Raw genomic sequence first — 56,126 nt, 5'->3', positions numbered from 1 at the left:
TTCGGCGGTGCAGACTTCGCCTTGGCCGCGGCGGCGCAGTCTAAGCACCACGCGGCCCTGTCGCGACTGCCGTCACGTTCGCATTCGCGGTACGGCTTCGCCTGTCGGCATCGCAGGTACCAGTAATTCGACTCCCGCGCCCGGAGCTCGCTGCACGGGCGGCAGCGTAGCGAGCCGTCAGGCTGAACAACCGCCCCGCGGACCTAGAACTCGCGAGTGCACGCCGGACAGGTGAACGTGTAGACGACCCGGATTTCCTCGCACTGCTGAATCTGCGGGTGGGAACTGTGGACACGCATGTAACGGATCGTACCGTGTTATTTTCCACACTTTGTCTCGTGTTACATAGCGGCTCCAAGCGGGCTCAGCGGCCCATAGAACACGAGCCGGGGCCCGCGGCACGCGCACACCGATCAGGGCCCGTTCGCCAGCGGGACACTCAGCACGCCGGGATGCGGTGGGTGTCAGGCCGCCGACGGCCCAACCGGGCGCGGTGCCGAAATGCGATCCGCTGCAGTCGATTCCCCGCCGACGGGCAACAACGTTCCCGGCTCGCACGCGACGCCGCGGCGCGACGACGGTCCTCGATTCGCCAATTGGCGGCGTCGTGGCAGTTCAAGCCCTGTCTTAAGAGAATGGACAAATACGATTTCGCGTGTCGCTACCCCCGGCCAGTGAAATTCGCTCGCCTCCGGCGCGCTCCCACGGGTACGGTCCGCCCAATGGCCCGAATAACGCCCACCACCGCACAACTTGCCGAACTCGCGAACACCCACCTGTACTACGAAGTCGCCATGCTGCGCGGGGCCCTTGCCGAGCAGGACAAACGTCGCGCCGAGACACCGCACATACGGGACCTCGACCGTGACGACCCGATCCGCATCGCCTGCATGGCGTTCTTCGAGGCAGCGTTGATACACGCCCGAGTCCTCGATGATTTCTTAACGCTTCCGCCGCCGAACTCGGGACGAAATGCGGACGATATCTGGGCGGGCGATTACGTACCTAACTGGCAGCCACCCAACCCAAGCCCGCTAGACCGAGCAAATCCGGTGGTTCCCGGCCAGAAGGTTAGAGACTCCATCAACAAGCAACTCGCTCACTTCAGCGTTCTCCGACTACAGCAAACCGCTTTCTATGTTGGCCGAATCACGGCCGAGGTACTGCACGACTTGAAGCTATTCGCAGAGGACACGAACAACGTTTGCTACCAAGAACTGCAGGGAGTACGCGACTTAATTAACCGTGCGCCTTGGCGCACTGAGACCTAACAAGCACACTTGCAACTCAAAGTACAAATCGCGGGGGTGAACTCTTTATGCGACGCCGCAAGTCCCGCCGCGGATCCGGCACTCACAACTTGATCGGCTGCGGGCCGCGCTGGCGAAGGCAACAACTTGAGGCGCGACAATAAATTCGCCCGCCGATCTAGGAAGGCTGGCGAACCACCACGGGTCCGAGAGCGGCTCTCTCCCCCGAATCGACGCCTCTGATTTTGCTTTGGGCTCAGGAAGCAGTCGAGAAGTGCAATTCGCTGGGGACCGCGGCGACGGCAGCCTCGTTCTTGAAGCCGGTGTAATTTCCGCCGTTGAAACCCAGCGCATAGGACTTGCCGGGCTGCAACTCGCAATCGAGCGAGAAGCTCATGCCGTCAGCCGAAACTGACGGCGTCGACTGGCAAGGGGGAAAGGCACCACCCTGAATGACTACGAACGAATACGAATTAGCCAACATCTTCTGGTCGAACGTGACCTTGATGGTGGACTTACCTGCCGGGACGGTGGCGTTCGCCGCCGGCTCTGTGGCCACAACCTTGGGTGCCGGCTGGGCTGCCGCCCTTGGTGCGACGGTCACGCCGACTGCGGTCAGCTGCAAGGCCGCCAGGCTGATGAATACGCCCGCCATCAAGCGTGCCAAGACGGCACCGTCCGTACGTCTCATCACACGCCCCCTGCCCTGAGTTCCCATTGTTTATTTGCAGGTGAAAGCTTAACCCGCAGCCCCGGGTCCGCAGATGATGCGATCTGTGGAAACTCCACGGATCATTAACGCGTCAGCCGATGAAACCGACGCGATCCTCCAAAGCTTTAGGAGCACTATTGGCCCGAAGGGAGAAAAAGGGATGATCTCAACGAGCGCTGACGATCGGGTGCCACAGCCGTTCATGAGCCCACTCCCCGACTCTCGATATCCGGCCGCACCAGCCGTCGCCACCCGATGACCGAGCCCCGGGAGCCGGTGGTCATCGGTGCGCTGTTGCCGGCCGACGCCGCCAGATGCGCCGAGTTGGACGCGGTCTTATTCGCCGGCGAGAATCCGTGGTCGGCGGCGATATTCGAACGCGAAATGGCCAACCCAGACGGTTATTTCGTGAGCGCGCGCAGGGCCGGGATGCTGATCGGCTACGGCGGAATCGTGCGTCTGGGTTCCACAGGTTTCACCGGGGTGTCGTTCTACGAGGTGCGCAATATCGGCGTGGACCCGGCGCACCAAGGCCACGGCATCGGCCGCCGGCTGTTGGACGAGCTGCTGAATTTCGCCGCGGGCGGCACCGTGTATCTGGAAGTTCGCTACGACAACGAAGCGGCTATCGCGCTGTACCGCGACGTGGGATTTGACCAGGTGGGCCTGCGCCCCGGTTACTACAACGGCGTCGACGCGTTAACGATGCGGCGCGAGCCGCGGACTGGCATCCAAACCTAGCCCTATTGTCGCCGATAGCGGCGAACGGGCACGTGGCCCCTGATCTTGACTTCGACATCGGCGCCGGCCCCGCCGACCTCTTTCACCGTGAACGTGTACAGATCGCCCAACGGACTGCCGAGTATGGGTTCTCCGAGCGCCTCGACGTACCACTGCACCCCCGGCTGGTCGCAGGGCGGCCTGGCTGCCCTGTTCTCGTCGAAGTGCCATTTCACCTCTGGATTGCCCGCAGGGAATTCGATGTTGTCGTCGCGCTTGATCTCCGCAGCGGGAATGGTGTCAAAATCCTGGCCCGTCGTCACCGCTATGAGGCTAGTCGTGGTCGGCACGCCCTCACACCGTCGGCAACCGCATGACGTACCCCGCCTCTAGTGCCACCCACAACGCGCCGTCCGGCCCGATGGCCAGCCCGTGCGGCTCGCTGCCGGCCGGCAGGTCGATCGAGGACACCTCACCGTCGGCGCTGACCCGGGCGATCTGGTCGGAGCCCCACAGGCTCACCCACACGCCACCGGTCGGATCGGCCACCACCGCATGGGGTTTGCCGGGCAGGTCGAGTTCCTGGATGGCGTCGTCGACCGGGATACGTCCGAGCTTGTCGGCCAGGATTTCGGTGAACCACACCGCGTCGTCGTGCGTCGCGGCGATGCCGACGGGCCCGGCGCGCGGGGTGGGCACGTCCCGAATCGTCAGGTCACCCGACGGCTCGAGCCGGCCGACTCCGTTGGCTTGGTTCAGCGTGAACCACAGCGCCCCGTCGGGTCCCGCGGTGATCATCGACGGCGTCCCACCCGGGAACGCGACCTCCGTGACCACCCCGTCGACGCCGATCCGGCCCACCACTCCCGACGTCATCGCGGTGAACCACAGCGCCTCGTCCGGTCCCGCGGTGAGACCGAAAGGCGCACTGCCCTTGGGTAATTCGAACTCAGACAGGTCGCCGTCGGTGGTGATCCGCCCGATCCGGTCGTCGCCGTTGCGGGTGAACCACAGTGCGCCGTCGGGTCCCGCGACGATGATCGACGGCTTGCTCTGCGGCGCAACCGGATACACCTCGAGTCCACCGTCGGCGGCCACTCGGGCGATCTCGCCGCTGTGCACCAGCGTCACCCACATCGCGCCGTCGGGTCCCGCGGTCAGCGCGTACGGGCCGCCAGAGACGGGTACATCGAGTATTCGACTCATACAAGCGTTTTCGTTGTCACAGGTCCTGGTTTCCCCAGCTGTCGGCCTCAAGCAGTTGCGACGGAGGTGCTGGTGGCACATAGTCCGCACCATGTCCCCAGGGCAAGCAACCCGGAATGCCGAACTTTCGAGAATTCTCGAGACCACAAAAACCGTCGACCGATGCCGGCCTGGGCGCGAGCACCGTTCGACCATGCCACAAATCGCGCAACTGTTGCATGGTCGACTCGTCCTTTGGGCTGCGGTCGACCAGGCGGTAGGCCAGGATCCTCGTCATCAGAACGTCGCTCGCGGCGAGCACATCCTCACGCCTGCGGAGCTCAATGGTGACGGACAACGGCCAGCGCATCGGTTCCGGCCAATTCGTGTTTTCCTGTTCCTCACCGAAAAGGCGCAGCGAAGTGCCGTACCACTCCCAGTGCTTGATCCAGGGAAATCTCAACTGTCCAGCGAGGGCGGTATTCTCGACGGTCTTCGAGGCTTTCCGGGAGGCGATGGCGTCGCCGACGGTCGTGCTGCCCCGCACCCGTACGCGGCGTTTGCTGTAATTCGCGCAGATATACGCGATCCGCGCCTCGGTGAGATAGAAGGCTATCTCGGCCCGGTCCAGCGAAAGCACGGTTCTCCAACTCAACGAGTCGCGAGGCGGCATCCAAACATCATTGAAAACCAGCGCTTTGGCGCTGATCGGCCCGAGCACGTGTCCATCGCTGGGTTCGAGTTTCAATGACAGGTCATCGTTCAAACCGAGCCGGCCGAACGTCTCCGGCTCCCCTATCTCATGAATGTCAAGAAATGGGCATCCAATCAACGTGTGCTCCCTGCCGCGCCACCACAGCTGTCCAGGCAGCCTAAACCGTTTCCGGACTGGGTGTTTCGCCGAACCGCGCCAATACCAGCGTTGCCGCGACGGCGATTCCTAAGCCCGCGGCCACCATCCAGCCGAGACCATCCCGCGTTTGGTCGCCGAGCCAGACCACGCCGATGATGGCCGGCAAGACCGTTTCACCGACCACCATTCCGGCCACCGCCGTGGTCACCGAGCCGCGGTGCAGCGCGGAGGTGAGCAATAGAAAACCCGCCGCTCCGCCGACGGCGCTGGCGTACAGCGCCGGGTTGGCGTAGAAGGCGGCCTTGGTGGGATCGAGCGAATCGATCAGGTTCACGCCGACCTCGACGAGGCCGAACCCGGTGCCGGCACTGAGCCCGAGGGCTAGCGCGCGCGGACGGTCGGGCAACCGGCCTGCGGCGGCCCCGGCGATGAATACCACCGCGGCGACGCCCAACAGTGCCCACGCCAGCCCCGCCGGGCCGTGCCCGTCGCCTTCCGGTCCGGCCGCGATGCCGAGCAGCGCCAGGCCCACGCACACCACACCGACAGCCGTCCATTCGGCTCGGGACAGCCGCACCGACAGCATCCATGCGGCGACGATCGCGGTGACCGCGATCGACGCGGCCAGCGCGGCGGCAACCACGTAGATAGGCACCAATCGCAACGCCACGACCTGAAACGCGAAGCCGAGTCCGTCGAGACCGATGCCGACGAGGTAGCGCCACTGCCGCAGGGCGCGCATCAACAGCACCGCGTCGACCCCCGAGCCGCTGCCCGCTTCCACCGACCGGGCCGCCGCCGCCTGCAATACCGACGCCGTTCCGTAACACACCGAACAGGCCAGGGCGAACAACAGTCCGATCAGCACCTACCGACCATACGAGACGGGCAGCTATTGCGTTGGTCAGCTTCAGCGCCCACGATCAGTTCTCGGGCACTGCGAACTGGGAACGACATCATGGCCATCTCTCGAATACTCCTGGCGGCTGCAATCGCGGTCGCTTCCGGCCCGGCAGTCACGCTGGCCAGGCCCGCGGTCGCGTCGGCATCGGCTTTAGCCGACGGCATGTACCGGTTCGATTTCGACGGAAGCAAGCAGACGATCGACGGCGTGCCGAAGCCGACCGGTGCGCACTCCACCGTGATCGCGATGCGCTCCGCGTGCCCGCCCTCCGGGTGCGTCGCGACGGCATGGGACACCTCGATCGGCCCGACATGGTTGCAGCCGCCCGAGGAGGGCGCGTTGGTTTTCCGCGAGAACCGCGACCAGTGGGTGGCGACCAGATGGAAGATGTTCACCTGCAACAACTCCATGAAGCAGGGCACCGAGACGCTGTCGTTCCAGGTCAAACCGGACGGAACCTTCGTGGGAGTGAGCACGCAGTTGGAGGCGCCGTGCGCCCCTATAGTGATCCCGTTCGTCGCGACGCGGGTGGGAGACCTTTCGCCGGACGCCCAGGTCGCTGACCCGAACTCCGTATAGCTTTGCAGCACAACGGGATTCGCTATGATCGGTCAAACAGCCAACATCTGGGCGCGGCCGAACCGGCCGGGTTGGCGGCCGCGGGATGACGGCCGCGGACGAGCCGAGGATGCGCCTGCTCGCGCCTTTCGGTTCTTCCCCTCGCGCTTCGGCCGCTCTGCGCCCATACTTTGCTTTTAGCAAACACCACCGATTAGAAGGGGGCGATCGTAATGTCGCTTCGCGGACTGCGCCTGCTGGTTGTTCCTGCCATCGTTGCCACCGGTTTTTCCCTCAGTAGCGGCATCGCCCTCGCTGACGATGACGCCTATCTGGCTCAGATGGGCAAGCTGGGTTTCAGCGGCGACAAAGACACGATGATCGCCCTCGGACACGCTATCTGCGCTGACCGCAGCCAGGGTTACACCCCCGACCAACTGGCCCAGGTGGTCCAGACGAAGTTCAGCAACGCTACGTATCAGGACGCCACCGCTGCGGTGAGCGCGGCGGAATCGGCCTACTGCCCTTAAACGGGGATCGGCCGGAGACACCCGGCCGATGTTGCGCATTGCGGCCAGCGCCGGCAAACGGTCCGGTCGGAATCCTGCTCTCGGGGCCGCCGTCGTCGATCCCTACCGCGCGCGGCCTGGCGGCCCGGGTAGTTGCGGGTGCGGGTTGTGACCCCCGGATTGTCTGACCAACGCCGCCGCGCGCTCTCGCGTCGCATCCGGTGGCTGGTTACCGCGACGATCACCTACAACATCGTCGAGGCGATCATCGCCATCTCGGCGGGCACGGTAGCCGATTCGACGGCGCTGATCGGGTTCGGACTCGACTCGGTGATCGAGGTGTCGTCGGCGGCGGCGGTGGCTTGGCAGTTCGCCGCCCCCGACCCCGAAGCGCGCGAACGGATCGCGCTGCGCCTCATCGCCTTTTCCTTCTTCGGGTTGGCGATCTATGTGACGGTCGAGTCCATCCGGTCGTTGCTGGGCCAGGGTGAAGCACGGCCGTCCACGCCGGGCATCATCCTGGCGGCGGTGAGCCTGGTCGTCATGCCGGTGCTGTCCTATACCCAGCGTCGGGCCGGCCGCGAACTCGGGTCGCTGTCGGCCGTGGCCGATTCCAAGCAGACGCTGCTGTGCACCTATCTGTCGGCGGTGTTGCTCGTAGGCCTGGTCCTCAACGCCGCGTTCGGGTGGGCCTGGGCCGACCCGGTCGCAGGCCTGGCGATAGCCGGCATCGCCGTGAAAGAGGGAATCGACGCCTGGCGAGGCGACGCCTGCTGCGCGACATCGCCGACGTCCACTGCGGCGGCACATGATTGCGACTGCTGCGACGACTAGGTTTCGCGCAGCTTGATTCGAACCGAGCATCGTCGGGATAACAGTTTTCTATGAAGTTACTTGTAAAAATATTTTGAGCTGGCCTTTCGCCGATATCCTTCAGCCATATTGTCCATAGGCAACAAAGCCGGGGCGGGAGGGCGAACCGATGAGGCCGAGCTTGCCACTGGCGGCACTTGCGTTATTATTTGGCGGTTTTGCCGGCGGAATATCGACCGCAAGCGCCGAAGTCCCTGCCACTGACGGCGTCTACGCCTACATGGAGGGTCCCATCGCCGCGGGAACATGGACCATCAGAACGACGTGCACCCCGCAGTGCGTCGCACATGTGACAACCGCGCCCGGTCACGGTTTCACCGCCCCGCTGGTCGACGGCCGCCACACGGTGACGCGGACCGTGCCGGAGGGCGTCACATGTCCTTCGTATTTTCTCGGCGACAACGGATCTTCGTGGGGTGGCGGCACGCATCCCGTCACCGTCCGGCAGTGGTGGGACCCCGTCACGCTCGTCGGCGGCGTGGACTTCCTGGCGAGCTCCGCACCCTGCGGAATCCCTAACCCGCATGACTCGTTCACGCTGGTCAAGGTCGGTTAGCGGCCACCGTTTGAAGGCCCGAACAGCCGCACCGTCACCGGCCGGCGTCAGCGGCCGCCTGCCGTCGAGCCTGAAAATCTGCAGCGAAAGTGCGAGTGGAGCCCTGCAGATCTGCAGGCTCGGCGAAGATTAGCCGCCCCCGCGCAAGAACGTCTCAAGAATTTTCCAAGAACCCCCCGGCAAGCTTCTCCGCAATACCCCGCTTCGGCGGTGGAGACGCATACGAAGGGGACGAGACCATGACGAACCGTTCACGCCGCCACTTACGGCCAGTACGGGATGTCGCCGCGCCGGCACTGCAGTTCCGCACCATCCACGGCCACCGCCGCGCCTTCCGCATCGCCGGGTCCGGCCCGGTCGTGGTGCTGCTGCACGGCGTCGGCGACAGCTCGACGACGTGGGAACCCGTGCACGCCAAGCTTGCCCAACGATACACCGTCATCGCCCCGGACATGCTGGGCCACGGCGAGTCGGACAAGCCCCGCGCCGACTACTCGCTGGCCGCCTTCGCCAACGGCTTGCGCGACCTGCTGACCGCCCTGGAGATCGATCGGGTCACCCTGGTCGGGCACTCCCTGGGCGGCGGCCTGGCCGCCCAATTCGCCTACCAGTACCCCCAATTCGTCGAGCGCGTGGTGCTGGTGAGCGCCGGCGGCGTTACCAAGGAGGTAAGCGCGGCCCTGCGCTTCGCGGCGATGCCGATGGGCGCCGAGATGCTCTCGGCGCTGCGGCTGCCCGGCGCGGTCCCTGCCCTGGGCCTCGTCAGCCGCGCCGTCGGGCACGTCGTCGGCTCCACCCGGCTCACTCGCGACGTCGCCAGCCTGCCGCGCCTGGTCGGCGGGTTGAGCAAGCCCGGTGCGGTGGAAGCTTTCGCCCGCACCCTGCGCGCGGTCGTCGACACCCGCGGCCAGTACGTCACCATGCTCGACCGCACCTACCTGATGCACGACCTCCCGGTCCAGATCATCTGGGGCGAGGACGACCTGATCATCCCGGCGAGCCACGCCCGGGTGGCCCACGAACAGATCCCCGGTTCGCGCTTGGAAATCTTCGAGGAGTCCGGGCACATGCCGCACGGCGACCACCCGGACCGCTTCGTGGAGGTCGTCCAGCGCTTCATCGACTCGACCGCGCCGTACGAACACCAGCCGGAGCTGATGCTCAAGGCGCTGCAAACCGGTGTCCGCCAGTACCCCGCCGTCGACATCGAATCGGACCTGGCGTAACACCCTGCGGCACGCCGCGGCTCGAAGAGCCTCCCTCAGCCTGCTGACACGGCATTATGGCCTCATGGCAGTGCGGCCGCGATCCGTCCCGGTGACGGACATCAGCCGGGAGTTGCTGTCCGCGCTGCGATGGATCGCCGTGGCCGGCTCCGTGGCCGGCGCCGTGCTGTATTCGAACTGGATCCTCGAGAACTACCTGACCCGCTCGTTGCTGCCGGACCCCGACATGTACATCAGCGAGCTGTCCGCGGCGGACCAACCGTACGGCGAGTGGTTCCGGGCCTGCGACCGGGCCTGCGCCGTCGTGCTGGTCGTGGCAGCCGTCACCGCGCTGATCGGTGTCCGGGGCAGCCGGTGGAGCAAGGCCGGCTGGGGCGCGCTCGGTGTTTTCGCGGTGGCGACGGGATTGGACAGCACGGTGTGGACGCTGGTGTGCGCGCCGAGTTCCAACGCCGCGTGCGCGGCCCGCGAGGCTGCCGGTACCGTGCCGCTGAGCCATCAGCTGCACTGGCTGAGCAGCGGGCTGGCGCTGGCCGCCGCGATCGCGTCGCTGCTGGCGTTCGCCATCGCCGATTTCCGGGAAGACGCCCCAACGCCCATCCGCCGAGCCGGACTGGTCACGCTGGTGGCGCTGGTGGGAACCGCGATCTGGACCGGTGTGGCAATTCTGATCGACCACACCGACGTCATCGGCATGGTCGGCGTCGCACAACGGGCGGAGCTGGTGGCGTTCGCCGGCTGGCTGATCTATGCCGCCGTACGCGCCGCCCGGGTCCGAAGCGTCACCGGCCCGTGAGCCCGGACGCCGATGTCGAGGTCGGCGGCTACCGGGTGCGCGTTCTCGTCGACGGCGACACCGGCCCGGTGGTGGTGCTATCCAGCGGTCTGGGCGGTCGCGCGCTGCACTGGGCTGACACGGTGGCAGACCTGGCCCGAGATCACATCGTGGTGCGGTTCGACCGGCCCGGCACACCGGTGACGGGTACCCCGCGCAGCCGCACGGTCCGGGGTGAAGCCGGGCGGATCGCGACCGTCCTGGATGCCGCGCAATGTGCCGACAAGGCTGTGGTGGTGGGGCATTCGGTCGGCGGCTTTTACGCCGAGGCGTTCGCGCGACTGTATCCGGACCGCACCGGCGCCGTGCTGCTGCTGGATTCCAGCATCGCGGCCGAGCGCCGACGGCTCGCGTTGCCCTTGCGGCCCAAAGTCATCGCCGCCGACGCGGTCGCCCGGCTGCTGCACGCACTGCGCCTGCAAGGACCGTTGGCCCGCGCCGGCCTCCTGCTCGCCCAACGACGCCGCCCCGGCGGCCTGGACGCCCGGATGCGGGATCAAATATGCAGCGCTGCAACCGATCCCGAGTTTATCCGGGCTCTGCTGACCGAGTATGTGGGGTACCACGAGCTCGCGGCCGAGTTGGACGCCCTGCGGACCGGTAACCCGCTGCCTCCGGTGCCGCGCGTGGTGGCCACCGCCCACACCGGCCGGCGCACCCGCCGCTGGCGTGCCCAACAGATCGAGCTGGCCGCAACCCTCGGCGCCGAACACGTCACGATCACCCCCGCCGGGCACCTGGTGATGATCGAGCGGCCGCGGCGCACCGCTGACCTCATCCGCGCCGTCGCAAGCCGGGCGTAAGCAGGGCTCCAAGAATTCTCCAAGAAGTCTCCTGGAATCTTGTCCGCGCAATCCGCTTCGGCAGAGCAGGGCTTTGCCGTATCTGCCAGCTGAACAACCGCGTCGCCGCGTAAGATTCGCCGAGATATTGAACGCCGAGGAGGGGACCAAGACCATGGGCATGCGCGACATGATCCGGGGCGAGTTCGTCGACATCATCGAATGGCTCGACGACACGAACACCACCCTGGCATGGCGGTTCCCGCGGTATGACAACGAGATCAAGAACGGTGCCCAGCTGATCGTCCGCGAGGGCCAGCGGGCGATGTTCGTCTACCGCGGCCAACTGGCCGACCAGTTCACTCCCGGCCACTACACCTTGACCAGTGAGAACATGCCGATCCTGGGCACCCTGCAGGGCTGGAAGTACGGGTTCAACAGCCCGTTCCGCTCCGAGGTGTACTACGTCAACACCCGCCCCTATCCCGACTTGCGTTGGGGCACACCGCAACCGGTCACTGTGCGGGACCCGGACTTCAAGATGGTGCAGGTGCGGGCCAACGGCACGACCGTGGTACGGGTGACCGACCCGACCGTCTTCCTGCGCCAGGTCCTGGGCACCCAGAGCGTGGTCGACATGGATCAGATCACCGAGTTGATCCGCCGCAACATCGCCCTGGCGTTCAACGACATGGTGATGGGCACCGGCCTGGGCGCGATCGACCTGCAGGGCCGCCAGGTGGAGTTGTCGGACAAGCTGCGGGAGTTCGTCGCCCAGCGCGTGCAGGCCTTCGGCCTGGGGATCGACGCCGTCACCATGACGATCTCGCTGCCGGAGGAGATTCAGCAGGCGATGACCCGCGGCGTCGCGCGCGGCGTGGAAGAGAGCGGCTTCCTGAACAACGTCGGCGACCTCAACCGGTTCGAACAGGCCCGGCGGGCCGACGCGATGCTGGCCGCGGCCCAGAACGAAGGTGGGGGTGCCGCCGGCTCGGCGATCCAGGCTGGGCTCGGCGTCGCGCTCGGCGCTCAGATGGCCAACGCCGCCCAACCCCAGCACCAGCCACAACAATTCGCGGCCACCCAGCAGCCGATGCAAGGCGCTCCCCCGCCGCTGCCGACCCAGCAATTGTTCCACTTCGACCAGGGCGGTCAGCCCGCCGCCCCAGGCGAGCCCGCCGCCCATACGTCCGTTCGCCGGACCGCCGGCTGGCCCCGCGATGTTCCACCAGACCGAGCGCACCCTCACCTACCCGTGCGCCTCCTGCGGCGGACAGCTCAACTTCGACATCGCCAGCCAGAAGATGCGTTGCCCCAGTTGCGGCAACTACTCCGACGTCGTCGCACCCAACACGGCGGTCAGATCACGGGAATTGCGCGGCGCGATGCAACAACTGCGCGAGGCACAGCGCTCGCAGGAGGGTCCGAATGTCTCCGGCATGCGCGAGGTCAAGTGCCAGAATTGTGGTGGCACAACCGAATTCGCCGGAAGCCTGACCTCCACCAAGTGCCCCTACTGCGCGACACCGATCCAGCGCGACGATGTGCACAACGCGCCCGCGCGACTGCCGGTGGACGGCGTGGTGCCGTTTCGCATCGACGAGAAGCAGGCCCGTCAGCTCATCGAAAAGTGGGTCACCAAGCGCTGGTTCGCACCGACCGACTTCAAGAAGTACCGCGAGATCGGCGCCTTCTCCAGCCTCTACACGGCTTATTTCACCTACGACGCCAACACCGACACCTGGTACGAAGGCGAACGCGGCGAGGACTACCAGGTCCGGGTCGGCACCGACAGCGACGGCGACCCCATCTACGAGACGCGCACGTCCTGGTACCGGGTTTCCGGGCAGGTCAACAACGTCTTCGCGGACCTGCCGGTACTGGCCAACGACAGCGAGAACCTCAACCGCAAACGGATCAAGCAACTCGAGCCGTGGCCGGTGGAGCAGGCCCGGGCCTACTCACCGGAGTTCGTGGCCGGCCACCTGTGCCGCACCTACGACAAGGACGCCGAACAGGCGCTGCCCGAGGCGAAGCAGGAGATGGAGCAGACCGTCGAACGCACGGTGCGATCCGACATCGGCGGCGACCGGCAGCGGATCCACCAGTTGCGCACCAACTGGAACTACCTGGGCTTCAAGCACATCCTGCTACCGATCTGGTTGCTGACCGTCATGTACAGCAACCGCCCGTTCCAAGTCGCAATCAATGGCCTCACCGGAGAGGTGGCCGGCGACCGGCCGTGGAGCAAGGTCAAGCTGGCGATCGCCATCACCTGTGCGGTCCTCGTCGTGATCCTGGTGATTGCGATCTGGGCGTATTTCCATTCGCACGGCCATCATTCGAGCCGAACGCCCAGTCGCGTGCACAGGAGGTAGTCGATGGACATCGTCATAGCGGTGATCCTGATCTTGGCGCTCATCGTGGCTGCGGCGGTGGCGGTGGTGGCGGTCGTCAACCACCGACAGCAGCGGGCCCTCACCGACGCCAACCAGCTGATCCCGGGCCGGCCCACCCGCGCCCCCCGGTCGTGGGCCGTATCGCACGACCCCGAAGCCCGGCTGCACCGCAGGCTCCGGGACGCGATGACGGCCCTCTATGCGGTCAACGCCGTCGACACCGGGACGACGATTGTGCTGCGCGCCGACCTGGAACAGACGGCACTCGATCTCGACGACCACCTGGTCGCCGTCGCGCAACTCGCGCCCGGCCACCGCGACGAGTTGCTCGCCACCATCACGACCACGGTCGAGTCCATCGAAGCCGCGGTGGCCCGCTACACCACCGCCGCCACGATGCCGGACGCCAGCACGCTCGAGGCCGACCTCGCGACCGTGCAACAACACCTCGACGTCACCCGGGAAGTGCAGCGGAGGCTCACCGCCTGACGGGCAGCACCGGGGTCACCAGCTCACCGGTGCGCAGGTAGCTGTCCAGGTTGCGGATCGCCAGCAGCGCCATCGCCTTTCGCGTGCGAGCGGTGGCACTGCCGATGTGCGGGAAGAGCACCACGTTGTCCATGTCGCACAGTTCGGCCGGCACGTGGGGCTCGTCGGCGAAGACGTCCAGGCCCGCACCGGCAAGGCCGCCGCCGCGCAGCAGGTCCACCAGCGCGTCCTGATCGACGACGCTGCCGCGGGCGATGTTGACGAGGTACCCGTCGGGCCCCAGGGCCTGCAGGACGGCCCGGTCGACCAGATGGCGCGTCCCCCCGTCGCCCGTGGTCGCCACCACCAGAACGTCAACCGACTCGGCAAGCTGCACCGCCGACTCCGCGTACCGATACGGCGAACCCTCGACGCGGTGGCGGTTGTGGTAGGCGATGGCACAGTCGAATCCGCGCAGCCTGGTTGCGATCGCCGAGCCGATGCGCCCCAAACCCAGGATCCCGACCTGCAGGCCGCTCACATCGCGCGCGTAGCCGAACGGTCCGTCGCTCGCCCAGCGACCGGCCCGCACGTAACGGTCCGCGGCGCCGAACCGGCGCAGTGTCATCAGGATCAGTCCCAGGGCGGTGTCGGCGACGGTGTCCGACAGCACATCGGGAGTGTTGCTGACGCCGATGCCGCGACGCTCGGCCGCGTCCAGGTCGATCGCGTCCACCCCGGCGCCGTTGTTGACGATCACTTCCAGGTTGGGCAGTGCGGCGATGGTCCCGGCGTCCGCGCCGGGTCCGCCCGAGGTGAGCACCACCCGGATCTCGGCGCCGTGCTCGGCGAGAAACTCGGCTCTGGCCGAACCGGTTGGGAGTGTGCGGAATTCGTAGCGTTCGGCCAGTTCGCTCCGGAAAGTCGGCTCGAAGGGTCCGATCCCCAGTAACTCATTCGATTTCTGCACCGTCACCGTTCCATCTTCACCCACACCGGCCGCGGATTACCCTTGGCGGCACAACGATTCTCGGCACAGTGATTCCAAGGAGGTGGCAGTGGGCACGCACGAAGTACGGATGATCGTCTTGTCGACGGACGATCTCGATGAATCGATCCGCTTCTACTCCGAGACCCTGGGAATGGCGGTGAAGTTCCGCGACGGAGACCATTTCGCGGCCCTCGACGGCGGCTCGATCACGCTGGCACTCGCGACGGCGGTGGACCACCCCATTCCCGGCCAGGTCGTCGTCGGCATCAAGACATCGGACGTCGACGCCGCGGCGAAGGCCATCGAAGCCAGCGGCGGCGGCATCGTGCGAGCCCCTTATGACGATGCGCACGAACGCCGCGCCGTGGTCTACGACACCAAGGGCAACGGTCTGGTCTTCTACAGCCCACTGGCCCGGTGAGTTTCACCGGCGGCGACGGTCTGCATCGGGGTGAGCAGAACAAATCTCTCGATGTCGATCTCCGCCGACGGCTACGTGGCGGGCCCCGATCAATCCGCTGAGCATCCGCTGGGCATAGGCGGTGAACAGCTGCACGGCTGGCACCTCGGACCGGCCAGGGACCATCCGGCCAACCGCCAGGTGATGTCGGACATGCTCGACGGGATGGGCGCAACGATCATGGGCCGCAACATGTTCGGCCCGATCCGCGGGGAGTGGGGCGACTCCGACTGGGCAGGCTGGTGGGGTGACGTCCCGCCGTACCACTGCCCGGTCTTCGTCCTGACGCACTATCCGCACGAACCGATCGAGCTGCAGGGCGGAACGACGTTTCACTTCGTCACCGACGGCATCGAAGCCGCCCACCGGCAAGCCCGGAACGCGGCCGGCAACCGGCCCATCTCGATCGCGGGAGGGGCCTCCTGCGCCCGCCAGTCGATCCGGGCCGGCCTGGTCGACGAGATCGACCTCCAGGTGAACCCGGTGATCCTCGGCTCGGGCGAGCGCCTTTTCGACGGCCTGCCGGCCGGTGAACCCCGCCTCGAACTGGTCCGGGTACTCGAAGCGCCGGGCGTCGCCCACCTTCGGTACCGCGTCGTCCGATAGGCCGCAAGGAGCTCGCAAGAATCCACCAAGGATCCTTCAAGTCGCATCCGTGATCGTGAGCCTTACCAGCCACGAGAAGAAGGCGACGATCATGCGGATGTTCTGTTTCCACCACGCCGGCGGCGGCAGCCTGACATTCAAAGCCTGGCAGCGGGCTCTCGCGCCCGCGGTCGAGGTGATTCCCGTCGAGATCGCCAACCGCGAGCGGTTCAGCACGATGCGCGATCTCGTCGACGAGGTCAACGAGCAACTGCGCCCCTACCTCGACGAGCCGCACATGTTCTTCGGGCACAGCTTCGGCGCGCTGCTCGCCTACCGGCTGGCGTCGGTGCGGGCGGCGGCGGGTGCCACGCTGCCCCGCGCGGTCTTCCTGTCCGCCTACGCCCCGCCGCACCTGCCGCCGCCGCTGCACCTGGTCGACGGACTCGACGACGAGCAGCTGGTCACGTTGTTCTCCGACCTGGGCGGCTGGCCGACCGGGTTGACCCGTTGGCCCACGCTGCACGAACGGGCCGTCAGCACCACCCGGCACGACCTGCGGCTCTGCGCCACCGACCGCGAAGAGAACAACGCGGAGCTGCCCTGCCCGATCCACGTCTTCGGCGGCAGCGAAGACCCGCTGGTCAGCGAGTCCGACCTGCGCGAATGGCGATCCCGTACGACCGCGGACTTCTCCGTGCAGATTCTGCGCGGCGGCCACTTCTACCTGCGCGACCGCGAGCCGCTGTTCAAGACGCTCAAACCCCTGGTGTCGACGGTTCTGGCCGCGTGAGAGGCCCGCTCAGCTTGACGCGTGTGACCGGACTCGCCAAGGTACAAGGCGATGATTCGGAAATGGTTCTGGGCGGTGGCGGCCGGGCTGATGGTAGCCGCGGCCACTCCCGTGGCGCCGTCCGCCGCTGCACCCGGGGATGACGACACCGCCGGCGGTTGGGTGCCCGACGGCCAGGAGCTCAGCGCCTTCGACCTGGCCGACCCCGCGGTCAACCGCCTCACCCCGGCGCTGCTGCACGCGATTCAGCGGGCCGCGCACGGCGCCAAGGCCGACGGCATCACCCTCGGCCTCACCTCGGGGTGGCGCTCACCGGAATTCCAGCAGCAGCTGTTCAACGACGCGGTCGCCCGCTACGGCAGCGCCGCGATCGCCAGCGAATACGTGGCCTCCCCCGAGACGTCCAAACACGTCATCGGCCACGCCGTCGACGTCGGTCCCACCGCCGCCGACACCTGGCTCATCCGCAACGGTTCGGCCTACGGGCTGTGCCAGATCTATGCCAACGAGATCTGGCACTTCGAGCTGGCCTCCGACTATGGCGGCAGCTGTCCGCCGTTGCGGCCCAACGCGGCCGGCTGACACCCGCATGCTCGAAGTCATCGACAAGGGCGAAACGACGGACCGGCACCCGGTGCCGCTGCTTTTCGTCCATGGCGCGTGGCATGCGGCGTGGTGCTGGGACGAGCACTTCCTCGACTTCTTCGCGAGCCACGGATACCGCGTCGTCGCCCCGAGCCTGCGCGGCCACGGCGCGAGTCCGGGCACCTTGCGCTGGGCGCGGATCCGGGACTACGTCGCCGATGTCGCCTCGGTTGCACAGTCACTGCCGACGCCCCCGGTGGTGATCGGGCATTCGATGGGTGGCTTCGTGGTGCAGCACTACCTGACCCGGCACACCGCCGCCGGGGCCATCCTGCTGGCGTCGATCCGGCCCAGCGGCGTGTTGCGGGTGACCGGGCGCATCGCCCGTCGGCACCCCGTGCGGTTCGCCAAGGTGAACGCTCAGCTGCGACTCGGACCGCTGGTGGACACGCCCGCGATGGCCCGGGAACTGTTCTTCTCCGCCGGGATGCCCGAGGCGGACGTGATCTCCTTTCAGCGGCGAATTCAGGACGAGTCCTACCCGGCCTTTCTGGACATGCTCGCCCTCGACCTGGTGGACACCGAACGCGTGCTTCGCGTACCCCTGCTGGTCCTGGGCGCCGAGCACGACGCCATCGTCACACCGCGCGAAACCCGTTCTATCGCAGCGGTTTACGGGTCTGAGGCGGAGGTATTCCCGGACCTGGCACATGACGTGATGCTGGAACCCGGATGGCGCGCGGTAGCCGAGAGAATGCGCGACTGGCTGGCGGCGCACGGGCTCTGATCGCCGGGCACCAAGAATCCTTTGAGAAGTTCACAAGCCGCGCGCATGAGGCTTTGGTTAACGCAAACCAGCGTCCACCACCCTCAGTAACACGGAGATAGAAATGTTCACTCGTCGTTTCACCGCTTCCCTGGCCGGCACCACTCTGACCGCCGCCACGCTCGGTCTGGCCGCCCTCGGCCTGGCCGGCACCGCTGGCGCGAGCACGGTCGACGACGCCTTCATCGCGCAGATCAAGGCTGACGGCATCACCCCGCCCAGCAGCGCGCGGGCCATCAGCGAGGCCCACGCCGTCTGCAGCGCGCTCCAGGCCGGGCAGTCCAGCAAGCAGGTCATCGCCGGTGTGGCCCAGCGGACCGGCCTGAGCAACAGCGGCGCCAACACCTTCGCCGTCGACGCCGCCAGCGCCTACTGCCCGCAGTACGTCACCAGCGCCTGAATCCTCGACCCGATTCGCCGCCTCACAAAGTGTGGGGCGGCGTTTCGTTGCGCGGGGCTACGTGCGGAGCGCCGCCACCGGCATCTCGACGCTGCCCTGGCACGGACCGCTGGCGATGTCGGTGTGCCAGGTGCCGCGCAGCGAACCGTCGGACTGCGGCGTATAGAACGCCCACGACTTGGCGGGCGCCCAGACTTTCGGAACTCCCTCTCCCATATAGCAATCCCACTGGAAGTCGAAGCGCTCAACCCACCGGGTGCCGTCCCACGTGTAGTGCGATGGCACCGAGATCGTCGGGTTGTTGGGTTTGGGGCCGTTGTTGGCGGTGGCGACGCAGGTCGCGGCCGAGCACACCGTCGAGAAGACGTAGTCGGCGCTGAAAGTTTGTTCGGTTTGGTGGGCGGCAACGCTGGTGCCCGTCTTGTCGACCGCATACCGCACCAGCGAGTATTTCCCGTTCCACGACGGTGCCGCCGCGTACGCCGCCGGCATGCCGAAGGCCGGGACAAGCGCGGCGAGGATCACGAACTTCCATCTCAGGCGCATCGTGTCCATGCTGTCGGTTCGATGACGCTATCCGGTATCGGCGCGGATACGATCCCGCTCAGCCCAATTCGAACTTCGTCGCACCGAACGGTTCTGCTGTTCCGAAGGCGAACACCGTGGACGGTCGCACCCGGTAGAGATGCCAGGGCGCCGGTCCTGCCGAGGGTGCGCTGAACGGCGCGGTGAGCGCGTCACCGGCCACCTCGGCCGGCCAGCCGTCTGCGGCGTATACCGCTGCCACAGAGGTCAATTCACCTTCTTCGGTGACCCGTTCGGCCACGCCTTCAAGAACGAGGTCGAACGGCTCGGTGGCGACGCTGACGGTGCATCGGGCGTCACGAGCCAGATTGCGGGACTTGCGGGTAGCCGGACCGGAGGTGAAGTACCAGGTGCCGTCCACCGCTTGCACGCCCACCGGCGTCACGTGCGGACTCCCGTCGGGGTTGATCGTGGTGAGCCAGGTGGTGTGCCGGTGCGGGCCACCGGTGCCCGGCGCCTGCGGCAGCGGGCCGTCCAACACCGCTTTGACACGGTCCCACTCGACCGGCGGTGTCCCGTAGCCGTCGAGGTTGCGCTGTGTGATCGTCATACCGGGGTAGACCGTCGTCGGGCCGGAAGTTCATCGCCCCTGCAACAGAAACAGGCCGTAGGCGGCGATCGACTGCGCGTCGGCGATCACACCGTTGCGCATCATCTGCTCGACGTTCTCGCGCGGGAACCAGGCGCTGCGCATGTCCTGCTCCTCGTGCTCGCGGTCGGCATCCCCCTCCGATATTCCGGTGGCCAGAAAGACCCAGCCGCGCTGACTGCTCATGCCGGGGGCGACATCGAGCTGGCCGAGGGCCTCGAACGACGTTGCCCGCAGCCCGGTTTCCTCACGCAACTCCCGTTCGGCGAGCGCGGCCGGTTCCAGGTCGGCCAGATCGGGGGCGGTGCCCTGTGGGAACTCCCAGCGGCGCGCGCCCACGGGATAGCGGAACTGCTCCACCAGCCGGAATCGCGCTCCGTCATAAGGCATTACGAGCGCGTAGGTCGGCTTGTCCACTACCGCATAGATCCCGGGGCTGCCGTCGGGCCGGCGGATGTCGTCTTCGCGTAGCACCATCCACGGGTTGCGGTAGGCCTCGCGCGTCGCGACGGTTTCGATAAAAGGCACAACCCAAGTATCGCGACAGAATTGCGGGCGGTTCGGCTCAGGACCAAGATATGTTTCGGATCGACGCATTGGCGCGTCGTGCTGGCGTTAACCGGCGCCGTGACCGATAGTCAGTTCAAGCCGGCCGACGCCCATGTCATCGGGAGTGGGTGTTCATGCGGGACAACTCATGGCGGAGCGGGCGGGACATGGTGCGCCACATCATCGTCAGCGGTGACGACGCGTTGGCCGCGACAATCATCGAGGAACTCAACAAAGTCGGCGCCAACGTCGCGATGCTGACCGGCGACAACCTGGTAGGGGTCGACCTCAGCAACGCCGACGCGGTGGTCTGCGTCGGCGACGACGACGCGAAGAACCTCGAAATCGCCTTGCTTGCAAGGAAAGCCAACCCGCGCGTGCGGGTGGTCGCCCGCCTGGCCAACGACGTGCTGCGCGAGGCCATGGCCGCCGACAACGGGCCGGGCGCGATCCTGGATGTCGCCGACCTCGCCGCGCCTTCGGTGGTCGAATCGGTTCTGGCCTATACCGCGCACCCGTTCGATGCGGCCGGCATCCACTTCGTGGTCTCGGGTTCCGAAGCGCCGCGGGACGCGACCTTGCGCGAGATCTACGGCGATCTTGCGCCGGTGGCGGTGATCGGCGCAAAGGACTCCCCGGCTCCCGGTGAGGTGGTGGCGTGCCCCGGCCGGGACCTGCAGGTCCATGCCGGTGACTGGACGGTGATGATCGGCACCGCCGAGGAGGTCACGGCCCGCGGTCTCCAGGTTCCCCGGCCGGTGCCGACGCGCTCCGGCCGGCCCCGGATGCACCGTGGCATGGACGCCGTGCGCACCGTGCGTGACGAAGTGAACCCGATGTTCTACCGGGCGTTGGGGGCGGCGCTGGCCCTGCTGGTGGTATCGACGGTGGTACTGCGCTTCTGCTACCGGATGCCGGGCATGAATTGGATCGACGCCCTGTACTTCACCACCGAGACCATCGCGACGGTGGGTTACGGCGACTTCAGCTTCGCCAACCAGCCGATCTGGTTGCGGCTGTTCAGCATCATGCTGATGTTCGCCGGCGTCACCACCACCGCATTGCTGGTGGCCTTCGTCGCCGACCTGTTGTTGTCGCGCCGTTTCGTTCGCTCGGCCGGGCGCTCGCGAGTGCGCCACATGCGCAACCACATCATCGTCGTCGGGCTCGGTTCTTTCGGCAGCCGCGTGGTCAGCGACCTGGTCGCCGCCGGATGCGACGTCGCCGTGATCGAGCTCGACGACAACAACCGGTACCTGGCCTCGGCGGCCGAACTCGACGTCCCGGTGATCTTCGGCGATGCGACTCTGCGCCAGACGCTGGAGTACGCCGGTGTCGAGAAGGCGCGCGCGGTGGCCGTGCTGACCCAGGACGACATGGTCAACATCGAGGTCGGCATCGTCTTGCGGGAGATGTTGCATGCCCGCCCGCATCGCAGGCCGCACCGCAAGCACGTTCCGCTGGTGTTGCGGGTCTACGACCGGTCGCTGGGTTCCGCGGTGGCACAGCGGTTCGGGTTCAACCACGTCCGCTCCACGGTCGACCTGGCAGCGCCCTGGTTCATCGGCGCCGCAATGGGACTGCAGGTGCTCGGGACGTTCTCCGTTGGGCAACGCTCATTCATGGTGGGCGGCATGTGCGTCGCCTCCGGCAGCGAGTTGGACGGCAAGCCCATGCACGAGTTGTCGACGCAAACCCGCGTCATCGCGATCACCGGGCCCGACGGGCAGGTCAAGCTGCATCCGCGCCGCGATGCCCGCCTGGAAGGCGGCGACACCGTCTACCTGGTGGGCCCGTACCGCGAACTGCTGGCCACCTTGCGCAAGGGACTGCCGACTGATCAGTCCGCCGTGCGCGAAGCGGCCGCGGGCTGATCAGAGGGCGGCGACGACGTCCGCCGCGCGGCGCAGCTGCTCGATGTCCGAGCTGGTGGGGATGAGCTGCACCTCGTGGGTACCGATGTCGGCGAACCTCTTGAGCACCGCGACAAGGTCCTCTTCGGTGCCCGCCCAACCGGTCATCGGGGCCATGGCGTCGACGTACTCGGCGGGGATCCAGTTCATGTAGCGCCGCAGATGCCGATGCACCTGGCCCCGGGCGTCGTCGGCCTCGCCGAACGCGAACCAGAACGAGGTGGCCAGGTGGGGCTCAGGTTTGCCGGCCTCGTTCCAGGCCGTGCGTGCGACGTCGAAGAGTTCGTTCTGCTTGGCGACATCGAGGTCCAGGGTGGTGCCGGCCATTCCGTCGGCCCAGGCGGCCGCGCTGCGCACCGTCTTCGGTCCGATCGTGCCGACGTGCAGCGGCGGGCCACCTTCTTGCACCGGCGGGGGGCCCACCGGCCGCACCGACTCCGTGGTCTTCTCCCCGGCCCACACCCGCTTCATGACGGCGACCCGTTCGGCCATGCCACGGATCGTCTGCGTTTTGGGGTCGGCGCCGACGGCGTTGTAGTCCTCGTGCCGGCCGCCGACCCCGATGCCGACCGTCAGCCGGCCGCCGCTGAGCATGTCGCCGGTGGCCAGGCCCTTGGCCAGCATCACCGGGTCATGCAATTGCGGGACGATCACCGTCGTCACCAGCCGCACCCGTTGCGTCCACGCCGAGATGGCGCCCAACAGCGTCAGGCTGTCCGGGTTGTCGAAGGCGATGCGCTCGCCCCAGCACAGCGAGGAGAACGGGCCCTCGTCGATCGCTTGCGCCCACTGCCGCAGCAGCCCCGCGTCCAGGTCGGGCTCCATCACGGGCATGGTCATACCTATCTGCACGTAAGTGATTCTGGCAGCATGGGGTGGATGGGTTTAACGAGCACGTCAATTGCACACGTCCGGCTCACTGTCACCGACATCGAACGGTCGCGGCAGTTCTACGAGAGCGGGTTCGACTGGCCGGTGCTCATCGAGGCACCGGAGAACGCCGACGAAGCGACCCGGCGGCGGCTGGGGTTTCTGTTCGGCGGCGTGATCTACGACATGGGCGGCGGGCTGCTGGGGTTGCGGCCGGTGGCCGACGACCGCTTCGACGAGAACCGGTGCGGGTTGGACCACATCGCCTTCCGGGTCGGCAGCAAGGCTGAATTAGATTCTGCGGCAGAGCATCTCGACGATCTTGGGATCGCCCACGAGCCGATCAAGGACATCGGGCCGTCGTACATTCTGGAGTTCCGCGACCCGGACAACATCGCGCTGGAGCTGACGGCGCCGAAGTAGGGTTTGGCCGCACGCGTGGCCGCGAGAGTCCCCAAATGCACGGCCGGGGCGGCGTGTCCGCGGCAACACGCGGGCGCTCACGCAACCCGGGGAGGAGACTGGCGAGAACTATGAGCATCAGCTTCAACCACACCATCGTCGCGTCGCGCGACAAGCGGGAATCCGCAGAGTTCCTGGCCGAATTGTTCGGCCTGCCCAGCCCCACACCGTTCGGCCCGTTCCTGGTCGTCGCCCTCGAGCATGGCGCCTCCCTGGACTACGCCGACGTCGCCGAAAGCGAGCAGATCCGGCCGCAGCATTACGCGTTCCTGGTCTCCGAGGCCGAATTCGACGCCATCTACGGCAAGATCACGGCCCGCGGCCTTGCCCATTGGGCGGACCCGCGCGCCCAACGGCCCGGCGAGATCAACACCCGTGACGGGGGCCGCGGCGTCTACTTCCGCGACCCGGCCGGGCACGCGATGGAGATCCTGACCAGGCCCTACGGCTCGGGTTAACCGCGCGCGGCGCCGTGCCGATGGCTCTCCTGATCGCGGTAGTCGTCGGCCATCTGCGCAACGTGCTCGGGCAGGGTGCCGTTGGCGACGTCGGCCACGGTCGTTTCTTCCAGCACCGACCGCATGCTGGCCCGCAGAGCCCGCCACACGTCGGTGAGCGCGACCGTCGGTCCGGAATAGGGCAGGTCGCCCAGCCCGATGTCGCGGACACTCGCCAGCGGGCCGTCAATACAGCGCAGCACATCGGCGATGCTGATCTCGGTTCCCGGCCGCGCCAGCTCGTACCCGCCCTCACGTCCCCGGTGGCTGCGCACCAGGCGGTCGGTCCGCAGATTGGTCAGGATGTCGACGAGGAACTGCGGCGGAATGCCTTGGGCCTGGGCCAGCTCGTCGGTTTTGACCAAGGTGCCGCTGGGGACCGTGGCGAGCTGGACCATCGCCCGCACGGCGTACTCCGCCTTGGCCGACATCCGCATGACCAGGATTGTGCCAGCCCTGCGCGCCGGCCCTCTTAGGCGCGCACTTCCAGCATGTCGATCACGCTCTGCGCCTGCTCTTCGACACTACGGTCGGCGGTGAGCCGCAGATCCGGGTTCTTGGGCCGCTGATACGGGCTGTCGATTCCGGTGAAGTGGGTGATCTCCCCCGCCCGCGCCTTGGCGTACAACCCTTTGGGGTCGCGCCGCTCACACTCCTTGAGGGGGGTGTCGCAGAACACCTCGAAGAACTCAAAGCCCGCGTCGGCGTGGACCTTACGGGCCATCTCGCGGTGCTCGGCCAACGGACTGATCGCCGGCACCAGCACGATCTGGCCCGAATCCGCGAGCAGCGTGGCCACGTGCGCCAGCCGGCGCAGGTTCTCCGCCCGGTCAGCCATGCTGAAGCCCAGGTCGGCGTTCAGGCCGTGTCGCAGGTTGTCGCCGTCGAGAACGTAAGCGGGAATGCCCTTTTCGAGCAACTTCTGCTCGACCAGCATGGCCACCGACGACTTGCCGGCGCCGGACAAACCGGTGAGCCACACCGTCCTGCCCTGAATCGCGCGGTCACTGGCGGTCACCAGTGACTTGTGCCGCACGGTGTTCGGGCTGGCCTTCTGGGCCGCCACGTCACGCAACACCATGCCCGCTGCCACCGTGCCGTTGGTGTCGGGATCGATCAGGATGAAGGACCCGGTGCTGGCGTTGCGGGAATACTCGTCGAGCAGCAGCGGCACCTGGGTGCGCAACGAGATGCGGCCGAGCTCGTTCAGCTTGAGCGCCGTTGCCGTCTTGTCGCGGTGCAGGGTGTTGACGTCGAGCCGGTAGTCCAGCCCGGTGATGCGCGCGCGGGTGGTCCGGGTGGTGTGCTTGATGACGTAGTCGCGGCCGGGTTCCAGCGCCGACCCGTCGGCCATCCAGCACACGGTGGCGTCGAACTGCTGGGCGACCCGGGGCTGATTGTTGGTGCGGGCAATCATGTCGCCGCGGGATATGTCGATGTCGTCGGTCAGACTCACCGACACCGCCATCGGCGGAAATGCCTCTGTCACAGGACCGTTCGGACCCTCGATGGCGGCGATTCGGGTGGCCTTGCCGATCGGCAGCACCACCACCTCGTCACCGGGACGCATCACGCCACTGGCCACGGTGCCGGCATAGCTGCGGTGGTCCTGATGCTCGTGCGTGTGCGGGCGGATGACGTACTGCACGGGGAACCGCACGTCGACCAGGTTGCGGTCACCGGCGATGAAGACCTCTTCGAGGTGCGACAGCAGCGCCGGGCCCTCGTACCAGGGTGTCTGCTCGGATTTGGTCACCACGTTGTCGCCGTGCAGTGCGGAGATCGGGATGGTGGCGACGTCCTGCACATCCAGACGCGCCGCGAAGGCGTGGAAGTCGTCCCGGATCGCCTCGAATTGCTCTTTGTCCCAACCGATCAGGTCCATCTTGTTGACGGCCAGCACAATGTGCTGGATGCCCAGCAGCGACGCGAGGAAGGCATGCCGGCGCGACTGCTCCAGCAGGCCGTGCCGCGCATCGACGAGCACGATCACCAGCTGCGCGGTGGAGGCACCGGTCACCATGTTGCGGGTGTACTGAATGTGCCCGGGAGTGTCGGCGATGATGAATTTCCGCTTGGGAGTAGCGAAATAGCGGTAGGCGACGTCGATGGTGATGCCCTGCTCACGCTCGGCGCGCAGGCCGTCGGTGACCAGAGCGAGGTCGGTGTAGTCGTGGCCGCGGTCCTTGGAGGTCTTCTCGACGGCAGCCCACTGATCCTCCATCACAGCCTTGGAGTCGTAGAGCAACCGCCCGATCAGCGTGGACTTGCCGTCGTCGACCGAACCCGCGGTCGCCAGGCGCAGAAGTGTCGCCATCAGAAGTACCCCTGCCGCTTACGGTCTTCCATGCCGGCCTCCGAAATCCGGTCGTCTGCCCTGGTGGCTCCGCGTTCTGTCAATCGTGACACCGCAGTCTCGGCAATGACCTCCGACACGGTGGCCGCCTCGGATTCCACACAGCCGGTGCAGGTGACGTCACCGACGGTGCGGAACCGCACCGAGGTCTCGAACACCTTCTCGTCGGCGCGCGGCTGCAGGTGCCGGTGCACCGCCAGCAGCATGCCGTCGCGCTGAAAAACCTTGCGGCGGTGCGCAAAATAGATCGACGGCAACTTGACCTTCTCGGCGCCGATGTAGGACCAGATGTCGAACTCGGTCCAGTTGGACAGCGGGAAGACCCGGATGTGCTCACCCTTGTGATGACGCCCGTTGTAGAGGTTCCACAACTCGGGGCGCTGCGCCTTCGGGTCCCACTGGCCGAACTCGTCGCGGAAGCTGAACACCCGCTCCTTGGCCCGCGCCTTCTCCTCGTCACGCCGGGCGCCGCCGAACGCCGCGTCGAACTTGTTCTCCGCGATGGCGCGCAGCAGCGTCACCGTCTGCAGCGGGTTGCGCGAGGGAATGGTCTCCACCACCCGGCCCGCATCGATGTCGTCCTGCACCGAGGCCACCACCAGCCGCACCCCGGCTTCCTCGACCAGCTCGTCGCGGGTCTGCAGGACCTCGTCGAAGTTGTGGCCGGTGTCCACGTGCATCACCGGGAACGGCAGCCGTCCGGGCCGAAAAGCCTTGAGCGCCAAGTGCAACATGACGATCGAGTCCTTGCCGCCGGAGAACAGCAGCACCGGCCGCTCGAACTCGGCGGCGACTTCTCGGATGATGTGGATCGCCTCGGCCTCGAGCGAGCGCAGATGGCTCAACTCGTACTGACCGACGGCGGGGCCGGCTTTGACGTCGGTAGTCATCAGCATCATTTCCCGGTTAAGTTGGTTGGATTGACCAAATTTACTGTTATTAGAAGATATAGAACCAGCCCCCATTGCCGGTGTCAATGCCGCATTTCCTGGGATGGAGGGGCGCCTCCCCCTCGCGAGCAGACGCGAACTCGCACGATATGGGCCCCTATCGTGCGAGTTCGCGTCTGCTCGCCGCTGGGGCGCGGGGCCGCTGCGGGGACGGCGCGGACGCGCTGCGGACAAGCGGCCGGGGCACCCCGCTTCGCGCCGGCGCGGGTGATAGATTCCGGCTTCTACGCCGGCGCCGAGGACGATCGCGCGGCCCTCGGCGCTCCTGTCCAACACAGTTCCGGTCGGAGTCCTACACGTCCATGGCGGGCAACATCGATAACGGCGAATGCACGCTGCTCGGATGGCGGGAGTGGGTGTCACTTCCCGACCTGGGGATCGAACACATCAAGTGCAAGGTGGACACCGGTGCCCGAACCTCCGCGCTGCACGCGTTCTTCGTCGAACCGCTGGTCGAGAACGGGCGGCGACGGGTGCGGTTCGGGATGCGCCCACTGCAGCACGACGTGAGCATCGAACAGATCTGCCTCGCCGATGTCCTCGACGAGCGGGTGGTCGCGGATTCCGGCGGGCACCGCGAGCAACGCTTCGTCATCGAGACCACGGTCGAGGTCTCCGGCGAGCGTTTTCGGGCAGAGATGACGCTCACCGATCGGGAGACGATGCGCTTCCGGATGCTCCTCGGGCGAACCGCGCTGAGCGGACGCTTCCACGTCGACCCGGCCCGCTCCTACCTGTCCGGACGACCGCGTCGGGACGCCCTGCGGATGCCGGGAGCCCCGCGATGAGGATCGCTGTGCTCTCCCGGAACCCGAAGCTCTACTCCACCCGCCGCCTGGTCGAGGCGGCCGAGCATCGCGGGCACGACGTCGTGGTGCTCGACCACCTCAAGTGCTACATGGACATCGCCTCGCACGATCCGGCGGTCCACTATCGCGGTGAGGAGCTGGAGTCTTTCGACGCGGTCATTCCCCGCATCGGCGCGTCGGTGACGTTCTACGGCTCGGCCGTGGTGCGCCAGTTCGAGATGATGGGCACCTACTGCCTGAACGAGTCGGTCGCGATCACCCGGTCGCGCGACAAGCTGCGCTCGCTGCAGATCCTCGCGCGCGCGGGCATAGGGCTGCCGGTGACGGCCTTCGCCCACTCCACCGACGCGACCTCCGAGCTGATCGAGATCGTCGGCGGCGCACCGCTTGTGGTGAAGCTGCTCGAGGGAACCCAGGGCAAGGGCACCGTGCTGTGCGAGACACGCTCGGCGGCCGAGGCCATCATCGAGGCCTTCCGGGGGCTGCAGGCGAACTTCCTGGTTCAGGAGTACATCAAGGAGGCGCACGGCGCGGACCTCCGCTGCTTCGTGATCGGCAACAAGGTGGTCGCGGCGATGAAGCGCCAGGCGAAGCCCGGTGAGTTCCGCTCCAACCTGCACCGCGGCGGTGCCGCCTCGCTGATCCGGCTCACGCCGGAGGAACGCTCGACCGCGGTGCGTGCCGCACAACGCCTGGGCCTGAACGTGTCCGGTGTGGACATCCTGCGGTCGAATCACGGTCCGGTTGTGCTGGAGGTCAATTCCTCGCCAGGCCTGGAAGGCATCGAAGAGGCAACCAAGCGCGACGTCGCCAAGCTCATCATCGAGTTCATCGAGAAGCACGCCCGGCACGGCAAGACCAAAACCCGGGGCAAAGGTTGAGTGCCGACGTGGTGATCGGCGGCACCGCGATCGCGCCGGGCACCCGAGCCACTGTCGAGCTGCCGATCCCGCAGCTCTACACCCACACGCCGCTGACGATGCCGGTGCAGGTGGTGCGGGGCCGGCGCGACGGCCCGCGGCTGTTCGTGTGTGCCGCGGTGCACGGCGACGAACTGAACGGGGTGGAGATCATCCGGCGGCTGTTGCGCCGGCCTGCGCTGACGAAGTTGCGGGGGACGCTGATCGCGATCCCGATCGTGAACGTCTACGGAGTGCTCCACCACTCGCGGTACCTTCCGGACCGGCGCGACCTCAACCGCTCATTTCCCGGCTCCGGGCGCGGGTCGTTGACCGCGAAACTCGCCGACCGCTTCATGACCGAGATCGTCGCAAAGTGCACCCATGGCATCGACCTGCACACCGCGGCCATCCATCGCGACAACCTGCCGCAGATCCGCGGCAATCTCGATGACCCCGAGACACTCGCGCTGGCGCGCAGCTTCGGGGTGCCGGTGCTGATCAACGCCGCGGTCCGCGACGGCTCGCTGCGCGAGGCGGCCGCGGCGTTGGGCATCCCGACGCTGCTCTACGAAGCGGGTGAGGCGCTGCGCTTCGCCGAGTTGTCCATAGGACCCGGGGTGCAGGGCATCATCAACGTGATGCGAAAGCTCGGGATGCTCCCGTCGTCACACCGGCGCCGCGCCGGCGCCGAGCCGTTCGTGGCGCGTTCGAGCTCGTGGGTGCGCGCGCCGGAAAGCGGGATGTTCCGCGCCGCGAAGCCGCTCGGCGCCCGGGTGGAGCGCGGAGAACAGATCGGCACGATCGCCGATCCTTTCGGTGATGCCGAAATCGCCGTTACCGCAGAACATTCGGGTCTGGTGATCGGACGAAGCCAGCTGCCGATCGTCCATCAGGGCGATGCCCTGTTCCACGTCGCGCGCTTCGAAGACGTCGTCGAAGTCGCCCAGCATGTGGAGGACTTCCAGGCCGCGCACGAAGACGGGTGACCTTTGCCGTGCAGGGCCGCGCCGGTGTCCCCGCGAGCAGACGCGAAATCGCCTCATTTCGGCACGAAATGGGCGATTTCGCGTCTGCTCGCGCTAGAGGGTGACCTCTTCGAGCTTGCCGGTCGCGACGTCGAAGATGAACCCGCGCAACGACTCATGCTTGGTGACGAACGGACTGTTCTCGATCCGGCGCAATGACTGGCGGACGTCCTCGGCGATGTCGGGGAATGCCTCGGCCGCCCACGGCGGCTTCACGCCGGTCTCCTCCTGGATGCTGCGCTTGAACTCGTCGTCGTTGAAAGTCAGCATGCCGCAGTCGGTGTGGTGGATGAGGATGATCTCCTTGGTCCCCAGCAGTCGCTGGGAGATCGCCAAGGACCTGATGGCGTCATCGGTGGCCACGCCGCCGGCGTTGCGGATGACGTGCGACTCCCCCTCGTTGATCCCGAGCGCGCGGTAGACGTCGAGGCGGGCGTCCATGCACGCCAACACCGCGACGTGCTTGCTCGGCGGCAGCGGCAGCGGCCCGTGAAAGGAGCTCGCGTAGTTGGCGTTGTTGGCCAGGTAGTCGTCGGTAACCGTCACGCAAGTCTCCCTCGGGTATCGCGGAATAGCATTTGCCAGCGGGTCGCCGCGGATTTTAACAATCGGGCGACCGGATTACACCCGTGCGGATCAGCCGGATCTGAATAGTGGGCGCCGGATCGTTACCCTGTCCCAATGCGGCAGGGTGGTAGGGCGTGACGCGTTTTCTGCTGCGCCGGCTGGCGAAGTACTTCGTGCTGCTGGCGCTGGCGTCATTTCTGACCTTCTGTCTCACCTCGGTGGCTTTCTCGCCGCTGGAGAGCCTGATGCAGCGCAGTCCGCGCCCCCCGAAGTCGGTGATCGACGCCAAGGCGCACGACCTCGGCCTGGACCGGCCCATTCCGATCCGGTACGTGAACTGGGTTTCGCACGCCGTGCAGGGCGATTTCGGCAAGACGGTCACCGGCCAGCCGGTCGGAGTCGAGTTGGGCCGCCGCATCGGAGTGACTCTGCGGTTGCTGGTGGTCGGATCCGTGCTGGGCACTCTGCTGGGCGTGACGCTGGGGGCGTGGGGCGCGATCCGCCAGTACCGGCTCAGCGACCGCGTCGTCACCATCACCGCGTTGCTCATCCTGAGCACGCCGACCTTCGTCATCGCGAACCTCTTGATCATGGGTGCGCTGCGGACGAATTGGGCGCTGGGCTTTCAGCTCTTCGACTACACCGGCGAGACGTCACCGGGCGTCATCGAGGGCAGCTGGGCCGCGGTCGGTGACCGGTTGAAGCATTTGATCCTGCCCACCCTCACCCTGACGCTGGGCGCCGCGGCCGGCTACAGCCGCTACCAGCGCAACGCGATGCTCGATGTCCTCGGTCAGGACTTCATCCGCACCGCCCGCGCCAAAGGGCTGACCCGCCGGCGCGCACTGGTCAAACACGGCCTGCGCACCGCGCTGATCCCGATGGCGACGCTGTTCGCCTACAGCGTGGCCGGGCTCGTCGGAGGCGCGGTGTTCGTCGAGAAGATCTTCGGCTGGCACGGCATGGGTGAATGGACGATCCGCGGCATCGCCACCCAGGACACCAACATCATCGCGGCGATCACGCTGTTCTCCGCCGCCGTCACGCTGCTGGCCGGGCTGCTGTCCGACATCCTCTATGCGGCACTGGACCCGCGGGTGCGTGTGTCATGACCGCGGCCGAGCTCACGGACACAACCGAATTCACCTCACGCCGCACCCTGGTGCTGCGCCGGTTCCTGCGCAACCGCTCGGCGGTGGTGGCCCTGGCGCTGCTGGTGCTGTTGTTCATCGGGTGTTATGCGCTGCCCCCGCTGTTGCCCTACTCCTACCGCGACCTCGATTTCGGTGCGCTGCTGCAGCCGCCCAATGGCCGGCACTGGCTGGGCACCAACGCAATTGGCCAGGACATGCTGGCTCAGACGCTGCGCGGCATGCAGAAGTCGATGTTGATCGGCCTCTGTGTCGCGGTGATGTCCACCGGAATCGCGGCCACCGTCGGATCGATCGCGGGGTACTTCAAAGACTGGCGCGACGGGCTGCTCATGTTCGTGGTCGACCTGATGCTGGTGGTGCCGAGCTTCATTCTGATCGCCATCGTTTCCCCGCGAACCAGGAATTCGGCCAACATCATGTCGCTGGTGCTGCTGCTGGCCGCCTTCAGCTGGATGATCAGCTCCCGGATGGTGCGAGGCCTGACAATGAGCCTGCGTGAGCACGACTTCATCCGCGCCGCGCGCTACATGGGTGTGTCCAGCCGGCGGATCATCGTCGGCCATGTGCTGCCCAACGTGGCGTCCATCCTCATCATCGACGCCACGCTGAATGTGGGGTTCGCCATCTTGGCCGAAACCGGTTTGAGCTTCCTCGGTTTCGGCGTCCAGCCCCCCGACGTGTCGCTGGGCACCCTGATCGCCGACGGTACCCAGGCCGCCACCACCTTCCCCTGGGTCTTCCTGGTCCCGGCCGGGGTGCTGGTGCTGATCGTGTTGTGCGCCAACCTGACCGGCGACGGCCTGCGTGACGCGCTGGATCCCGGAGCACGCACGTTGCGGCGGGGTGCCGAATGAGCTCGTTGCTGGAAGTGACCGACCTCGCCGTCACCTTCCCCACCGACGGCGTGCCGGTCACCGCGGTCCGCGGCATCAGCTATCACGTCGACCCCGGCGAAGTGGTGGCGATGGTGGGCGAGTCGGGGTCGGGCAAGTCCGCGGCCGCGATGGCGGTGATGGGCCTGCTGCCGGAGTACGCCACGGTGAGCGGGTCGGTGCGACTGCAGGGCACCGAACTGCTGGGGCTCGGCGACGACGGCATGTCGCGGTTTCGGGGCAAGTCGATCGGGATGGTGTTCCAGGACCCCATGTCCGCGCTGACCCCGGTCTACACGGTCGGCGATCAGATCGCCGAGGCTTTGCGCGTGCATCAGGGGGCGGTCGGCAAGAAGGCGGCCCGCGAGCGCGCGGTGGAACTGCTTGAATTGGTGGGGATCTCACAGCCTTCCCAGCGGGCGCGCGCTTTTCCGCACGAGCTGTCCGGCGGGGAACGGCAACGCGTGGTGATAGCGATGGCGATCGCCAATGACCCGGACCTGCTGATCTGCGACGAACCGACCACCGCGCTGGACGTGACGGTGCAGGCCCAGATCCTCGAGGTGCTCAAGAAGGCCCGCGACGTCACCGGCGCCGGAGTTCTGATCATCACCCACGACCTCGGTGTGGTCGCCGAGTTCGCCGACCGGGCCCTGGTGATGTACGCCGGCCGGGTGGTCGAGGCGGCCGGGGTGAGCGATCTTTATCGTGACCGCCAAATGCCCTACACCATTGGACTATTGGGCTCGGTGCCCCGACTGGATGCGCCGCAGGGTACACGGCTCGTGCCCATACCGGGCGCTCCCCCGTCGCTGGCGGGGCTGGAGCCGGGCTGCCCGTTCGCCCCGCGCTGCCCGCTGGCCATCGACGAATGCCGTTCCGCCGAACCGGAATTGATTGAGGTGGGACCGCAGCATCGGGCGGCCTGTATCCGCACCGAGAAGGCCGCCGGGCGCAGCGCCGCCGAAATCTACCAGGTCGACACCGAACAGGTGGCCGCCGCGCCCGAGGACTCGACCGTCGTGGTGCGGGTGCGGGATCTGGTCAAGACCTATCCCCTGACCAAGGGCGTGGTGCTGCGCCGCACCGTCGGGGAGGTCAGGGCGGTCGACGGCGTCAGCTTCGAACTGCACCAGGGCCGTACGGTCGGCATCGTCGGGGAGTCCGGTTCGGGCAAGTCGACGACGTTGAACCAGATCCTGGAACTGACGGCACCACAGTCGGGCTCGATCGAGGTGCTCGGCACCGACGTCACCACGCTCCGCACCGGCAGCCGCCGATCGCTGCGCCGGAACATCCAGGCGGTGTTCCAGGATCCGGTGGCGTCCCTGGATCCGCGGCTGCCCGTCTCCGAGCTGCTGGCGGAACCGTTGCTGGCCAACGGGTTCAGCAAGAACGACAGCAACGCCCGGGTAGCCGAGCTGCTCGGCATCGTGGGCCTGCGCCGCGCCGACGCCAACCGCTACCCCGCCGAGTTCTCCGGCGGACAGAAACAGCGCATCGGCATCGCGCGGGCGCTGGCGTTGCAGCCCAAGATCCTCGCGCTCGACGAACCCGTGTCGGCCCTGGACGTCTCCATCCAGGCCGGCATCATCAACCTGCTACTCGACCTGCAGGATGAGTTCAGCCTGTCGTATCTATTCGTCTCCCATGATCTTTCAGTGGTGAAGCACCTGGCTCACGAGGTGGTGGTGATGTTTCGCGGCGCCGTGGTGGAGCAGGGCGACAGCGAGCAGGTGTTCGGCGATCCGCAACACGAATACACGCGCCGGCTGCTAAGCGCGGTGCCGCAACCGGAGCCTGGCCATGCGTAGCCGGGTCGGCGCGGCCTTGCTTGCCGCCGCGTTGGTGCTGTCGGGATGCTCGACCGGCAGTCAACTGACACCCGCCGGCCGCGGGTCCGTCGGCTCCGCGAGCGATATCAACCCACAGAACCCGCAGACCCTGCGGGAGGGCGGCGACCTGCGGCTGGCGCTGATCGACTTCCCGCCCAACTTCAACATCCTGCACATCGACGGAAACTCCTCGGAGATCGCCGGGATGATGAAGGCCACCCTGCCCAGTGCCTTCACCATCGGGGCCGACGGCTCGGCGACCGTCAACACCAACTACTTCACCAGCGTCGAGCTCACCGGCACCAACCCGCAAGTCATCACCTACACGATCAACCCGAAGGCGGTCTGGTCCGACGGCAGCCCGATCACCTGGCGCGACATCGCCAGTCAGATCCATGCCACCACGGGCGCCGACAGCGCGTTTGAGATCGCCACCACCAACGGCGCCGACCGCGTCGCCTCGGTGACCCGGGGGGTCGACGACCGTCAGGCGATCATGACCTTCGCCAAGCCCTACGCGGAGTGGCGCGGGATGTTCGCCGGCAACGGCATGCTGCTGCCCGAAAGTCTGACCGCCACGCCGGAGGCGTTCAACAAGGGCTGGCTGGATGCACCGGGCCTGACCGCCGGGCCGTTCATCATGAGCACGCTGGATCGCGCCAAACAGCGAATCGTGTTGACCCGCAACCCCAGATGGTGGGGCACCACGCCGCGCCTGGACTCCATCACCTACCTGGTCCTCGACGACCCGGCGCGGTTGCCGGCCCTGCAGAACAACACCATCGACGCCACCGGGGTGGCTTCGCTCGACCAGCTCATCATCGCCGAACGCACCAAGGGCATCTCGATCCGGCAAGCGCCGGCGCCGGTGTGGACGCACTTCACGATGAACGGCGCGAACGGGTCGATCCTGTCCGACCGTTCTCTGCGGTTGGCGGTCAGCGAAGGAATCGACCGGCGCACCATCGCCGACGTTGCGCTGCACGGTCTCACCGGCGACCCGGCGCCGCTGAACAACCACATCTTCGTAGCCGGGCAGGAAGGCTACCAGGACAACAGCATCCCGTATGACCCGGAGCGGGCCCGCCGCGAACTCGATGCCATGGGTTGGAAACTCAACTCCGAGAACGGTTTCCGCGAGAAAGACGGCCGGCAGCTGGTGGTGCGGATGCTGTTCTACGACGCGCAGAGCACCAAAGCGGTCACCCAGATCGCTCAGCACAGCCTCGCCGAGATCGGTGTCAAGCTCGATCTGCAATCGCGTTCCGGCAGCGGCTTTTTCCGGGATTACGTCAACGTCGGGGCGTTCGACATCGCGTTGTTCGGCTGGGTGGGCGACGCGTTCCCGCTGTCCGGCCTCACCCAGATCTATGCGTCCAACGGAGACAGCAACTTCGGCAAGATCGGCAGTCCGGAGATCGACGACGCGATCGAACGAACGCTGGGCGAGCTCGACCCCGGCAAGGCCCGGGCCCTGGCCAACGACGTCGACCGGCTCATCTGGGCCGAGGGGTTCAGCCTGCCACTGATCCAGTCCCCCGGTCCCGTGGCGGTGCGCAGCAAGCTGGCGAATTTCGGCGCGAGAGGGTTGGCCGACCTGGACTACACCGCGATCGGGTTCATGCGCTGACCCGGTGCAGCAGGGGCGGTACGGCCGCCTCCACGGTGGCCGCCACGTCGATCGCCTTCCACAGCACGCGCATCGGCAGCCGCGCCGGCAGGGCGTCCAGCTCCTGAGCGCGTCCGGCCAGCCCGTCGAATTCGCCGCGACACACCGCGCGGGCGATGTCCAGGGCTGCGGGCTCCCGGAAGTCCAGTGCACTGTGCGCCATGGTGGGCAAGCGCAGCAGCTGCGCATTGGGCAGCAGCGACATCGCACGTTCGGCCACTGCCAGCGGCGTGACCAGGTCACGCCCGCCGGCGATGACCACGGTCGGCCAGCTGAATTTCGGCAACTCTGCGATCAGGTCGTACGGTTCGGCTTCGAAATCGGCTGTCTGGACCAGGGTTTCGCGTACCGCCACGGCGGGGTCGAGCGGCAGCCCGTCCGGCTCGGCGGCATAGTCGAGTTCGCGGAACGCGATGCGGCTCACCAGGTCGGATTCGTAGCGGTAGGGCACCTTCTGACTGACACCCATCGTGGTGAAGCGCACCAGTGCGCGCCACAGCATCCGGCGGCCGGTGAGCAACAGGTCGAGCTGGTGGTTGAGCATCGATGCCCCGCCGTAGCCGTACACCGTCGCCGCGACCTGTCCCGCCGACGGGGTCATCACCCCGGCGTCGACCAGGCGCCGGACCTTGGGTGCCAGCTGCTCGGTGTCGGGGCTGTCGCCGGTCAGCAGCACGCCGCGGATCGCGTCGCGCACCGCCACGATGTCGTGGGCGGACAGCACCGGTGAATCCAGGATCATCGCGTGCACCCGTTGCGGGTGGCGGACGCCCACTCCAGCGGCGATGTAGCTGCCGTAGGAGGAGCCGTAGATGACCGCCGAGTCCACGTGCGCGTCGTCCAGGACGGCGGCCACGTCGTCGACGACCTGCTCGACGGTCAGCGCCTCAGGGGGCAGATCAGCGCCCGAGTCGTCGTGGCGGGACATGCCCAGCCCGCGGTGCTCGATCATGATGACGTCGAGGCCGGCCGCGGCGGCGCGGCGGCGGAACCCTTGATACAAGCGCAGGGACGCCACGCCGGGGCCACCCGGGATGACCACCAGCGGGTGCGCCGACTTGTGGCCGGTGCGGACGTAGAAAAGGTCGAATTCCTCGTCGCTTCCCGGCGACACCGGCCGCCGTACCGGCCGCACCCCCGGCAACTTCGCCAGCTTGTCGTGCACCCGGCGCCGTTTGGCGTTCATGGTCATCGGAGGCAGCCCGTCATGCGTGCCATTCTGCACAGATCGACGGTGCCCGGCACGTCGGTTGGCTGTGGGTTAGCTGCGGATCAGATCCGCGGCCCTCTCCCCGATCAGCACCGACGGCGCGTGGGTGTGCCCGCGAATGGTGCTGGGCATCACCGAGGCGTCGGCGACTCGCAGGTGGTCGACGCCCCGCACCTTGAGGTGCGGGTCCACCACGCTGTCCTCGTCGTTGCCCATCCGGCAGGTGCCCATCGGGTGATACAGGGTGTGCGAGCACATATTGAGCGCCTGTTCGAGGGTGGCGTCATCGAGTCCGGCGCAGTTGCGTGGCCGCACCACCGGGCCGAGGACGTCACGCAGCGACGGCGCCTGGGCCAGTTCCGCGCAGATCCGCAGACCCACCATCATGGCCTCGCGATCTCTGGGATCGGACAGGTAGCGCGGGTCGATGACGGGTTTGTCGTATGGGTCGGCGGAGCGCAGCGTGATCTGCCCGCGGCTCTCGGGTGCGACCAGGATCGGCCCGAAGACGACGCCGTGCCCGGCCGCGGGTTGCAGCGCCTCGTCGTAGAAGGGTGCCGGCGCGAAGATCAGCTCAAGGTCGGGCAGCTCGAGGTCGGGGTCGCTGCGCACAAATCCGTACGCCTCGCCGACGTTGGAGGTGAGCATGCCGCGCCGGCGCAGCAGGTAGCTGATCAACTGCTTCGGCTTCTCGGCGGAGAACAGGCTGCCGTCGTCGACGTCGAAACCTACCGGCGTCACCAGGTGGTCGATCAGGTTCTGGCCCACTTCGGGTGCGTGAACCACGCTCTCGATGCCGTGTTCGGCCAGGTGGTCGCGGTCGCCGATGCCGGAGAGCATGAGTAGCTGCGGGCTGTTGACTGCGCCGCCACAGAGCACCACTTCGCGACGGGCGTGCACGACGTGACTGTGGCCGGCGCGTTGGTATTCCACGCCGACCGCCCTGGTGCCCTCGAAGAGAATTCGGGTGGCCGTGGCGTCGGTGAGTAGGGTGAGGTTCTTTCGGCTCATGGCCGGCTTGAGGTAGGCGTCGGCGGTGCTGAACCGGGCGCCGCGGCGCTGCGTGACCACGGTTTCGCAAAAGCCTTCGGGCGCTGTCGAATTCGGACGGGCCACCGGGTATCCGCATTCACGCGTGGCGGCCAGCCAGGCGGCGGTCAGCGGTCGCGGACTGCGTTGCCGGGAGATGTGCAACGGCCCGGTGACCCCGCTGTCGTCACCGCTGACGAAGTGCCAGGCGGCGGTGACGTCCTCGATGCGCCGGTAGTACTCCAGCGCGGCGGAGCCGGACCAGTGCTCGTCGGCCCGCTTGGCCCATTCGTCGTAGTCCGCGCCGAAACCGCGAACCCACATCATCGCGTTCATCGAGGAGCAGCCACCGAGGACTTTGCCTCGGGGCCAATAGATTTGGCGATTATCGAGTTCGGGCTGGGGTTCGGTGAGGTAATCCCAATCGACCTCGGTGCGGAAGAGTTTGGAGAAGGCTGCGGGGATTCCGATGAACCGGTTGGTGTCGCCTGGGCCGGCCTCGAGCGCCACCACCTCGGTTCCCGGGTCGGCGGTGAGCCGATTGATCACGACGGCACCGGCGGAGCCGGTGCCGATCACTACATAGTCGCGCTGAATGTCCATCGTCCATCCCTGTTTTGGACCACCATTCGGCGAGTGTATGCCCGCCGCAACGCCAGCACTATGCGTTCAGATCGATGCGATGCGCACCCGTGACACCGTCGTATCTGGTGGGACTGCACGTCAGCACGATCACCTGTCCATGCGCGCCCACGCTGTCGAACACCTCGCCCATTTTGGCGAGCCGGTCGGGGTCGGTGAATCCCAGCGCATCGTCGACGACAACAGGAACGGTGTCCTCCTTGGCGACGAGCGCGGCGCCCGCCAGTCTCGCCAGAATGCCGAGCTGCTCCTTGGCCCCGCCGGACAGCGACTCGTAGGGCACCGTCACCCCACCCAGGGTGCGGTTCAGGATTCGCAGGTCACTGTCGACGTCGATCTCGAAGCTCGGCCCGAACACTGGGCGGCCGAGCCGCTGCAGCTCGGCCCGGTAGGGCTCGACGTACCGCTTGCGGGTGTCGTCGCGGTGCCGGCACATCACCGACCGCAGCAACTGAGCGGCCCTGGCCCGATCGCCCACCCGGGTGTGCCGGCTGGTCGCGTGTTCGAGCTCTGTCTCGGCGGCATCGAGCCGCCCCTTCCGGCCCTCACTGCGCAATACCGCCAGCTCGATGGAGATCTCGTTCAACGTGGCGTCGGCGGCGTCGCGGCGCCGGCGCAGCGCCCCGGCGACGTCCTGAGCCTCGGTGAGTTCGGCGGCGATCATTTCGGGCTGCGCGGCGGCCAGGGTTTGCTCCAGCTCGACCACGCGCTGCTCGGCGGTGTGCGCCAGCTGCCGCTCCGCCTCGGCCTTGGCCGCCAGAGACTCGTCACTCAACGACGCCCGCTCCCCTGCCAACCGGGTCACCGCCGCGTCGAGTTCGGCACGTTGGGTAATGGCATCGTTGCCCAATACCGCTGCCCGCGTGGTGGTCTCGGCAAGTCGCCGGGCGGCGGCTGCCGCGAGTTGGCGCCGGTTCTCGCACTCGGCCTGCGCTGCCGCACGATCCGCCTCGGCGGCCTCGCGTTCGGCGCGAGCGCTGGCAGTATCGGTGGCGAAAAGATCAGGCTCCGCGGGTTGATCGGCCTGTAACTGCGCCAGCCTGGACCGCAACTGGTCCGCGTTCTCGTCGCCGCATAATCCGGTCAGCGTTGCGGTGAGCCGGTCACGACTGTTACGCAGTTCACGACGCCGCTCGTGAACCGAGCGCGCCGCCGCCACGTCGGCCACCGCGCCCGCCTCCAGCGCGGCGTTCAGTTCCTGTTGTGCGGCAACAAATCTGGCTTGAACATCGAGCACCGTCGCGCCCGGGGTAACCCGCGTCGTCAGCACACCGGCGACTTCGACGTCGGTGGGACCGGTGGCGGTGATCGACCAGCTATGCCCGGCCGCCAGCGATACTTGCTGCTCCCCGACGGCAAGCTCGATGTCGGCGACAGCGGTGAATTCCACTACTGCCGAGACCATCTCGAGCTGGTCACCGGCCCGATCGGCGGATGCGGCGGCCTTTTCGATGCGGTGCAGCATCTCATCGGTCAGCACGATCCCAGCGAGTTCCTGACAGATCGGACCGAGGTCGCGTTCGATTCCATCGATCTTTGTCAGCCGGGCACGCAACCGGTCGGCTTCCTCGCGCTCAGCGATACGGTCGAGGGCGCGGCGAGCGGCTTCGGTGCGCTCTTGCGCGACGGCCAGAATCGCGACCGCCTCCTGCGCGGCAGCATCGCAGGCTGCGGCTTCCCGCGTCGCGGCCGCCTGCAAACCGACGGCCTCTTCGGCTTGCGCGACCAGTGCGGCGATTGCAGCTGCGCGAGAATCGATTTCAGCGATCAATGCCAGACGTCCGGTGTGCGCGGCGGTCGACGCGGTGCTGGTTGCGGCCGCAGCCGCGGCGATCAGCCCGGCTTCACGCACCTCGTCGGTGAGCGCCTTGACCCGGTCCGCGGCGGCCTGAGCCGCGGCCAGCCGCGGCCCGGCGGTTTCGGCTTGCTGCGCCAGCTCTGCCGACAGTCGCGTCAGCTCGGCGTGACGACGCACCCGATCGTCGACCTCAGCCATCGCTTTCGCGCACTCGGCCACCGCGGCCTCGGCGTCCGCCAGGCGGGACCGCGCCGCTGCCCACTCCCCGGTGGGGCGGCCGGTTCCGGTGAAATATCGTGCGTATTCGGCGTCGATCCGCTCGATGAGCAGCGGCTCGGTGCCCGACAGCGCGGCGTCGCCGACGGATTGCGAGGCGGCGACGTCGAGCGCACGCGACAACGCGTCACAGCCCGACAGATCCACCGCAACGGTCGACGCGGCCTGCAGCACCCGCTGCGCGCGCCACAGCTCGGTGTCGACGGTCTCGGCGAGCATGGCGCGGACCCGCTCGTGGGCCTCGTCGCCGGTGAGTTGTTCACGGCGCGGCGCCAGCACCGTCAACTCCGTCTCGCACTTCTTGTGGAACCGCTTGCGATACACGAAACGGTAAGCACCACTGCTGATTTCGGCGGTGATCTCGGAGCCGACGTCGGCGTTGGCCGGCTTGACCTGCTTGACATCCTTTTTCGTCGAGCGATCCTTGGATTCGAGCAGCAGATCCAGCGCCTCGATCATCGACGACTTGCCGACCTCGTTGGCACCGTAGACCACCACCACACCGTGGTCGGGGAACTCGATCTCCCGGTGCGCGATGCCGCGGTAGTTCGTCAGGACGAGGCGGTGCAGCTTCATGCCGCACCCCGGTCCGCCAGACGCAGCAACAGGGCCAACGCCGCTTGGGCGTCCACGGCGTCGTCAGTCCCTGCCCGGGCCGTCGCGACCAGCTCCTCGACCGCCGAGGCCGCGAATCCGCCGATGCCGAGGTCGTCGAACTCACCGTCAGCGGGGATGACGGCCAGATCGGTGTGCCGCTCCCACAGGCCCAGCCAGGCGAACAACCGGGCGTACCTGTCCAGACACGCGTCGAGCGCCGCGCGGTCGGTGACCGTCAGCGACCCGGTCAGAGCCAGGCGAACGACGGTGCGGTCCTTATCGGGCATCAGGTCCAGGTTCATGTCCAGGTCGGCGATGCACCGACTGGTATCGACCTGATTGTGCAACGTCACGAAGCGCCACCGACCGATGTGGCGGGCCTCAACGGTGACCGGGCGTTGTGGATCGGTCTCGTCGATGTCGACGATCAGCACATGGCCGGGGTCGGCCTCGACGTCGTCGTAATTGGTGACTTCCGGTGACCCGGAGTACCAGACCCGGCCACTGTCGCCCACCTGCGTCAGGGAATGCTTGTCACCCAGCGCGACATAGTGAATCACATTGTCCGACAATGCCTTCTCAACCTTGTCCAGGCGGATGAGCGAGGGCTTGTCGCGGTCGGGGTCGAGCACGTCGACGCCACCGTGGGCGACGAGGACCCGGGTGCTGCCGTCGGCCGGCAGCCCGCCGACGACTTCGGCGACCAGGTCGGTGGTGGGCGCCTTGGACCGCCATGGCGCCGCGACGATCTGCACGCCGGGCCGTACCTCGTGGACGCCGGCCCGGTCCAGCACGATCACGTTCTCCGGGCGTTCCGAGGTGAACAGAGCACCGGTGTAGACCGACGACGCATCCAGCGGGTCGTGGTTGCCCGGCAGCAGGTAGACAGGAATACCGATGGCGCGCATGGCTTCCAGGGACTGCCCGATCACCTGGGGGGCCAGTTGGTTGTGTTCGAAGACATCGCCGGACACGACGACGAACTCCGCGCCGACTTCGGCGGCCAGCGCCCCGAGGGCGGCCACCGCGTCGCGGCGGGCTGCCGAATAACGGGGCTGGGCGTCGCCGGCGAGGAAGTGCCGGGTCATGCCCAGTTGCCAGTCAGCGGTGTGCAGGAACCGCATGCCGTCGACCCCCTTCTGGATGCGTAATTGGCGTTGCATCGGGAGTGTATGGCGGGGTGCCGACAAGCCCGGGGACGTCGGCCGGAGGGTCTGGCGGTGGAGACGGGGTGCAACCTCTTGCGTCACTCTGGTTTCATTCGGGAGGTAGCCGGGTCCGCCGAGCGCCCGCATGTTGCCCACGACACGCCGGCCGAGCCGGCAATTTGCGGACCCTCGCCACACGCCGCACCCCCCCGACACCCAGAACCCGCCGAGCGCCCGCATGTTGCCGACGACGCGCGGGAAAACCCGGCAATTTGCGGACCCTCGCCACACGCCGCAACCTCAGCGGTGGATAACGTGAGCCCGTGGCAGAACCACGCACCCTGATCCTGATGCGACACGGGAAGTCGGCATACCCCGACGGTGTGCCCGACCATGAGCGCCCGCTGGCCCCCCGGGGTCAACGCGAGGCCGGACTGGCCGGCGACTGGCTGCGCGCCAATCTGCCGGCCATCGACGCGGTGCTGTGCTCGACGGCCACCCGCACCCGAGAAACCCTGGCCTGCACTGGCATCGAAGCGCCCGTGCGCTATCTGGGGCGACTCTACGGCGCCACCCCGGGCACCGTGATCGACGAGATCAACCGGGTCGAAGATGACGTAGACACCCTGTTGATAGTCGGACACGAGCCGACGACGTCCTCGGTGGCCCTCATCCTCGCGGATGCCGACACCAGCAACATCGCTGCGGCGGAGAGCATCTCGGAGAAGTACCCGACGTCTGCGCTCGCCGTGCTACGCGTCCCCGGCCGCTGGGCAGCCGCCGAACCCGGCATCGCCGCGCTCACCGACTTCCACGTGCCGCGCCAGCCAGGCTGACCCGTCAGGCGTTGGTCGCCAGCGTCAACTCCATCAACTTCAGGGCCTGCCCGCACGCATCGATGCCAGGCGCCTGCGGGTTGATCCACCAGCCGACCACACCCGCCGCGTCGCTGGCCACACCGCACGCGCCGTTGGGATCGTTGGGCCGCATCACAATCGAGTCGATGCCCTGGATCGAACGGGTCTCGATCTGGTACTTCAACCCCTCGGCGACCTTGCGCTCGTTGCTCAGACTCCCCTGCTCGAACCAGAACCGGGTGATGTCGATGAGGCCGGCCGGATTGGCCGCCTGCCAGCGGCAGATGGCACCGACGAACGTGCTCTGGATGTCCAGCGGATCGGCGCCGACGGTCTTGGCCAGAATGTCGGTGGTCAGGACCTCGCACTCTTTGAGCAGGTTCGGATATTGCCGCTCGGAGTTGTCGTTGCGCGGCACACCGCCTCCGCCGGCCTTGATGGCCTTGCCGTCCACCGACTTCGAACACCCGGTCAGCACCATCAGCACCGCGATCAGCACTGTCAGGAAGGCACGCATCCGCCGGCTCATTTCGAATTCGCTATCGACTGGCGGGCCAATTCTTTCGCGATGTCGCAGGCCGGCGGGAAGGGCTTCTGGCTGAAGCTCACCGACCATTCGATGAAGTCGTCGGAGAACTGGATCCCGACCTCGCACAGCGAATCTCCCAGTGCGGGCTCGTTGCCGACGGCGATGAAGCCGCCGTGACCGTTGATGTTGATGTCCTCGACGCTGGCCCGCGACAGTTCCTCGGTCTTGCGTTCCCGCCCGATCGGGCTGCCGCGGTACCAGGAGAAGGAGAAGTGCGGTCCCGAGATCCCGCCGCCGGCCAGCCACTGGCAGCCCACGGAGTTCTTGGCGGTGTTCACCAGACCGGAGATCTTGGTCAGCTGCGTCACCGTTTCGTCGGTAACGCCACCACACTGCGGGAAGAAGGGGCCATGCTTGCCCTCCGCGTTCCCCGAGCTCGACGGAACCGGTCCACCTGGCTTGTTGTCGCCGGAATTGGAGCAACCCGTGACCCCGCAGAGCACAGCCACGAAGGCACCAACAGCCACGACTCGCGCCGCCCACTTACGCCGCACTGGGACCTACCCCGTTACCCACCGATTTCTCGGGCCGCTGCCGCTCCACACGATGCACTGTAGCCGCAGCCCCGCGGGTCAACCACCGACACGCCACCTGATCAGGCATTTCGGCACAACACGCAGGTCCGGACCAGGTCCGTTGATGCGCAGCACCGGCACCTACCGGGTGTGACACAGTTACCCCATGCTCCTGGCACTGCTGCGCCAGTACATCCTGCCGTATCGCGCATTCGTGACGGTGTTGATGGTGCTGCAGTCCATCAGCACCCTGGCGTCGCTGTACCTTCCCACCGTCAATGCCGCGATCATCGACGACGGCGTCTCCAAAGGCGATACCACCACCATCGTCCGGCTGGGGCTGGTGATGCTGGTGGTCACCGGCGTGCAGGGGGCATGCGCGGTGGGCGCTACATACTTCGGCTCGCGTACCGGAACCGGCTTCGGCCGGGACTTGCGCGCGGCGATGTTCGACCACGTGCTGCGCTTCTCCGAGCACGAGACGGCACGCTTCGGCGCGCCAACGCTGTTGACCCGCAGCACCAACGACGTCCGCCAGATCGTCTTCCTGGTGCAGACGAGCGCCACGGTGCTGGTGACCGCGCCGATCATGTGTATCGGTGGCGTCATCATGGCCATCCACCAGGAGGCGGCGCTGACCTGGCTGCTGCTGGTCAGCGTTCCGGTCATGGCGGTCGCCAACTACTGGATCATTTCGCACATGCTGCCCCTGTTCCGCAGCATGCAACGGCTCATCGACGGCATCAACAGGGTGCTGCGCGACCAACTATCCGGCGTGCGGGTGGTGCGGGCGTTCACCCGCGAAGGTTTCGAACGCGACAGGTTCGCCGGTGCCAACATGGCGCTGTCGAATGCCGCCCTGGGCGCCGGCAACTGGCAGGCGTTGATGCTGCCGGTGACCACCCTGACCATCAACCTCTCCAGCGTCGCGCTGATCTGGTTCGGCGGTCTGCGCATCGACGCAGGCCAGATGCAGGTCGGATCGCTGATCGCGTTCCTGGCCTACTTCGCCCAGATTCTGATGGCGGTGCTGATGGCGACGATGACACTGGTCGTCCTGCCGCGGGCATCGGTGTGCGCCGAACGCATCACCGAAGTGCTGACCACCTCGCCGGCGATCGAAAGTCCGCAGCAGCCGCAGTTTCCACCGCATCCGATCCGTGGGCTGGTGCAGCTGGACGGCGTGACCTTCACCTATCCCGGCGCGGATTACCCTGTGCTGCAGAATATCTCGTTGACTGCTCGGCCCGGCACCAGCACCGCGATCGTCGGCAGCACGGGATCGGGCAAATCGACGCTGGTGTCGCTGATCTGCCGCCTCTACGACGCCACGGCCGGGCGCGTCACCATCGACGGCATCGACGTCCGCGACTACGACACCGAGCGGCTGTGGTCAGCGATCGGACTGGTACCGCAGCGGGGATACCTATTTACCGGCACCGTCGCCGACAACCTGCGGTACGGGGCGGTGCCCGGACAGTCCGTCACCGACGGGCAGATGTGGGAAGCATTACGGATCGCTGGCGCAGCCGAATTCGTCCGGCCGCACGGGCTGCAGATGCGCGTCGCCCAGGGCGGTGTCAACTTCTCCGGCGGCCAGCGTCAGCGGTTGGCGATCGCGCGGGCGGTGATCCGCCGCCCGGCCATTTATCTGTTCGACGACGCGTTCTCGGCGCTCGATGTCCACACCGACGCCCAGGTGCGCAGATCCCTGCGCGAGGAGGCCGGTGCGGCAACGATCATCATTGTCACACAACGGATCTCGACCGCCGCCCAGGCCGACGAGGTGATCGTCGTCGACAAGGGCAGAGTCGTCGGCGCCGGCAGCCACGAAGCATTGCTGGCCGAGTGCCCGACGTATGCGGAGTTCGCGGCCTCGCAGTCGGTGGGCGCCGGGGTCGGGGGCACGCAATGAGCGCGCCGATGAGCGCCCGCCCCCGCGGCGCGGCCCCGGCGCCACCGAACATGCGCTCGCGGGACTTCTGGGGATCGGCACGTCGGCTGCTGGGACGACTGACGCCGCATCGCCGGTTGAGCGTCGGCGTCATGTCGCTGGGAATCGTCGGCACCTGCATCGGCGTGGCAGTTCCCCGAATACTCGGGCACGCGACCGATCTGCTGTTCAACTGCGTGGTCGGCCGACGGCTACCCTCGGGAATCACAAAGGCCCAGGCCGTCGCCGCGGCCCGCGCTCGAGGCGACAACGCCTTCGCGGACCTGTTGTCCGGCATGAACGTGGTACCGGGCCAGGGAGTGGACTTCGGCGCGGTGGCGCGCACCCTGACGCTGGCGCTGGTTCTGTATCTGATTGCCGCGGCGATGCTTTGGGGTCAGGCGCGGCTGCTCAACATCACCGTGCAGCGGACCATCACCAGGTTGCGCGCCGACGTGGAGGACAAGCTGCACCGGCTGCCGTTGTCCTACTTCGATCGGCAACAACGCGGGGAACTGCTCAGCCGGGTCACCAACGACATCGACAACATGCAGACCTCGCTGTCGATGACGATCAGCCAGCTGGTGACGTCGGTTCTCACCGTGCTCGGCGTGCTCGTCATGATGGTGTGGATCTCGCCGCTGCTGGCGTTCATCACCGTGCTGACCGTGCCGTTGTCCCTGTTGGCCACCCGCGCGATCACCCGCCGTTCCAAGCAGTTGTTCATGGCGCACTGGACCAGCACCGGACGCCTCAACGCCCACATCGAAGAGACCTACAGCGGCTTCACGGTGGTCAAGACATTCGGCCACCAGGCCGCCGCCCGCGCGCAGTTCCACCAGCTCAACGACGACGTTTACCGGGCCAGCTTCGGCGCCCAGTTCTTTTCCGGATTAGTCGGCCCGGCAACGGGATTCATCGGCAACCTCGGCTACGTGGCGGTCGCCGTGGTCGGCGGCCTGCAGATCGCCGCGGGACAGATCACCCTCGGCAGCATCCAGGCATTCATTCAGTACGTGCGGCAGTTCAACACCCCGGTGGGGCAGGTGGCCGGGATGTACAACACCCTGCAGTCCGGGGTGGCCAGCGCCGAGCGGGTGTTCGATCTGCTCGACGAGCCGGAGGAACCGCCGGATCATGCGCCAGCGCCGGTTTCGCCGGGACCTGGACGGGTCGAGTTCGACCACGTCAGTTTCGGCTACCGGCCCGGCCATCCGGTGATCCATGACCTGTCGCTGGTGGCCGAACCGGGCAGCACGGTGGCGATCGTCGGCCCGACGGGAGCGGGCAAGACGACGCTGGTCAACCTGCTGATGCGTTTCTACGACGTCGATTCGGGCCGGATCCTGATCGACGACGTCGATATCGCGAGCCTGAATCGCGACGCGCTGCGGTCGCGCATCGGCATGGTGCTGCAGGACACCTGGCTGTTCGACGGCACGATCGAGGAGAACATCGCCTACGGGCGGCCCGATGCCGGCCCGGCCGAGATCGTGGCGGCGGCGCAGGCGGCCTATGTCGACCGTTTCGTCCACACCCTGCCCGCCGGCTACCAGACCCCGATCAGCGGGGGCGGCGGCAACATCAGCGTCGGCGAGAAGCAGCTCATCACCATCGCCCGGGCCTTCCTGGCCCGCCCGCAGCTGCTGATCCTCGACGAAGCCACCAGCTCGGTCGACACCCGAACCGAACTGCTGATCGCCCGGGCCACTCGGGAACTCCGTCGTGATCGGACGAGTTTCATTATCGCCCATCGGCTTTCGACGATTCGTGACGCCGACCGGATCGTGGTCGTGCAGGAGGGCCGGATCGTCGAGCAAGGCAGTCACACCGAACTGCTGGCTCGCCGCGGTGCCTATTACGACATGACCCGGGCCTGAGCGGGCTACCGCCGGGGCGTCACTAAGCTCGGTGGTCGGCTGTCGGGCCAAACATTAGGAGATGTCGATGAAGCTTCCGCCTCGTGTCTACCGGCAACTGTTCGCCGCGGTGGCGGTCGCGTTGGCCGTCGTCCTCACCATCGGCGGGTGCGGAAGCAAGGCGGCCAACGGCAACAAGAGCCCGGGAAGCACCGCCAATGCCACCAGCGGCGAGGCGGCGACCCTGCTCAAGCAGGCCGCCGACGTGATGCGTAAAACCACCGGTGTGCATCTCGCCGTCGCCGTCGACGGTGAGGTGCCTAACATCCGCGTGACCAAGCTCGACGGCGACGTCTCCAACACGCCGCAGACGGTCGCCACGGGCGTCGCCACGGTGCTGGTAGGCAGCAAGAGCGAAGAGGCCCAGTTCGTCTTCGTCGACGGTCATCTCTACTCGGATCTGGGCCAGCCGGGGACCTACACCGACTTCGGTAACGGCGCTTCGATCTACAACGTCTCGGTGCTGTTGGATCCCGACAAGGGCCTGGCCAATCTGCTGGCCAATCTCAAGAACGGCGCGGTGGCCGGCAGTCAACAGGTGAACGGCGTCGCGACCACCAAAATCACCGGCAATTCGTCGGCGAACGATGTCGCGACGCTGGCCGGCACGCGGGTCACCGAAGAGAGCGTCTCAACGGTGCCGACCACCGTCTGGACGGCGTCGGACGGCTCCTCGCATCTGGTCCAGATCCAGATCTCGCCCACCGCAAGCACTTCGGTGACGTTGACCATGTCCGACTGGGGCAAACAGGTCACCGCGACCAAACCCGTCTAGCGCCGGCTCCCGGAAAGGACTCACCACATGACGACGTCCACCCGTCGACAGCGGATAGTCATCGCCGCCGCCAGCGTGGCCATCGCCGCCACCTTTGCCGCTGCGCCGGCCCCCACCGCCGCGGCGGCTGACTCCTACGGCGCGATCGCGTATTCCGCCAACGGGTCGTGGGGACGATCGCATGCCTATCCCACCAAAGCGGCCGCCGAGGCGACAGCGGTGAAGTCCTGCGCCTACCCGGACTGCAAGGTGTTGACCACCTTCACCGAGTGCGGGGCGGTCGCGGCCAAGGACCACCAATACCAAGGCGGCACCGGACCCAACCTGCCCGCTGCGATGAAAGACGCGTTGAGCAAGCTGCCCGGCGGTTACATCGACACCTGGGCCTGCAACTGACGAGTCAGGTCACTCCAAGAATTCGTAAAGATAACAAAAAGGCCACCGTCCGAACCTTTTCTCAACACGCCATCCGCACCGAGCGGAGTGAGCACCGTACGAGAAAAGGACACGAGCATGAAGAGCCTGAAGGTCTCCTCGATCGCCAAGACCGCCCTGTTGGCCGCCGCCGCCGGCGTGGTGGCGCTGGGCCTGGCCAGCCCGGCCGAGGCAGGCACCGGCACCATGTACGGCGACCCCACCGCCGTCGCCAAGTACTGGGTTCACCAGAACTACGACGACTGCGCAATCATGTCCAGCGCCGACGTGGTCGGCCAGATCACCGGCAAGCTGCCCTCAGAGCGGTCCATCATCAAGGTCGCCCAGTCCACCCCGAGCGCGTCCCACCCGGGTTCGATCTACGTCAAGCCCGCCGACAAGAACGACCCCAACTCCGGCATGGGCACCGACCCGGACGACCTGCCGACCCTGCTGGCGCACTACGGAATCCACGCGACCAACACCGACGCGGACACGGCCGGCAAGACCGGTGTCGCCACCGGCATGGAGGCCCTCGAGCAGTACCTCGGCAGCGGTCACGCCGTCATCGTCGGGCTCAACGCCGAGATGATCTGGAACCAGCCGATCGAGAACAAGGGCAAGGACGGCCAGCCCCGCGCCGACCACGCCGTGGTGGTGACCGGAGTCGACACCGCCAAGGGCGTCGTGCACCTCAACGACAGCGGCAACAAGAACGGCAAAGACGAGCAGGTTCCGATGGCCGTCTTCGTCAAGGCCTGGGCCACCAGCCACAACTTCATGAGCGTCACCCAGGAGACGCGTAAGTGACCAAGCAGGATTGATCAAGGCGGGCAGCCACCCACTCGGGCCGGCTGCCCGCCTTTGGTTTGTCGCCATGCATGTCAAGACATTTCAGCCCGGCCGACCGCTTCCAAGAATTCGTGGAGATAACCGACAGGTCCACGACGGAACCTTCTTGCAACACCGCCACCGCGGGACGAGAGAAGGACGCTCATGAGCAACAAGATCGCCGCCATCGCCAGGACGGCCCTGCTGGCGCTCCTGACCGGTACAGCCGCCGGATCCCTGGCGCTCGGGCTGGCCGCCCCCGCCGAAGCGTCGGCGGGCGGCGTTACGTACGGCGATCCCACGGCAACCGCCAAGTGGTGGCGCCTGCAGACGTATGACGACTGCGCCATCATGGCCGGCGCGGACATCGTCGGCCAGATGACCGGTAGCGAACCGTCGGAGCGCGCCATCATCGAGGTGGCCCGGACGACGCCCAGCACCAGGCACCCCGGTTCGATCTACATCCAGCCCAAAGACCCGAAGCACCCGGATTCCGGCAACGGCACGAGCCGACTGGACATCCCGACACTGCTTGCGCACTACGGCGTCGGCTCGAAGACGACCGACGACGACGAGGCCACCAGGAACGGGATCGCCACCGGCATGGACGCCCTCAAGCATTACCTGGGCAGCCGTCACGCCGTCATGGTGAGCCTCAACGCCGAAATGATCTGGGGTGAACCGATTGAGAGCAAGGACGACGAGGGCAACCCGGTGTCCGATCATGCGGTGGTGGTGACCGGGGTGGATACCCGCAACGGCATCGTGCACCTCAACGACAGCGGTCACGAGAACGGCCGAGACGAGCAGATCCCGCTGGAATTGTTCGCCAGGGCATGGGCGACCAGCCATCATTTCCTGCTGTACACCGTGGCCACTATCAAATGACGGCCGCCTTCGGTTCGAGTCCGCAACCACCACAGGACAATTCGGTCGAAAGCGGCACGAGCGCCGGCGTCTCGCGGGACCGGGCGCCCGGCTCCGGGTTGGTGTGAATCCGCCGCCTCGACACCGGGATGCATCAGAATGACACGCCAGATGGGACCCGCAGTAACAAGACTGAGAGCGATCAAGACACAATAATGAGGAAGGTCGCCGGACTGGCACCTCACTACTCGGGGACACCGGCGGCCGCGGAGGACCCGGAATGGCTGGGAGCGCGATGATGGACACACATCTCGAGTTCGGTGTGCTCGGCCCGCTGGAGATGACGATCGACCGGGCCCTGGTGCCCTTGGGCACCCCCAAGCAGCGGGCCGTGCTGGCGATGCTGGTCATCAACCGCAACCGGCCTGTCGGCGTCGACGCGCTGATCACCGCCCTGTGGGACGAGTGGCCGCCGTCCGGAGCGCGCGCCAGCATCCACTCCTACGTGTCCAACCTGCGCAAGCTGGTCGGCGCCGCCGGGGTCGATCCTCGCCTGGTGCTCGCTGCGGCGCCACCCGGATACCGGCTCACCATCCCCGAAAACACCTGCGACCTCGGCCGGTTCATCGCCGAGAAGACGGCGGGCGTCCATGCCGCGGCATCGGGCAGCTTCGAACAGGCCAGCCGGCATCTGTCTGCGGCGCTCAAGGAATGGCGCGGGCCGGTGCTCGACGACCTGCGCGATTTCCCGTTCGTCGACTCTTTCGCCACTGCCCTGGTGGAGGACAAGATCATCGCGCACACGGCGAAGGCGGAGGCCGAGATCGCGTGCGGGCGCGCATCGGCGGTGATCACCGAACTCGAGGCGCTGACCGTGGAGCACCCCTACCGGGAGCCGCTGTGGGCGCAGCTGATCACGGCGTACTACCTCACCGACCGCCAGTCCGACGCCCTCAACGCCTACCGCCGGGTGAAAGCGACCCTTGCCGACGACCTCGGTATCGATCCAGGCCCGACGCTGCGGGCGCTCAACGAGAAGATCCTGCGCCAAGAGACGCTGGACGTGAAACAGAACGCCAAGGTGACCGCCGTGGGAACCGTCACCGTGCTGGACAAGCGCACCATGGCCGCCACCCAGAAAGTGGCCGCCTACCTGCGTGACGTCTCGACCGGGCGCGACTACCCTTTGCGCTCGGCGGCGACCCGGATCGGCCGGCTCAGCGACAACGACATCGTCCTGGACAGCGCGAACGTCAGCCGCCACCACGCCGTCATCGTCGACACCGGGACCAACTACATCATCAACGACCTGCGGTCATCCAACGGTGTGCATGTGCGCCACCAGCGGATCCGCACCGCGGCCACCATCCACGATGGCGACCACATCCGGATCTGCGACCACGAGTTCACCTTCCAGATCGCCGCGCACACCCAGGCCTGACGCACTGACCGACGGCACCCGAATATGCCACTCGCGCAATCGTTTTGACGATGCCGTCGGCGGCGCCCAGCCACCGCGCGAACGTGCGGCAACAGCTACCGCTGCAGCAATGGGCGGCTGTTCGCCACAAGACTTTTCGCGTTCACCGGCACCTCGTTGCCTGTCGGACCCGGACGGTACCGTCACTGTCACGACAACATGTGCGGTTTTTCGGGCCAGGGTGTTGGCAGTCTTATTGGCAAGCGCCCATCGTCCCGATTACCGTCATGGTTGCTAAGCCGGTGGTTGCGCTCCATGCAATACCTGAAGGCTGTTGATAGTGTCGGCGGGATTCGGCTTGGTTGAGGAGGATCGGCAATGAGCGAGCCATCAGACTCGCGGGTGGGCTCGATGTTCGGGCCCTACCACCTCAAGCGGTTGCTGGGCCGCGGCGGGATGGGCGAGGTCTACGAGGCCGAGCACACCGTCAAGGAGTGGACGGTCGCCGTCAAGGTCATGACTGCGGAGTTCAGCAAGGACCCGGTGTTCCGCGAGCGCATGAAACGCGAGGCCCGCATCGCCGGCCGGCTGCAGGAACCCCACGTGGTCCCCATCCACGACTACGGCGAGATCGACGGCCAGATGTACCTCGAGATGCGCATGATCGAGGGCACCGACCTGGACAGCGTGCTCAAACGCTTCGGCCCGCTGACCCCGCCGCGCGCGGTCGCCATCATCACCCAGATCGCCTCGGCCCTCGATGCCGCGCACGCCGCCGGGGTCATGCACCGCGACGTCAAACCCCCCAACATCCTGGTCACCCGCGACGACTTCGCCTACCTGGTCGACTTCGGCATCGCCAGCGCCACCACCGACGAAAAGCTCACCCAGCTGGGCACCGCCGTGGGCACCTGGAAATACATGGCGCCGGAACGGTTTTCCAACGATGAGGTCACCTACCGCGCCGACATCTATGCGCTGGCCTGCGTGCTCTACGAGTGCCTGACCGGCAGCCCGCCCTACCGCGCCGACAGCGCGACCACGCTGGTGACCGCGCACCTGATGGACCCGGTGCCGCAGGTCAGCGCCGCGCGGGCCGGCATCCCCAAAGGGTTCGACGCGGTCATCGCCCGCGGCATGGCCAAGAAGCCCGAGGACCGCTACGCCAGCGCCGGCGACTTCGCGCGGGCCGCGCACGACGCGCTGAGCGACCCGGACCAGGACCACGCCGAGGACATCCTGCGCCGCAGCCGGGAATCGACCCTGCCCGGCACCGCGGTCACGCCGTCGGTGCCCGGCGGCACCCCGCCGCCCCCAGGGACGCCCCCGCATTACTCACCACCGCCTGCCTACGGCGATCCGATCGGTTCGGGGCCGCTGCAGCGGCAGACGCCGACGAATGCGCCGTCCTGGTCTCCCGCGAGCGGACCTATCCCGGCGAGCGGGCCGATCCCGGCGAGCGGGCCGATCCCGGCCCAGGGCCCGCCCACCCAGGCGCCGCAGTACTTCGGTCAGAGCGGCGGCTGGGGCGGAGGCCCGTCCGGGCCACAGCAGCCGGGAGGTCCACCGACCTGGAATCAAGGTGGCCCGCCTTCGGGCGGCAAACGCAGTCCGTGGCCCATCATCGCCGGAGCCGCCGCTCTGGTGGTGGTGCTCATCCTTGCCGGCGTCGGCATCTGGCTGGCCACGCGCAAGGGGGACGACACCCCGACGGCGGACACGACCACCTCGGCCACCACCAGTTCCGGCAAGCCGACAACCACCAAGAGTTCGCCGGCCACCACCACTCCGGGCGGTGACCCGCAGAGCAAGCTGATGTCCATGCTGCCGTCCGGCTACGCCACCGGAACGTGCACACCGACCACACCGAAGCCGAACAGCGTGTGGACCGGCACCATCGCGATGGTCGACTGCGGGCAGAACACCAACCAGGGTGGCCCCAGCCGGGCGATCTACGGGCTGTTCCCCAACCTCGATGCGCTCAAGCAGGCGTTCAACGACGACATCGCCGCGGTGCAGCTTGCGAACTGCCCCGGGGAGGGGCCGTCGCCGGACGGCTGGCATTACGACCGGGACCCGACGGTCACCGCCGGAATGATCGCCTGCGGCACCTACAAGAATCACCCCAACGTGATCTGGAGCAATGAGGGCAAGCTGATGCTCAGCGACGTCTTCGGCGATCCCGCCACGATCGACGACCTGCACAACTGGTGGGCCAAGTACGGCTGACCGACAGCCGGGCAGGGCATAAGAGTCCAATGCTCAAGCGGCACAACGACACTGGATGGTCGCAATGAGCGAGGAGCCGGGCTCGAGGGCCGGGTCGACGTTCGGGCCCTATCACCTCAAGCGCCTGTTGGGCCGTGGCGGGATGGGCGAGGTCTACGAGGCCGAGCATTCGGTCAAGGGCTGGACCGTCGCGGTCAAGCTGATGTCCGAAACCGTGAGCAGCGACCCGGTGTTCCGCGAACGGATGAAGCGCGAGGCCCGCATCGCCGGCCGGCTGAAAGAGCCGCATGTGGTGCCCATCCACGACTATGGCGAGATCGACGGCCAGATGTTCCTCGAGATGCGCCTCATCGAGGGCGTCGACCTTGACGGCCTGCTCACCCGATACGGCCCGTTGCCGCCTCCGCGCGCCGTCGCCGTCATCACCCAGATCGCCTCCGCGCTGGACGCCGCGCACGCCGCCGGGGTCATGCACCGCGACGTCAAACCGCCCAACATCCTGGTCACCCGCGACGACTTCGCCTACCTGGTGGACTTCGGCATCGCCAGCGCGACCACCGACGAGAAGATCACCCAGCTGGGCACCGCGGTAGGGACGTGGAAATACATGGCGCCCGAACGGTTTTCCAGCGACGGGATCACCCATCTGGCCGATGTCTATGCGCTGGCCTGCGTGCTGTTCGAGTGTTTGACCGGTAGCGCGCCGTACCCGTCGGATAACGCCGGCGTCCTGATCAGCGCCCACATGATCAACCCCATCCCGCGCCCGAGCGCAGCGGGACGCGACATCCCGAGATCGCTGGACTCCGTCATCGCTCGGGGCATGGCCAAGAACCCCTCGAACCGGTACGTCAGCGCCGGTGACCTGGCCCGCGCCGCGTACAAAGCGCTCAGCCACCCCGACCAAGACCACGCGACCGAGATCGTGCGCCGCAGCCAGGAGTCGGCCATACCGGAACGGTTCTTGAATCCACCTCCGGTGCAACGGTTTTCACATCCCGGC

Annotated in this window: 56 protein-coding genes and 2 pseudogenes; 38 read left to right on the top strand and 20 right to left on the bottom strand. The window is 67.0% G+C overall.

The features are described 5' to 3' along the window. Positions 1 to 722 precede the first annotated feature (722 nt). Entirely contained in the window at positions 723 to 1,271 is a 549-nt protein-coding gene (locus AO501_RS18395) for a hypothetical protein (protein WP_055579074.1), read from the top strand. A 235-nt stretch (positions 1,272 to 1,506) separates the two neighbouring features. Here the strand turns inward: AO501_RS18395 and AO501_RS18390 are convergent, their stop codons facing one another. Further along, a complete protein-coding gene (locus AO501_RS18390) occupies positions 1,507 to 1,941 on the bottom strand; it encodes an Ig-like domain-containing protein (RefSeq protein WP_197419885.1) in 435 nt (144 codons plus the stop codon). Between the two features lie 276 nt (positions 1,942 to 2,217). Here AO501_RS18390 and rimI point away from each other — a divergent pair, with 276 nt between their 5' ends. After that, entirely contained in the window at positions 2,218 to 2,703 is a 486-nt protein-coding gene (gene rimI / locus AO501_RS18385; RefSeq protein ID WP_055579072.1) for a ribosomal protein S18-alanine N-acetyltransferase, read from the top strand. 2 nt (positions 2,704 to 2,705) lie between these two features. Here the strand turns inward: rimI and AO501_RS18380 are convergent, their stop codons facing one another. From AO501_RS18380 to AO501_RS18365, 4 genes are read right to left on the bottom strand one after another with little or no spacing between them, the layout of a single operon-like run. After that, the gene (locus tag AO501_RS18380) at positions 2,706 to 3,005 is read right to left on the bottom strand and encodes a hypothetical protein (protein WP_055579071.1); all 300 of its coding nucleotides are present in this window, start codon (positions 3,003 to 3,005) and stop codon (positions 2,706 to 2,708) included. Positions 3,006 to 3,036: 31 nt separating this feature from the next. Next, a complete protein-coding gene (locus tag AO501_RS18375; RefSeq protein ID WP_055579070.1) occupies positions 3,037 to 3,888 on the bottom strand; it encodes a hypothetical protein in 852 nt (283 codons plus the stop codon). A 16-nt stretch (positions 3,889 to 3,904) separates the two neighbouring features. Next, entirely contained in the window at positions 3,905 to 4,699 is a 795-nt protein-coding gene (locus AO501_RS18370; protein ID WP_156452659.1) for a hypothetical protein, read from the bottom strand. A 40-nt stretch (positions 4,700 to 4,739) separates the two neighbouring features. Beyond that, positions 4,740 to 5,588 carry a DMT family transporter gene (locus AO501_RS18365; protein ID WP_055579068.1) on the bottom strand — a complete coding sequence of 283 codons (849 nt, stop codon included), beginning with the start codon at positions 5,586 to 5,588 and terminating at the stop codon, positions 4,740 to 4,742. Between the two features lie 90 nt (positions 5,589 to 5,678). Here AO501_RS18365 and AO501_RS18360 point away from each other — a divergent pair, with 90 nt between their 5' ends. The 10 genes and pseudogenes from AO501_RS18360 to AO501_RS39460 all read left to right on the top strand — a co-directional run bounded on the left by AO501_RS18360 (position 5,679) and on the right by AO501_RS39460 (position 13,851). Continuing rightward, positions 5,679 to 6,203 carry a hypothetical protein gene (locus AO501_RS18360; RefSeq protein ID WP_055579067.1) on the top strand — a complete coding sequence of 175 codons (525 nt, stop codon included), beginning with the start codon at positions 5,679 to 5,681 and terminating at the stop codon, positions 6,201 to 6,203. 212 nt (positions 6,204 to 6,415) lie between these two features. Further along, positions 6,416 to 6,712, top strand: coding sequence for a DUF732 domain-containing protein (locus tag AO501_RS18355; RefSeq protein WP_231752534.1), 297 nt, complete (start codon positions 6,416 to 6,418; stop codon positions 6,710 to 6,712). Between the two features lie 147 nt (positions 6,713 to 6,859). Then, positions 6,860 to 7,525 carry a cation diffusion facilitator family transporter gene (locus AO501_RS18350; RefSeq protein ID WP_055579087.1) on the top strand — a complete coding sequence of 222 codons (666 nt, stop codon included), beginning with the start codon at positions 6,860 to 6,862 and terminating at the stop codon, positions 7,523 to 7,525. Positions 7,526 to 7,673: 148 nt separating this feature from the next. Beyond that, positions 7,674 to 8,120 (top strand): hypothetical protein, encoded by a 447-nt coding sequence (locus AO501_RS37310; RefSeq protein WP_156452658.1) that lies wholly within the window; start codon positions 7,674 to 7,676, stop codon positions 8,118 to 8,120. 239 nt (positions 8,121 to 8,359) lie between these two features. Next, on the top strand, positions 8,360 to 9,346 hold the full coding sequence (locus AO501_RS18340; RefSeq protein ID WP_055579065.1) for an alpha/beta fold hydrolase: 987 nt from the start codon (positions 8,360 to 8,362) through the stop codon (positions 9,344 to 9,346). Between the two features lie 64 nt (positions 9,347 to 9,410). Further along, positions 9,411 to 10,142 carry a DUF998 domain-containing protein gene (locus AO501_RS18335; RefSeq protein WP_055579064.1) on the top strand — a complete coding sequence of 244 codons (732 nt, stop codon included), beginning with the start codon at positions 9,411 to 9,413 and terminating at the stop codon, positions 10,140 to 10,142. Next, entirely contained in the window at positions 10,139 to 10,984 is an 846-nt protein-coding gene (locus AO501_RS18330; RefSeq protein WP_055579063.1) for an alpha/beta fold hydrolase, read from the top strand. Before AO501_RS18335 ends, AO501_RS18330 begins: the two co-directional genes overlap by 4 nt. A gap of 154 nt (positions 10,985 to 11,138) precedes the next feature. Continuing rightward, a pseudogene (locus AO501_RS39470) lies at positions 11,139 to 11,783 on the top strand (SPFH domain-containing protein); the annotation flags it as partial. 400 nt (positions 11,784 to 12,183) lie between these two features. Further along, positions 12,184 to 13,341 (top strand): hypothetical protein, encoded by a 1,158-nt coding sequence (locus AO501_RS39465; RefSeq protein ID WP_063892886.1) that lies wholly within the window; start codon positions 12,184 to 12,186, stop codon positions 13,339 to 13,341. A gap of 3 nt (positions 13,342 to 13,344) precedes the next feature. Next, on the top strand, positions 13,345 to 13,851 hold the full coding sequence (locus tag AO501_RS39460) for a hypothetical protein (RefSeq protein ID WP_055579062.1): 507 nt from the start codon (positions 13,345 to 13,347) through the stop codon (positions 13,849 to 13,851). Here the strand turns inward: AO501_RS39460 and AO501_RS18315 are convergent. Beyond that, positions 13,841 to 14,806 carry a 2-hydroxyacid dehydrogenase gene (locus AO501_RS18315; protein ID WP_055579086.1) on the bottom strand — a complete coding sequence of 322 codons (966 nt, stop codon included), beginning with the start codon at positions 14,804 to 14,806 and terminating at the stop codon, positions 13,841 to 13,843. The genes AO501_RS39460 and AO501_RS18315 overlap by 11 nt on opposite strands. Before the next feature lie 82 nt (positions 14,807 to 14,888). Here AO501_RS18315 and AO501_RS18310 point away from each other — a divergent pair, with 82 nt between their 5' ends. From AO501_RS18310 to AO501_RS18285, 6 genes are all read left to right on the top strand, one after another. Continuing rightward, complete coding sequence (locus AO501_RS18310; protein WP_156452657.1) at positions 14,889 to 15,242, top strand: VOC family protein; 354 nt, start codon at positions 14,889 to 14,891, stop codon at positions 15,240 to 15,242. A 30-nt stretch (positions 15,243 to 15,272) separates the two neighbouring features. Next, positions 15,273 to 15,887 (top strand): dihydrofolate reductase family protein, encoded by a 615-nt coding sequence (locus tag AO501_RS18305; RefSeq protein WP_055579060.1) that lies wholly within the window; start codon positions 15,273 to 15,275, stop codon positions 15,885 to 15,887. A 55-nt stretch (positions 15,888 to 15,942) separates the two neighbouring features. Next, positions 15,943 to 16,659, top strand: a complete 717-nt coding sequence (locus AO501_RS18300) for a thioesterase II family protein (RefSeq protein WP_156452656.1) — start codon at positions 15,943 to 15,945, stop codon at positions 16,657 to 16,659. A 51-nt stretch (positions 16,660 to 16,710) separates the two neighbouring features. Then, positions 16,711 to 17,241 carry a M15 family metallopeptidase gene (locus tag AO501_RS18295; protein WP_055579059.1) on the top strand — a complete coding sequence of 177 codons (531 nt, stop codon included), beginning with the start codon at positions 16,711 to 16,713 and terminating at the stop codon, positions 17,239 to 17,241. A 7-nt stretch (positions 17,242 to 17,248) separates the two neighbouring features. Then, positions 17,249 to 18,031 carry an alpha/beta hydrolase gene (locus AO501_RS18290; protein WP_055579058.1) on the top strand — a complete coding sequence of 261 codons (783 nt, stop codon included), beginning with the start codon at positions 17,249 to 17,251 and terminating at the stop codon, positions 18,029 to 18,031. Between the two features lie 103 nt (positions 18,032 to 18,134). Then, a complete protein-coding gene (locus AO501_RS18285) occupies positions 18,135 to 18,470 on the top strand; it encodes a DUF732 domain-containing protein (RefSeq protein WP_055579057.1) in 336 nt (111 codons plus the stop codon). Positions 18,471 to 18,527: 57 nt separating this feature from the next. Here AO501_RS18285 and AO501_RS18280 read toward each other — a convergent pair whose 3' ends face one another. The 3 genes from AO501_RS18280 to AO501_RS18270 are packed head-to-tail and all read right to left on the bottom strand — an operon-like array spanning position 18,528 to position 20,121. Then, positions 18,528 to 19,025, bottom strand: coding sequence for a hypothetical protein (locus AO501_RS18280; RefSeq protein ID WP_371934946.1), 498 nt, complete (start codon positions 19,023 to 19,025; stop codon positions 18,528 to 18,530). 49 nt (positions 19,026 to 19,074) lie between these two features. Next, a complete protein-coding gene (locus AO501_RS18275) occupies positions 19,075 to 19,605 on the bottom strand; it encodes a pyridoxamine 5'-phosphate oxidase family protein (protein WP_055579056.1) in 531 nt (176 codons plus the stop codon). A 30-nt stretch (positions 19,606 to 19,635) separates the two neighbouring features. Then, on the bottom strand, positions 19,636 to 20,121 hold the full coding sequence (locus AO501_RS18270) for an NUDIX domain-containing protein (RefSeq protein ID WP_231752536.1): 486 nt from the start codon (positions 20,119 to 20,121) through the stop codon (positions 19,636 to 19,638). A gap of 206 nt (positions 20,122 to 20,327) precedes the next feature. Here AO501_RS18270 and AO501_RS18265 point away from each other — a divergent pair, with 206 nt between their 5' ends. Beyond that, a complete protein-coding gene (locus AO501_RS18265) occupies positions 20,328 to 22,067 on the top strand; it encodes an NAD-binding protein (RefSeq protein WP_055579083.1) in 1,740 nt (579 codons plus the stop codon). On the opposite strand, the gene AO501_RS18260 is transcribed toward AO501_RS18265, so the two are convergent. After that, positions 22,068 to 22,946 (bottom strand): LLM class flavin-dependent oxidoreductase, encoded by an 879-nt coding sequence (locus AO501_RS18260; RefSeq protein WP_055579054.1) that lies wholly within the window; start codon positions 22,944 to 22,946, stop codon positions 22,068 to 22,070. 39 nt (positions 22,947 to 22,985) lie between these two features. Between AO501_RS18260 and AO501_RS18255 the strand changes: the two genes are divergently transcribed. Next, complete coding sequence (locus AO501_RS18255; RefSeq protein WP_055579053.1) at positions 22,986 to 23,399, top strand: VOC family protein; 414 nt, start codon at positions 22,986 to 22,988, stop codon at positions 23,397 to 23,399. Positions 23,400 to 23,509: 110 nt separating this feature from the next. Next, positions 23,510 to 23,896, top strand: a complete 387-nt coding sequence (locus AO501_RS18250) for a VOC family protein (RefSeq protein ID WP_055579052.1) — start codon at positions 23,510 to 23,512, stop codon at positions 23,894 to 23,896. Here the strand turns inward: AO501_RS18250 and AO501_RS18245 are convergent. The 3 genes and pseudogenes from AO501_RS18245 to cysD all read right to left on the bottom strand — a co-directional run bounded on the left by AO501_RS18245 (position 23,893) and on the right by cysD (position 27,249). Continuing rightward, entirely contained in the window at positions 23,893 to 24,372 is a 480-nt protein-coding gene (locus AO501_RS18245) for an Rrf2 family transcriptional regulator (protein WP_055579051.1), read from the bottom strand. The genes AO501_RS18250 and AO501_RS18245 overlap by 4 nt on opposite strands. 35 nt (positions 24,373 to 24,407) lie before the next feature. Next, positions 24,408 to 26,252 carry an adenylyl-sulfate kinase gene (cysC, locus tag AO501_RS18240; protein ID WP_055579050.1) on the bottom strand — a complete coding sequence of 615 codons (1,845 nt, stop codon included), beginning with the start codon at positions 26,250 to 26,252 and terminating at the stop codon, positions 24,408 to 24,410. Next, positions 26,252 to 27,249: pseudogene (gene cysD, locus AO501_RS18235) on the bottom strand (sulfate adenylyltransferase subunit CysD). Before cysD ends, cysC begins: the two are co-directional and overlap by 1 nt. Before the next feature lie 294 nt (positions 27,250 to 27,543). On the opposite strand from cysD, the gene AO501_RS18230 reads away from it, so the two are divergent. Genes AO501_RS18230 through AO501_RS18220 form a run of 3 tightly spaced genes read left to right on the top strand, consistent with a single transcriptional unit; the run spans position 27,544 to position 29,938 of the window. Beyond that, positions 27,544 to 28,029 carry an ATP-dependent zinc protease gene (locus AO501_RS18230; protein ID WP_055579049.1) on the top strand — a complete coding sequence of 162 codons (486 nt, stop codon included), beginning with the start codon at positions 27,544 to 27,546 and terminating at the stop codon, positions 28,027 to 28,029. Beyond that, positions 28,026 to 28,931, top strand: coding sequence for a 30S ribosomal protein S6--L-glutamate ligase (rimK, locus tag AO501_RS18225; RefSeq protein WP_055579048.1), 906 nt, complete (start codon positions 28,026 to 28,028; stop codon positions 28,929 to 28,931). The genes AO501_RS18230 and rimK overlap by 4 nt, the downstream gene beginning before the upstream one ends. Continuing rightward, on the top strand, positions 28,928 to 29,938 hold the full coding sequence (locus AO501_RS18220) for a succinylglutamate desuccinylase/aspartoacylase family protein (RefSeq protein ID WP_055579047.1): 1,011 nt from the start codon (positions 28,928 to 28,930) through the stop codon (positions 29,936 to 29,938). The genes rimK and AO501_RS18220 overlap by 4 nt, the downstream gene beginning before the upstream one ends. A 93-nt stretch (positions 29,939 to 30,031) precedes the next feature. On the opposite strand, the gene AO501_RS18215 is transcribed toward AO501_RS18220, so the two are convergent. Further along, positions 30,032 to 30,523 (bottom strand): beta-class carbonic anhydrase, encoded by a 492-nt coding sequence (locus AO501_RS18215; protein WP_055579046.1) that lies wholly within the window; start codon positions 30,521 to 30,523, stop codon positions 30,032 to 30,034. Positions 30,524 to 30,678: 155 nt separating this feature from the next. Between AO501_RS18215 and AO501_RS18210 the strand changes: the two genes are divergently transcribed. From AO501_RS18210 to AO501_RS18195, 4 genes are read left to right on the top strand one after another with little or no spacing between them, the layout of a single operon-like run. Further along, a complete protein-coding gene (locus tag AO501_RS18210) occupies positions 30,679 to 31,656 on the top strand; it encodes an ABC transporter permease (protein ID WP_055579045.1) in 978 nt (325 codons plus the stop codon). Continuing rightward, entirely contained in the window at positions 31,653 to 32,552 is a 900-nt protein-coding gene (locus tag AO501_RS18205) for an ABC transporter permease (protein ID WP_055579044.1), read from the top strand. Before AO501_RS18210 ends, AO501_RS18205 begins: the two co-directional genes overlap by 4 nt. Beyond that, complete coding sequence (locus AO501_RS18200) at positions 32,549 to 34,384, top strand: ABC transporter ATP-binding protein (RefSeq protein ID WP_055579043.1); 1,836 nt, start codon at positions 32,549 to 32,551, stop codon at positions 34,382 to 34,384. Before AO501_RS18205 ends, AO501_RS18200 begins: the two co-directional genes overlap by 4 nt. After that, complete coding sequence (locus AO501_RS18195) at positions 34,377 to 36,035, top strand: ABC transporter family substrate-binding protein (protein ID WP_055579042.1); 1,659 nt, start codon at positions 34,377 to 34,379, stop codon at positions 36,033 to 36,035. The genes AO501_RS18200 and AO501_RS18195 overlap by 8 nt, the downstream gene beginning before the upstream one ends. Here the strand turns inward: AO501_RS18195 and AO501_RS18190 are convergent. The 4 genes from AO501_RS18190 to AO501_RS18175 all read right to left on the bottom strand — a co-directional run bounded on the left by AO501_RS18190 (position 36,025) and on the right by AO501_RS18175 (position 42,750). After that, positions 36,025 to 37,266 carry an alpha/beta hydrolase gene (locus tag AO501_RS18190; protein WP_055579081.1) on the bottom strand — a complete coding sequence of 414 codons (1,242 nt, stop codon included), beginning with the start codon at positions 37,264 to 37,266 and terminating at the stop codon, positions 36,025 to 36,027. The genes AO501_RS18195 and AO501_RS18190 overlap by 11 nt on opposite strands. 69 nt (positions 37,267 to 37,335) lie before the next feature. After that, positions 37,336 to 38,916 (bottom strand): GMC family oxidoreductase, encoded by a 1,581-nt coding sequence (locus AO501_RS18185; protein WP_055579041.1) that lies wholly within the window; start codon positions 38,914 to 38,916, stop codon positions 37,336 to 37,338. 58 nt (positions 38,917 to 38,974) lie between these two features. Beyond that, positions 38,975 to 41,605: an AAA family ATPase gene (locus AO501_RS18180; RefSeq protein ID WP_055579040.1), complete on the bottom strand. Its 2,631-nt coding sequence runs from the start codon at positions 41,603 to 41,605 to the stop codon at positions 38,975 to 38,977. Beyond that, positions 41,602 to 42,750 carry a metallophosphoesterase family protein gene (locus AO501_RS18175; RefSeq protein ID WP_055579080.1) on the bottom strand — a complete coding sequence of 383 codons (1,149 nt, stop codon included), beginning with the start codon at positions 42,748 to 42,750 and terminating at the stop codon, positions 41,602 to 41,604. Before AO501_RS18175 ends, AO501_RS18180 begins: the two co-directional genes overlap by 4 nt. 374 nt (positions 42,751 to 43,124) lie before the next feature. Here AO501_RS18175 and AO501_RS18170 point away from each other — a divergent pair, with 374 nt between their 5' ends. Then, entirely contained in the window at positions 43,125 to 43,610 is a 486-nt protein-coding gene (locus AO501_RS18170) for a SixA phosphatase family protein (protein WP_055579079.1), read from the top strand. 4 nt (positions 43,611 to 43,614) lie between these two features. On the opposite strand, the gene AO501_RS18165 is transcribed toward AO501_RS18170, so the two are convergent. After that, on the bottom strand, positions 43,615 to 44,148 hold the full coding sequence (locus tag AO501_RS18165) for a DUF3558 domain-containing protein (protein ID WP_055579039.1): 534 nt from the start codon (positions 44,146 to 44,148) through the stop codon (positions 43,615 to 43,617). 8 nt (positions 44,149 to 44,156) lie between these two features. Further along, entirely contained in the window at positions 44,157 to 44,687 is a 531-nt protein-coding gene (locus AO501_RS18160; protein WP_055579078.1) for a DUF3558 domain-containing protein, read from the bottom strand. Positions 44,688 to 44,901: 214 nt separating this feature from the next. Between AO501_RS18160 and AO501_RS18155 the strand changes: the two genes are divergently transcribed. From AO501_RS18155 to AO501_RS18115, 9 genes are all read left to right on the top strand, one after another. Next, positions 44,902 to 46,650: an ABC transporter ATP-binding protein gene (locus tag AO501_RS18155; protein WP_055579038.1), complete on the top strand. Its 1,749-nt coding sequence runs from the start codon at positions 44,902 to 44,904 to the stop codon at positions 46,648 to 46,650. After that, positions 46,647 to 48,548, top strand: a complete 1,902-nt coding sequence (locus AO501_RS18150) for an ABC transporter ATP-binding protein (protein ID WP_055579037.1) — start codon at positions 46,647 to 46,649, stop codon at positions 48,546 to 48,548. Before AO501_RS18155 ends, AO501_RS18150 begins: the two co-directional genes overlap by 4 nt. A 67-nt stretch (positions 48,549 to 48,615) precedes the next feature. Further along, a complete protein-coding gene (locus AO501_RS18145) occupies positions 48,616 to 49,362 on the top strand; it encodes an LppX_LprAFG lipoprotein (protein ID WP_055579077.1) in 747 nt (248 codons plus the stop codon). A 27-nt stretch (positions 49,363 to 49,389) separates the two neighbouring features. Further along, positions 49,390 to 49,758, top strand: coding sequence for a DUF4189 domain-containing protein (locus tag AO501_RS18140; RefSeq protein WP_055579036.1), 369 nt, complete (start codon positions 49,390 to 49,392; stop codon positions 49,756 to 49,758). 117 nt (positions 49,759 to 49,875) lie between these two features. Further along, the gene (locus tag AO501_RS18135; RefSeq protein ID WP_055579035.1) at positions 49,876 to 50,586 is read left to right on the top strand and encodes a C39 family peptidase; all 711 of its coding nucleotides are present in this window, start codon (positions 49,876 to 49,878) and stop codon (positions 50,584 to 50,586) included. Between the two features lie 186 nt (positions 50,587 to 50,772). Then, positions 50,773 to 51,495: a hypothetical protein gene (locus AO501_RS18130; RefSeq protein WP_055579034.1), complete on the top strand. Its 723-nt coding sequence runs from the start codon at positions 50,773 to 50,775 to the stop codon at positions 51,493 to 51,495. A 259-nt stretch (positions 51,496 to 51,754) separates the two neighbouring features. Then, positions 51,755 to 52,915, top strand: coding sequence for an ATPase/transcriptional regulator EmbR (gene embR, locus AO501_RS18125; protein ID WP_055579033.1), 1,161 nt, complete (start codon positions 51,755 to 51,757; stop codon positions 52,913 to 52,915). 357 nt (positions 52,916 to 53,272) lie between these two features. Next, on the top strand, positions 53,273 to 55,123 hold the full coding sequence (locus tag AO501_RS18120; protein WP_055579032.1) for a serine/threonine-protein kinase: 1,851 nt from the start codon (positions 53,273 to 53,275) through the stop codon (positions 55,121 to 55,123). A gap of 64 nt (positions 55,124 to 55,187) precedes the next feature. Further along, positions 55,188 to 56,126: serine/threonine-protein kinase (locus AO501_RS18115; protein ID WP_156452655.1), on the top strand; the 939-nt coding region annotated here is incomplete at its 3' end.

The organism is Mycobacterium gordonae (assembly GCF_001417955.2).
GTDB classification, from domain to species: Bacteria; Actinomycetota; Actinomycetes; order Mycobacteriales; family Mycobacteriaceae; genus Mycobacterium; species Mycobacterium gordonae_B.
Note: the sequence above shows the minus strand (reverse complement) of the source record. Positions and strands in the feature narration are given on the sequence as shown.

What these genes read in the sequence shown, in the direction of transcription:
- AO501_RS18145 (WP_055579077.1), top strand. Translation starts at nt 48,616, where the DNA reads ATGAAGCTTCCGCCTCGTGTCTACCGGCAACTGTTCGCCGCGGTGGCG.
- AO501_RS18395 (WP_055579074.1), top strand. Translation starts at nt 723, where the DNA reads ATGGCCCGAATAACGCCCACCACCGCACAACTTGCCGAACTCGCGAAC.
- AO501_RS39465 (WP_063892886.1), top strand. Translation starts at nt 12,184, where the DNA reads ATGTTCCACCAGACCGAGCGCACCCTCACCTACCCGTGCGCCTCCTGC.
- AO501_RS18280 (WP_371934946.1), bottom strand. Translation starts at nt 19,025, where the DNA reads ATGGACACGATGCGCCTGAGATGGAAGTTCGTGATCCTCGCCGCGCTT.
- AO501_RS39460 (WP_055579062.1), top strand. Translation starts at nt 13,345, where the DNA reads ATGGACATCGTCATAGCGGTGATCCTGATCTTGGCGCTCATCGTGGCT.
- rimK (WP_055579048.1), top strand. Translation starts at nt 28,026, where the DNA reads ATGAGGATCGCTGTGCTCTCCCGGAACCCGAAGCTCTACTCCACCCGC.
- AO501_RS18190 (WP_055579081.1), bottom strand. Translation starts at nt 37,266, where the DNA reads ATGACCATGAACGCCAAACGGCGCCGGGTGCACGACAAGCTGGCGAAG.
- AO501_RS18195 (WP_055579042.1), top strand. Translation starts at nt 34,377, where the DNA reads ATGCGTAGCCGGGTCGGCGCGGCCTTGCTTGCCGCCGCGTTGGTGCTG.
- AO501_RS18285 (WP_055579057.1), top strand. Translation starts at nt 18,135, where the DNA reads ATGTTCACTCGTCGTTTCACCGCTTCCCTGGCCGGCACCACTCTGACC.
- AO501_RS18270 (WP_231752536.1), bottom strand. Translation starts at nt 20,121, where the DNA reads ATGGTGCTACGCGAAGACGACATCCGCCGGCCCGACGGCAGCCCCGGG.
- AO501_RS18275 (WP_055579056.1), bottom strand. Translation starts at nt 19,605, where the DNA reads ATGACGATCACACAGCGCAACCTCGACGGCTACGGGACACCGCCGGTC.
- AO501_RS18390 (WP_197419885.1), bottom strand. Translation starts at nt 1,941, where the DNA reads ATGAGACGTACGGACGGTGCCGTCTTGGCACGCTTGATGGCGGGCGTA.
- AO501_RS18335 (WP_055579064.1), top strand. Translation starts at nt 9,411, where the DNA reads ATGGCAGTGCGGCCGCGATCCGTCCCGGTGACGGACATCAGCCGGGAG.
- AO501_RS18205 (WP_055579044.1), top strand. Translation starts at nt 31,653, where the DNA reads ATGACCGCGGCCGAGCTCACGGACACAACCGAATTCACCTCACGCCGC.
- AO501_RS18255 (WP_055579053.1), top strand. Translation starts at nt 22,986, where the DNA reads ATGGGTTTAACGAGCACGTCAATTGCACACGTCCGGCTCACTGTCACC.
- AO501_RS37310 (WP_156452658.1), top strand. Translation starts at nt 7,674, where the DNA reads ATGAGGCCGAGCTTGCCACTGGCGGCACTTGCGTTATTATTTGGCGGT.
- AO501_RS18295 (WP_055579059.1), top strand. Translation starts at nt 16,711, where the DNA reads ATGATTCGGAAATGGTTCTGGGCGGTGGCGGCCGGGCTGATGGTAGCC.
- AO501_RS18200 (WP_055579043.1), top strand. Translation starts at nt 32,549, where the DNA reads ATGAGCTCGTTGCTGGAAGTGACCGACCTCGCCGTCACCTTCCCCACC.
- AO501_RS18140 (WP_055579036.1), top strand. Translation starts at nt 49,390, where the DNA reads ATGACGACGTCCACCCGTCGACAGCGGATAGTCATCGCCGCCGCCAGC.
- AO501_RS18135 (WP_055579035.1), top strand. Translation starts at nt 49,876, where the DNA reads ATGAAGAGCCTGAAGGTCTCCTCGATCGCCAAGACCGCCCTGTTGGCC.
- AO501_RS18245 (WP_055579051.1), bottom strand. Translation starts at nt 24,372, where the DNA reads ATGCGGATGTCGGCCAAGGCGGAGTACGCCGTGCGGGCGATGGTCCAG.
- rimI (WP_055579072.1), top strand. Translation starts at nt 2,218, where the DNA reads ATGACCGAGCCCCGGGAGCCGGTGGTCATCGGTGCGCTGTTGCCGGCC.
- AO501_RS18340 (WP_055579065.1), top strand. Translation starts at nt 8,360, where the DNA reads ATGACGAACCGTTCACGCCGCCACTTACGGCCAGTACGGGATGTCGCC.
- AO501_RS18185 (WP_055579041.1), bottom strand. Translation starts at nt 38,916, where the DNA reads ATGGACATTCAGCGCGACTATGTAGTGATCGGCACCGGCTCCGCCGGT.
- AO501_RS18360 (WP_055579067.1), top strand. Translation starts at nt 5,679, where the DNA reads ATGGCCATCTCTCGAATACTCCTGGCGGCTGCAATCGCGGTCGCTTCC.
- cysC (WP_055579050.1), bottom strand. Translation starts at nt 26,252, where the DNA reads ATGGCGACACTTCTGCGCCTGGCGACCGCGGGTTCGGTCGACGACGGC.
- AO501_RS18120 (WP_055579032.1), top strand. Translation starts at nt 53,273, where the DNA reads ATGAGCGAGCCATCAGACTCGCGGGTGGGCTCGATGTTCGGGCCCTAC.
- AO501_RS18165 (WP_055579039.1), bottom strand. Translation starts at nt 44,148, where the DNA reads ATGCGTGCCTTCCTGACAGTGCTGATCGCGGTGCTGATGGTGCTGACC.
- AO501_RS18175 (WP_055579080.1), bottom strand. Translation starts at nt 42,750, where the DNA reads ATGCGGTTCCTGCACACCGCTGACTGGCAACTGGGCATGACCCGGCAC.
- AO501_RS18260 (WP_055579054.1), bottom strand. Translation starts at nt 22,946, where the DNA reads ATGACCATGCCCGTGATGGAGCCCGACCTGGACGCGGGGCTGCTGCGG.
- AO501_RS18130 (WP_055579034.1), top strand. Translation starts at nt 50,773, where the DNA reads ATGAGCAACAAGATCGCCGCCATCGCCAGGACGGCCCTGCTGGCGCTC.
- AO501_RS18155 (WP_055579038.1), top strand. Translation starts at nt 44,902, where the DNA reads ATGCTCCTGGCACTGCTGCGCCAGTACATCCTGCCGTATCGCGCATTC.
- AO501_RS18180 (WP_055579040.1), bottom strand. Translation starts at nt 41,605, where the DNA reads ATGAAGCTGCACCGCCTCGTCCTGACGAACTACCGCGGCATCGCGCAC.
- AO501_RS18355 (WP_231752534.1), top strand. Translation starts at nt 6,416, where the DNA reads ATGTCGCTTCGCGGACTGCGCCTGCTGGTTGTTCCTGCCATCGTTGCC.
- AO501_RS18230 (WP_055579049.1), top strand. Translation starts at nt 27,544, where the DNA reads ATGGCGGGCAACATCGATAACGGCGAATGCACGCTGCTCGGATGGCGG.
- embR (WP_055579033.1), top strand. Translation starts at nt 51,755, where the DNA reads ATGGCTGGGAGCGCGATGATGGACACACATCTCGAGTTCGGTGTGCTC.
- AO501_RS18250 (WP_055579052.1), top strand. Translation starts at nt 23,510, where the DNA reads ATGAGCATCAGCTTCAACCACACCATCGTCGCGTCGCGCGACAAGCGG.
- AO501_RS18170 (WP_055579079.1), top strand. Translation starts at nt 43,125, where the DNA reads ATGCGACACGGGAAGTCGGCATACCCCGACGGTGTGCCCGACCATGAG.
- AO501_RS18290 (WP_055579058.1), top strand. Translation starts at nt 17,249, where the DNA reads ATGCTCGAAGTCATCGACAAGGGCGAAACGACGGACCGGCACCCGGTG.
- AO501_RS18265 (WP_055579083.1), top strand. Translation starts at nt 20,328, where the DNA reads ATGCGGGACAACTCATGGCGGAGCGGGCGGGACATGGTGCGCCACATC.
- AO501_RS18150 (WP_055579037.1), top strand. Translation starts at nt 46,647, where the DNA reads ATGAGCGCGCCGATGAGCGCCCGCCCCCGCGGCGCGGCCCCGGCGCCA.
- AO501_RS18375 (WP_055579070.1), bottom strand. Translation starts at nt 3,888, where the DNA reads ATGAGTCGAATACTCGATGTACCCGTCTCTGGCGGCCCGTACGCGCTG.